This is a genomic window from Tildeniella sp., assembly GCF_059505325.1.
Genome location: NZ_JCACKI010000022.1, coordinates 12,177 through 66,584, shown reverse-complemented (window position 1 = coordinate 66,584; position 54,408 = coordinate 12,177). Strand labels below are relative to the sequence as shown.

General features: G+C 50.0%; 63 protein-coding genes and 1 pseudogene (1 of these 64 cut by a window edge). 39 read left to right on the top strand and 25 right to left on the bottom strand.

Annotation, left to right across the window (positions count from 1 at the left end):
• Nucleotides 1-625 carry the 5' portion of a type II secretion system protein N gene (locus tag AC5JO6_RS09505; RefSeq protein ID WP_496080821.1) on the bottom strand. 449 nt of this gene lie to the left of the window's left edge, so 625 of the gene's 1,074 nt are visible here — the first part of the coding sequence; the start codon lies at nt 623-625; its stop codon lies beyond the left edge, outside the window.
• Between the two features lie 656 nt (nt 626-1,281).
• Nucleotides 1,282-1,692: a DNA mismatch repair protein gene (locus AC5JO6_RS09500; protein WP_496080820.1), complete on the bottom strand. Its 411-nt coding sequence runs from the start codon at nt 1,690-1,692 to the stop codon at nt 1,282-1,284.
• A 142-nt stretch (nt 1,693-1,834) separates the two neighbouring features.
• On the opposite strand from AC5JO6_RS09500, the gene mutS reads away from it, so the two are divergent.
• Entirely contained in the window at nt 1,835-4,744 is a 2,910-nt protein-coding gene (gene mutS / locus AC5JO6_RS09495) for a DNA mismatch repair protein MutS (protein WP_496080819.1), read from the top strand.
• A gap of 49 nt (nt 4,745-4,793) precedes the next feature.
• On the opposite strand, the gene AC5JO6_RS09490 is transcribed toward mutS, so the two are convergent.
• Entirely contained in the window at nt 4,794-6,599 is a 1,806-nt protein-coding gene (locus AC5JO6_RS09490; RefSeq protein ID WP_496080818.1) for a two-component system response regulator, read from the bottom strand.
• Between AC5JO6_RS09490 and AC5JO6_RS09485 the strand changes: the two genes are divergently transcribed.
• Nucleotides 6,583-6,732: a hypothetical protein gene (locus AC5JO6_RS09485; protein WP_496080817.1), complete on the top strand. Its 150-nt coding sequence runs from the start codon at nt 6,583-6,585 to the stop codon at nt 6,730-6,732. The two genes, AC5JO6_RS09490 and AC5JO6_RS09485, sit on opposite strands and share 17 nt — an antisense overlap.
• Nucleotides 6,733-6,929: 197 nt before the next feature.
• Here AC5JO6_RS09485 and ychF read toward each other — a convergent pair whose 3' ends face one another.
• The gene (gene ychF / locus AC5JO6_RS09480) at nt 6,930-8,021 is read right to left on the bottom strand and encodes a redox-regulated ATPase YchF (RefSeq protein ID WP_496080816.1); all 1,092 of its coding nucleotides are present in this window, start codon (nt 8,019-8,021) and stop codon (nt 6,930-6,932) included.
• A 151-nt stretch (nt 8,022-8,172) separates the two neighbouring features.
• Nucleotides 8,173-8,385 (bottom strand): hypothetical protein, encoded by a 213-nt coding sequence (locus tag AC5JO6_RS09475; protein WP_496080815.1) that lies wholly within the window; start codon nt 8,383-8,385, stop codon nt 8,173-8,175.
• 156 nt (nt 8,386-8,541) lie between these two features.
• Between AC5JO6_RS09475 and AC5JO6_RS09470 the strand changes: the two genes are divergently transcribed.
• Nucleotides 8,542-10,077, top strand: a complete 1,536-nt coding sequence (locus AC5JO6_RS09470) for an aminotransferase class I/II-fold pyridoxal phosphate-dependent enzyme (protein WP_496080814.1) — start codon at nt 8,542-8,544, stop codon at nt 10,075-10,077.
• Here the strand turns inward: AC5JO6_RS09470 and AC5JO6_RS09465 are convergent.
• The 5 genes from AC5JO6_RS09465 to AC5JO6_RS09445 all read right to left on the bottom strand — a co-directional run bounded on the left by AC5JO6_RS09465 (nt 10,067) and on the right by AC5JO6_RS09445 (nt 12,203).
• Nucleotides 10,067-10,519 carry a DoxX family protein gene (locus AC5JO6_RS09465; protein ID WP_496080813.1) on the bottom strand — a complete coding sequence of 151 codons (453 nt, stop codon included), beginning with the start codon at nt 10,517-10,519 and terminating at the stop codon, nt 10,067-10,069. The genes AC5JO6_RS09470 and AC5JO6_RS09465 overlap by 11 nt on opposite strands.
• A 102-nt stretch (nt 10,520-10,621) precedes the next feature.
• The gene (locus AC5JO6_RS09460; protein ID WP_496080812.1) at nt 10,622-10,921 is read right to left on the bottom strand and encodes a hypothetical protein; all 300 of its coding nucleotides are present in this window, start codon (nt 10,919-10,921) and stop codon (nt 10,622-10,624) included.
• A 256-nt stretch (nt 10,922-11,177) separates the two neighbouring features.
• Entirely contained in the window at nt 11,178-11,300 is a 123-nt protein-coding gene (locus AC5JO6_RS09455) for a hypothetical protein (protein WP_496080811.1), read from the bottom strand.
• A 25-nt stretch (nt 11,301-11,325) separates the two neighbouring features.
• Nucleotides 11,326-11,928, bottom strand: coding sequence for a Uma2 family endonuclease (locus AC5JO6_RS09450; RefSeq protein ID WP_496080810.1), 603 nt, complete (start codon nt 11,926-11,928; stop codon nt 11,326-11,328).
• A gap of 62 nt (nt 11,929-11,990) precedes the next feature.
• Nucleotides 11,991-12,203 (bottom strand): PIN domain-containing protein, encoded by a 213-nt coding sequence (locus AC5JO6_RS09445; RefSeq protein ID WP_496080809.1) that lies wholly within the window; start codon nt 12,201-12,203, stop codon nt 11,991-11,993.
• 334 nt (nt 12,204-12,537) lie between these two features.
• On the opposite strand from AC5JO6_RS09445, the gene AC5JO6_RS09440 reads away from it, so the two are divergent.
• The 4 genes from AC5JO6_RS09440 to AC5JO6_RS09425 all read left to right on the top strand — a co-directional run bounded on the left by AC5JO6_RS09440 (nt 12,538) and on the right by AC5JO6_RS09425 (nt 14,779).
• Entirely contained in the window at nt 12,538-13,107 is a 570-nt protein-coding gene (locus tag AC5JO6_RS09440; RefSeq protein ID WP_496080808.1) for a hypothetical protein, read from the top strand.
• Between the two features lie 174 nt (nt 13,108-13,281).
• Entirely contained in the window at nt 13,282-13,992 is a 711-nt protein-coding gene (locus AC5JO6_RS09435) for a hypothetical protein (RefSeq protein ID WP_496080807.1), read from the top strand.
• A gap of 177 nt (nt 13,993-14,169) precedes the next feature.
• Nucleotides 14,170-14,400 (top strand): antitoxin family protein, encoded by a 231-nt coding sequence (locus AC5JO6_RS09430; RefSeq protein WP_496080806.1) that lies wholly within the window; start codon nt 14,170-14,172, stop codon nt 14,398-14,400.
• The gene (locus tag AC5JO6_RS09425; RefSeq protein ID WP_496080805.1) at nt 14,390-14,779 is read left to right on the top strand and encodes a type II toxin-antitoxin system VapC family toxin; all 390 of its coding nucleotides are present in this window, start codon (nt 14,390-14,392) and stop codon (nt 14,777-14,779) included. The genes AC5JO6_RS09430 and AC5JO6_RS09425 overlap by 11 nt, the downstream gene beginning before the upstream one ends.
• Before the next feature lie 112 nt (nt 14,780-14,891).
• Here AC5JO6_RS09425 and AC5JO6_RS09420 read toward each other — a convergent pair whose 3' ends face one another.
• The 4 genes from AC5JO6_RS09420 to AC5JO6_RS09405 are packed head-to-tail and all read right to left on the bottom strand — an operon-like array spanning nt 14,892 to nt 15,749.
• Nucleotides 14,892-15,110: a type II toxin-antitoxin system HicA family toxin gene (locus AC5JO6_RS09420; protein ID WP_496080804.1), complete on the bottom strand. Its 219-nt coding sequence runs from the start codon at nt 15,108-15,110 to the stop codon at nt 14,892-14,894.
• Nucleotides 15,110-15,364, bottom strand: coding sequence for a type II toxin-antitoxin system HicB family antitoxin (locus tag AC5JO6_RS09415; RefSeq protein WP_496080803.1), 255 nt, complete (start codon nt 15,362-15,364; stop codon nt 15,110-15,112). Before AC5JO6_RS09415 ends, AC5JO6_RS09420 begins: the two co-directional genes overlap by 1 nt.
• Nucleotides 15,364-15,576 (bottom strand): DUF6887 family protein, encoded by a 213-nt coding sequence (locus AC5JO6_RS09410; protein ID WP_496080802.1) that lies wholly within the window; start codon nt 15,574-15,576, stop codon nt 15,364-15,366. The genes AC5JO6_RS09415 and AC5JO6_RS09410 overlap by 1 nt, the downstream gene beginning before the upstream one ends.
• A gap of 2 nt (nt 15,577-15,578) precedes the next feature.
• Complete coding sequence (locus AC5JO6_RS09405) at nt 15,579-15,749, bottom strand: DUF6888 family protein (RefSeq protein WP_496080834.1); 171 nt, start codon at nt 15,747-15,749, stop codon at nt 15,579-15,581.
• A 144-nt stretch (nt 15,750-15,893) separates the two neighbouring features.
• Here AC5JO6_RS09405 and AC5JO6_RS09400 point away from each other — a divergent pair, with 144 nt between their 5' ends.
• From AC5JO6_RS09400 to AC5JO6_RS09385, 4 genes are all read left to right on the top strand, one after another.
• A complete protein-coding gene (locus AC5JO6_RS09400; protein ID WP_496080801.1) occupies nt 15,894-17,300 on the top strand; it encodes an aspartate ammonia-lyase in 1,407 nt (468 codons plus the stop codon).
• 379 nt (nt 17,301-17,679) lie between these two features.
• Entirely contained in the window at nt 17,680-19,626 is a 1,947-nt protein-coding gene (locus AC5JO6_RS09395) for a hypothetical protein (protein ID WP_496080800.1), read from the top strand.
• A gap of 426 nt (nt 19,627-20,052) precedes the next feature.
• A complete protein-coding gene (locus tag AC5JO6_RS09390; protein WP_496080799.1) occupies nt 20,053-21,009 on the top strand; it encodes a HetZ-related protein 2 in 957 nt (318 codons plus the stop codon).
• Nucleotides 21,010-21,509: 500 nt separating this feature from the next.
• Nucleotides 21,510-22,862, top strand: a complete 1,353-nt coding sequence (locus tag AC5JO6_RS09385; protein ID WP_496080798.1) for an ATPase, T2SS/T4P/T4SS family — start codon at nt 21,510-21,512, stop codon at nt 22,860-22,862.
• A 158-nt stretch (nt 22,863-23,020) separates the two neighbouring features.
• Here AC5JO6_RS09385 and nrtS read toward each other — a convergent pair whose 3' ends face one another.
• The 3 genes from nrtS to trmB form a co-directional block, all read right to left on the bottom strand.
• Complete coding sequence (nrtS, locus tag AC5JO6_RS09380) at nt 23,021-23,302, bottom strand: nitrate/nitrite transporter NrtS (protein ID WP_496080797.1); 282 nt, start codon at nt 23,300-23,302, stop codon at nt 23,021-23,023.
• Nucleotides 23,303-23,323: 21 nt separating this feature from the next.
• Nucleotides 23,324-24,211, bottom strand: coding sequence for a PhzF family phenazine biosynthesis protein (locus AC5JO6_RS09375; protein ID WP_496080796.1), 888 nt, complete (start codon nt 24,209-24,211; stop codon nt 23,324-23,326).
• A gap of 132 nt (nt 24,212-24,343) precedes the next feature.
• Nucleotides 24,344-24,976 carry a tRNA (guanosine(46)-N7)-methyltransferase TrmB gene (gene trmB / locus AC5JO6_RS09370; RefSeq protein WP_496080795.1) on the bottom strand — a complete coding sequence of 211 codons (633 nt, stop codon included), beginning with the start codon at nt 24,974-24,976 and terminating at the stop codon, nt 24,344-24,346.
• 270 nt (nt 24,977-25,246) lie between these two features.
• Here trmB and AC5JO6_RS09365 point away from each other — a divergent pair, with 270 nt between their 5' ends.
• A complete protein-coding gene (locus AC5JO6_RS09365; RefSeq protein WP_496080794.1) occupies nt 25,247-26,350 on the top strand; it encodes a metallophosphoesterase family protein in 1,104 nt (367 codons plus the stop codon).
• Nucleotides 26,351-26,389: 39 nt separating this feature from the next.
• The gene (locus AC5JO6_RS09360; RefSeq protein WP_496080793.1) at nt 26,390-26,725 is read left to right on the top strand and encodes a hypothetical protein; all 336 of its coding nucleotides are present in this window, start codon (nt 26,390-26,392) and stop codon (nt 26,723-26,725) included.
• Between the two features lie 540 nt (nt 26,726-27,265).
• Here the strand turns inward: AC5JO6_RS09360 and AC5JO6_RS09355 are convergent.
• Entirely contained in the window at nt 27,266-28,534 is a 1,269-nt protein-coding gene (locus tag AC5JO6_RS09355) for an FIST signal transduction protein (protein ID WP_496080792.1), read from the bottom strand.
• 412 nt (nt 28,535-28,946) lie between these two features.
• On the opposite strand from AC5JO6_RS09355, the gene AC5JO6_RS09350 reads away from it, so the two are divergent.
• The 7 genes from AC5JO6_RS09350 (at nt 28,947) to AC5JO6_RS09320 (ending at nt 35,690) form a co-directional block, all read left to right on the top strand.
• Nucleotides 28,947-29,171: a Calvin cycle protein CP12 gene (locus AC5JO6_RS09350; RefSeq protein ID WP_496080833.1), complete on the top strand. Its 225-nt coding sequence runs from the start codon at nt 28,947-28,949 to the stop codon at nt 29,169-29,171.
• A 265-nt stretch (nt 29,172-29,436) separates the two neighbouring features.
• A complete protein-coding gene (locus AC5JO6_RS09345) occupies nt 29,437-30,039 on the top strand; it encodes a DUF3177 family protein (protein ID WP_496080791.1) in 603 nt (200 codons plus the stop codon).
• Between the two features lie 5 nt (nt 30,040-30,044).
• Nucleotides 30,045-30,353 carry a DUF7734 family protein gene (locus AC5JO6_RS09340; RefSeq protein ID WP_496080790.1) on the top strand — a complete coding sequence of 103 codons (309 nt, stop codon included), beginning with the start codon at nt 30,045-30,047 and terminating at the stop codon, nt 30,351-30,353.
• Between the two features lie 152 nt (nt 30,354-30,505).
• Nucleotides 30,506-32,044 carry a phosphoglucosamine mutase gene (gene glmM, locus AC5JO6_RS09335; RefSeq protein ID WP_496080789.1) on the top strand — a complete coding sequence of 513 codons (1,539 nt, stop codon included), beginning with the start codon at nt 30,506-30,508 and terminating at the stop codon, nt 32,042-32,044.
• Between the two features lie 101 nt (nt 32,045-32,145).
• Nucleotides 32,146-32,976 carry a class I SAM-dependent methyltransferase gene (locus AC5JO6_RS09330; protein WP_496080788.1) on the top strand — a complete coding sequence of 277 codons (831 nt, stop codon included), beginning with the start codon at nt 32,146-32,148 and terminating at the stop codon, nt 32,974-32,976.
• Between the two features lie 481 nt (nt 32,977-33,457).
• Nucleotides 33,458-34,858 carry a hypothetical protein gene (locus AC5JO6_RS09325; protein ID WP_496080787.1) on the top strand — a complete coding sequence of 467 codons (1,401 nt, stop codon included), beginning with the start codon at nt 33,458-33,460 and terminating at the stop codon, nt 34,856-34,858.
• Nucleotides 34,859-34,946: 88 nt separating this feature from the next.
• The gene (locus tag AC5JO6_RS09320) at nt 34,947-35,690 is read left to right on the top strand and encodes a hypothetical protein (protein WP_496080786.1); all 744 of its coding nucleotides are present in this window, start codon (nt 34,947-34,949) and stop codon (nt 35,688-35,690) included.
• Between the two features lie 8 nt (nt 35,691-35,698).
• On the opposite strand, the gene AC5JO6_RS09315 is transcribed toward AC5JO6_RS09320, so the two are convergent.
• Nucleotides 35,699-36,511 carry a C39 family peptidase gene (locus AC5JO6_RS09315; protein ID WP_496080785.1) on the bottom strand — a complete coding sequence of 271 codons (813 nt, stop codon included), beginning with the start codon at nt 36,509-36,511 and terminating at the stop codon, nt 35,699-35,701.
• Nucleotides 36,512-37,013: 502 nt separating this feature from the next.
• Between AC5JO6_RS09315 and AC5JO6_RS09310 the strand changes: the two genes are divergently transcribed.
• The gene (locus tag AC5JO6_RS09310) at nt 37,014-38,147 is read left to right on the top strand and encodes a cob(I)yrinic acid a,c-diamide adenosyltransferase (RefSeq protein ID WP_496080784.1); all 1,134 of its coding nucleotides are present in this window, start codon (nt 37,014-37,016) and stop codon (nt 38,145-38,147) included.
• 22 nt (nt 38,148-38,169) lie between these two features.
• Here AC5JO6_RS09310 and AC5JO6_RS09305 read toward each other — a convergent pair whose 3' ends face one another.
• A complete protein-coding gene (locus tag AC5JO6_RS09305; RefSeq protein WP_496080783.1) occupies nt 38,170-38,847 on the bottom strand; it encodes a response regulator transcription factor in 678 nt (225 codons plus the stop codon).
• Nucleotides 38,848-39,150: 303 nt separating this feature from the next.
• Between AC5JO6_RS09305 and AC5JO6_RS09300 the strand changes: the two genes are divergently transcribed.
• Together AC5JO6_RS09300 and AC5JO6_RS09295 are read left to right on the top strand one after the other, a co-directional pair.
• Nucleotides 39,151-40,584 (top strand): sensor histidine kinase, encoded by a 1,434-nt coding sequence (locus tag AC5JO6_RS09300; RefSeq protein ID WP_496080782.1) that lies wholly within the window; start codon nt 39,151-39,153, stop codon nt 40,582-40,584.
• Between the two features lie 234 nt (nt 40,585-40,818).
• Complete coding sequence (locus AC5JO6_RS09295) at nt 40,819-42,147, top strand: glycosyltransferase (protein WP_496080781.1); 1,329 nt, start codon at nt 40,819-40,821, stop codon at nt 42,145-42,147.
• A gap of 161 nt (nt 42,148-42,308) precedes the next feature.
• On the opposite strand, the gene AC5JO6_RS09290 is transcribed toward AC5JO6_RS09295, so the two are convergent.
• From AC5JO6_RS09290 to AC5JO6_RS09280, 3 genes are all read right to left on the bottom strand, one after another.
• On the bottom strand, nt 42,309-42,671 hold the full coding sequence (locus AC5JO6_RS09290) for a hypothetical protein (protein ID WP_496080780.1): 363 nt from the start codon (nt 42,669-42,671) through the stop codon (nt 42,309-42,311).
• Nucleotides 42,672-42,907: 236 nt separating this feature from the next.
• On the bottom strand, nt 42,908-43,177 hold the full coding sequence (locus tag AC5JO6_RS09285; protein WP_496080779.1) for a DUF2442 domain-containing protein: 270 nt from the start codon (nt 43,175-43,177) through the stop codon (nt 42,908-42,910).
• Nucleotides 43,140-43,394, bottom strand: a complete 255-nt coding sequence (locus AC5JO6_RS09280; RefSeq protein WP_496080778.1) for a DUF4160 domain-containing protein — start codon at nt 43,392-43,394, stop codon at nt 43,140-43,142. The genes AC5JO6_RS09285 and AC5JO6_RS09280 overlap by 38 nt, the downstream gene beginning before the upstream one ends.
• Nucleotides 43,395-44,322: 928 nt before the next feature.
• Between AC5JO6_RS09280 and AC5JO6_RS09275 the strand changes: the two genes are divergently transcribed.
• The 11 genes from AC5JO6_RS09275 to AC5JO6_RS09225 all read left to right on the top strand — a co-directional run bounded on the left by AC5JO6_RS09275 (nt 44,323) and on the right by AC5JO6_RS09225 (nt 49,277).
• Entirely contained in the window at nt 44,323-44,784 is a 462-nt protein-coding gene (locus AC5JO6_RS09275) for a hypothetical protein (RefSeq protein WP_496080777.1), read from the top strand.
• Nucleotides 44,785-45,026: 242 nt separating this feature from the next.
• Entirely contained in the window at nt 45,027-45,410 is a 384-nt protein-coding gene (locus AC5JO6_RS09270) for a hypothetical protein (protein ID WP_496080776.1), read from the top strand.
• 45 nt (nt 45,411-45,455) lie between these two features.
• A complete protein-coding gene (locus AC5JO6_RS09265) occupies nt 45,456-45,770 on the top strand; it encodes a DUF5615 family PIN-like protein (RefSeq protein ID WP_496080775.1) in 315 nt (104 codons plus the stop codon).
• A gap of 266 nt (nt 45,771-46,036) precedes the next feature.
• On the top strand, nt 46,037-46,252 hold the full coding sequence (locus tag AC5JO6_RS09260) for a hypothetical protein (RefSeq protein ID WP_496080774.1): 216 nt from the start codon (nt 46,037-46,039) through the stop codon (nt 46,250-46,252).
• Complete coding sequence (locus AC5JO6_RS09255; RefSeq protein ID WP_496080773.1) at nt 46,249-46,677, top strand: type II toxin-antitoxin system VapC family toxin; 429 nt, start codon at nt 46,249-46,251, stop codon at nt 46,675-46,677. The genes AC5JO6_RS09260 and AC5JO6_RS09255 overlap by 4 nt, the downstream gene beginning before the upstream one ends.
• Before the next feature lie 237 nt (nt 46,678-46,914).
• Nucleotides 46,915-47,190 carry a hypothetical protein gene (locus tag AC5JO6_RS09250; protein WP_496080772.1) on the top strand — a complete coding sequence of 92 codons (276 nt, stop codon included), beginning with the start codon at nt 46,915-46,917 and terminating at the stop codon, nt 47,188-47,190.
• Nucleotides 47,187-47,555 carry a clan AA aspartic protease gene (locus AC5JO6_RS09245; RefSeq protein ID WP_496080771.1) on the top strand — a complete coding sequence of 123 codons (369 nt, stop codon included), beginning with the start codon at nt 47,187-47,189 and terminating at the stop codon, nt 47,553-47,555. Before AC5JO6_RS09250 ends, AC5JO6_RS09245 begins: the two co-directional genes overlap by 4 nt.
• A 249-nt stretch (nt 47,556-47,804) precedes the next feature.
• Complete coding sequence (locus tag AC5JO6_RS09240; RefSeq protein ID WP_496080770.1) at nt 47,805-48,056, top strand: hypothetical protein; 252 nt, start codon at nt 47,805-47,807, stop codon at nt 48,054-48,056.
• Nucleotides 48,053-48,445, top strand: coding sequence for a type II toxin-antitoxin system VapC family toxin (locus AC5JO6_RS09235; protein ID WP_496080769.1), 393 nt, complete (start codon nt 48,053-48,055; stop codon nt 48,443-48,445). Before AC5JO6_RS09240 ends, AC5JO6_RS09235 begins: the two co-directional genes overlap by 4 nt.
• 443 nt (nt 48,446-48,888) lie before the next feature.
• Nucleotides 48,889-49,086, top strand: a complete 198-nt coding sequence (locus AC5JO6_RS09230) for a type II toxin-antitoxin system HicB family antitoxin (RefSeq protein ID WP_496080768.1) — start codon at nt 48,889-48,891, stop codon at nt 49,084-49,086.
• Nucleotides 49,087-49,088: 2 nt separating this feature from the next.
• A complete protein-coding gene (locus AC5JO6_RS09225; RefSeq protein ID WP_496080767.1) occupies nt 49,089-49,277 on the top strand; it encodes a type II toxin-antitoxin system HicA family toxin in 189 nt (62 codons plus the stop codon).
• A 6-nt stretch (nt 49,278-49,283) separates the two neighbouring features.
• Here AC5JO6_RS09225 and AC5JO6_RS09220 read toward each other — a convergent pair whose 3' ends face one another.
• Nucleotides 49,284-49,406: a hypothetical protein gene (locus tag AC5JO6_RS09220; RefSeq protein WP_496080766.1), complete on the bottom strand. Its 123-nt coding sequence runs from the start codon at nt 49,404-49,406 to the stop codon at nt 49,284-49,286.
• A 92-nt stretch (nt 49,407-49,498) separates the two neighbouring features.
• Between AC5JO6_RS09220 and AC5JO6_RS09215 the strand changes: the two genes are divergently transcribed.
• The 3 genes from AC5JO6_RS09215 to dusB all read left to right on the top strand — a co-directional run bounded on the left by AC5JO6_RS09215 (nt 49,499) and on the right by dusB (nt 51,426).
• Complete coding sequence (locus AC5JO6_RS09215) at nt 49,499-49,711, top strand: hypothetical protein (protein ID WP_496080765.1); 213 nt, start codon at nt 49,499-49,501, stop codon at nt 49,709-49,711.
• Between the two features lie 17 nt (nt 49,712-49,728).
• Nucleotides 49,729-50,142 carry a type II toxin-antitoxin system VapC family toxin gene (locus AC5JO6_RS09210; protein ID WP_496080764.1) on the top strand — a complete coding sequence of 138 codons (414 nt, stop codon included), beginning with the start codon at nt 49,729-49,731 and terminating at the stop codon, nt 50,140-50,142.
• Nucleotides 50,143-50,379: 237 nt separating this feature from the next.
• Nucleotides 50,380-51,426, top strand: coding sequence for a tRNA dihydrouridine synthase DusB (gene dusB / locus AC5JO6_RS09205; protein ID WP_496080763.1), 1,047 nt, complete (start codon nt 50,380-50,382; stop codon nt 51,424-51,426).
• A 53-nt stretch (nt 51,427-51,479) separates the two neighbouring features.
• Here dusB and AC5JO6_RS09200 read toward each other — a convergent pair.
• A pseudogene (locus AC5JO6_RS09200) lies at nt 51,480-51,729 on the bottom strand (Uma2 family endonuclease); the annotation flags it as partial.
• Nucleotides 51,730-51,907: 178 nt separating this feature from the next.
• Between AC5JO6_RS09200 and AC5JO6_RS09195 the strand changes: the two are divergent.
• Together AC5JO6_RS09195 and AC5JO6_RS09190 are read left to right on the top strand one after the other, a co-directional pair.
• Complete coding sequence (locus tag AC5JO6_RS09195; protein ID WP_496080762.1) at nt 51,908-52,969, top strand: hypothetical protein; 1,062 nt, start codon at nt 51,908-51,910, stop codon at nt 52,967-52,969.
• 49 nt (nt 52,970-53,018) lie between these two features.
• On the top strand, nt 53,019-54,392 hold the full coding sequence (locus tag AC5JO6_RS09190; RefSeq protein ID WP_496080761.1) for a GH1 family beta-glucosidase: 1,374 nt from the start codon (nt 53,019-53,021) through the stop codon (nt 54,390-54,392).
• Nucleotides 54,393-54,408: the final 16 nt, after the last annotated feature.

Below are 54,408 nucleotides of genomic sequence, written 5' to 3'. Positions count from 1 at the left end.
GAGAGTTACCAGAGGGTTGCTGTTGGTCGATCGCTTTGAGTGCCTGCTGCAAGTAGGTGATAAATTGATTATCGGTTGCGGCTGTAGTGGGATTGCTTGCTGCGGTCTGTGGAGCGATCGCAGCGGGTGCAGTCGGTCGCTGCGCCTGTTGGCTCAACAGCCAGGTAGCCAGAACAGCCACCAGCGAAAGACCCCCCACGCCTAACAGCAGCCGATCATAAGAGCGCACAGACTCGCGCACAGTCTTGAGCAAGGGTTGGCGAGTCAGCGATCGCCCCATTGTCTGTTGTGCCAACAGTGCGTCATCTTCCCGCTCGTCTGTTGTGGGTGAATCAAGCTCCGATCGACGCATCAACGGTGATACTAGATCGACAAAACCACCAAACTTTGGCGCTTTTAAGGCGGGTGTCGGCGCGTCTAAAGGTACAGGCTCAGCAGGCAGCTTTGCACCGCCATCTAGCAGTCGCTCCACATCGCCAAACAAATCGTCCATTAAGCGATCGGCGTATGACTCAACCGGAAAGTTGCCCGCTTCTGTCACATCGGAGCTAAATGAGTCGGCTGAAAACAGTGGCGCAGCGGCTGGCTTGAGCAGCCCTTTACTGGCGCTGACATCCTGAGACATAGTTCGCCCATTAAGGAGTTTAAGACACGAGAGTAGTATAGAAGATGCAAACCATTTGGGAGCATCTAGATTTAAAGCGATTTCATCTGTAGCGCTCCTAAACGAATCGTGAGAAGCAATATGGCTATCAGCTTTTAGCAGTCAGCGGTCAGCCATCAGCTTTTCTCTGATCGCTCAATGCTTTAGTGCGGCTCACAACTGATTTGGGACTGCTGTATAAGCAGCGATCGCTGCATAGTTTGTAGAATGCCTCACCCTAGCAGCAGATCGGACAAAACGATCGCTTCTCTGCTAATTGTTCAAAAAACTACAGAAATCGTCCAACCACTATTTTTCTAGAATGCACCTTTCTCCAGAACGCACAGCGCTTCAAACTAACTATAGAAACCTTATAGCGGTTCCCATTAGAGTAGTACAAGGGCTGGGGTTTTAAGGCAGAAGGCAGGAGGCAGAAGGAAAGCCGACGTTCTCTTTAACTTCTGCCCTCTGCTCTCTGCCCTTTGCCCTCTGCCTCTTTGCAACTGTACTTCACTGGATTAGGAACCGCTACACCGTAACGTCTCTATAGAAAGCCAACCCCTCAAGTTGAGAGCATTACTGATCGGACGATCGTACAGCGCTATCAATTGCTGAGTTCTGTCAAAATCGCGGTGGCTTTATCGCAAATACTCTTTCGTCAGCTCATTTTTGTAAAATGTGGCAATGTCGTATTCAATGTTGTCTAACAGAATCGAAAAATTTGTCCGATCGTAATCACCCTCAAGAAAAGTTTCCAGAAACAGATCATCGTCTTGACCAATATATGCTTTCATAAAGAGAAAAACAGTATTCAAATCATTCACATATTCCAGAAGATGCATTCGGTTAATATTGGGTTCGACCGAGTAAATCGTACTGACCAAAACGCCTCTACCCAGCATTTGTCTAACGAAAAGGTTAGCCTTTCTGAGGTGGCGACCAAAAATGGTATCGTCATCCTCTTCGACATGATAGCCATTGAATTCTAGATGATTCCGATAGTAGGCGAGGGGATGAGCAACAGCATCACTAATACCGAGATCTTGCATGAGTTTTCAGCCTCATAAATGATTAAGTTGAGTTGAGAGACGTTCTGGCAGTCTCCCAGCTAGTTGAACCCTAGCGTTCCCCATAAAGACGATGGCGAATCAACGTTAAAGTGATTGAAGACCTTTGCCCTGACATTGATTCATGACGGATGCTGCCTCTACCTCTGAGTTTACAAATGGGTTGCCAGAACGCTTAGTGAAACACGCGGTACGCTATGCCGACCATCGATCGGTCGATCGCGCCTTGCTCACACCCATGATTCGTCATTACGTGGAGCTGAAAGATCAGTATCCTCACGCTCTATTGCTCTATCGCGTGGGCGATTTTTTCGAGACGTTTTTTCAAGATGCGATCGCCATTGCTCGTGAGCTAGAGCTGATTTTGACCGCGAAAGATGCAGGCAAAGAAGTCGGCAAAGTACCGCTGGCAGGCATTCCCCATCACGCGCTCGATCGCTACTGTGCGGTGCTGGTCGAGAAAGGCTTTGCGATCGCCGTTTGTGACCAGATGGAAGATGCTGCCGAAGCTCAGGGACAGCTTGTGCGGCGCGATATTACCCGCGTGATCACTCCCGGCACCATTCTCGAAGAAGGGATGCTCAATGCTCGTCGCAACAATTTTTTAGCCGCAGTTGTGATCGCGGGCAACCATTGGGGGCTGGCGTATGCCGATGTCTCTACTGGCGAATTTCTCACCACGCAGGCGCAAGAGCTAGAGCAGTTAACCCAGGAATTGATGCGCTTACAGCCATCTGAAGTATTGGTGCCTACCAACGCGCCCGATCTAGTCAGCCTGCTGCGACCAGGAGAAAAATCAGAGCATTTGCCGGATTGCCTGCCGCCCCAGTTTTGCTACACGCTACGATCGCATGCTCCCTTTGTCCTGTCAGAAGCCCGCTATCGCTTGCTGCAACGCTTTCGGGTGCGATCGCTCGAAGGCATGGGCTGTGAACACTTGCCACTGGCAGTCCGGGCAGCAGGCGGACTGTTGGAATATGTGGAAACCAGCACAGAGAGAGGCATAGGAAGGGATAAAGGCGAACGGATAAAGGCTAAAAAGCAGGAAGTGACGGATCAAGACGATCGTCAAGACTCTTCTCCTGCCTCTCCTCTCCCCTCTCTCCTCCATCCTGCCGCCCTTAAAACCTTTCCCCTACAGCCGCTCTGCACCTATACACTCACTGAGTATTTGGTGATTGACCACCAGACGCGGCGCAATCTAGAAATTACGCAAACGGCGCGGGATGGTACCTATCATGGGTCATTGCTGTGGGCACTTGACAAAACAGTGACGGCGATGGGCAGTCGGGCACTGCGACGCTGGCTCCTGCAACCATTGCTGAAGCTAGCACAGATTGACGATCGCCAGGAGACGATCGCCGAACTGGTTGAAAACGGCTCTCTGCGCCAAACGCTACAACGCCTGCTCAAGCAAATCTACGACCTGGAACGGTTGGCGGGTCGTGCTGGTTCAGGCACCGCGAATGCCCGCGATCTGGTCGCGCTGGCAGACTCTCTTGACAAACTACCCGATTTGGGGCGACTGGTGGAAGGAACGCGATCGCGCTACCTGCAAGACCTCCAGACCGTGCCGCCGATTTTAGAGCAGTTGGGTCAGCATCTCCACGCTCATCTGGTCGAAACGCCACCGCTGTACCTCACGGATGGCAACCTGATTCGCTCAGGAGTCAACGCCCAGTTAGATTCCCTGCGTGAGCAAGTCGATGCCGATCAAGACTGGATCAGGAACCTGGAAGTGGTCGAGCGCGATCGCACAGGCATTCCCACGCTCAAAGTGGGTTATAACAAAACCTTTGGTTACTACATCAGCATTTCTCGCGCCAAAGCGGGGCAGCAGGTGCCCGATGGCTACACCCGTAAGCAGACTCTCACTAGCGAAGAGCGCTACATCACTCAAGATCTCAAAGAGCGAGAAAATCGCATTCAATTGGCGCAAGACAGCTTGAACCATCTGGAATACGAAATTTTTGCCGCGTTGCGATCGCAGGTTGGTGAACAGGCAGAACTCATCCGTACGGTGGCACGATCGGTGGCGGCGATCGACGTCCTTTGCGGGTTGGCAGAAGTAGCGGTGTATCAGGGCTACTGCCGCCCTGAAATGCTTGCTAACCGTGCAATTCAAATCCTCGAAGGTCGTCATCCTGTGGTGGAGCAATCATTGCCAGCGGGTTTCTTTGTGCCCAATTCAACGGGATTAGGGGGGCAGGGGTCAAAGAGCGGAGGGCAGGAAACCGCAGAGACGCAGAGGCGCGGAGATTTAATTCAAAACTCAGAACTCGAAACTCAAAACTCTTCCCCATACCCCACACCCCACACCCCACACCCCACCCCCGATCTGATTGTTCTTACCGGACCCAACGCTAGCGGCAAAAGCTGTTATCTCCGTCAGGTGGGGTTGATTCAACTGATGGCTCAGGTGGGCAGCTTTGTTCCAGCGCAGACAACGACACTAGGCGTTTGCGATCGCATCTTCACCCGTGTCGGCGCAGTCGATGATCTGGCAACCGGGCAGTCCACTTTTATGGTGGAAATGAATGAAACGGCAAATATTTTGAATCACGCCACACCGAGATCGCTCGTCCTTTTGGATGAAATTGGACGCGGAACGGCAACATTTGATGGGCTGTCGATCGCCTGGGCAGTCGCCGAACATCTAGCAACGGAAATCGGCGCTCGCACAATTTTTGCGACCCACTATCACGAACTCAACGAGCTAGCGTCGATTCTACCGAATGTCGCTAACTATCAAGTTGTGGTCAAAGAATTGCTGGATCAAATTATCTTTTTGCACAAGGTACAGCCTGGTGGTGCCGATCGCTCCTACGGCATCGAAGCGGGACGGTTGGCAGGTTTACCCGCATCCGTGATTCAACGAGCGCGGCAGGTGATGGGGCAGATTGAGAAACATAGCAAAATTGCGATCGGCTTACGTAAAGGTGGTCGAACTAATCACTCTGCTCATGAAAAGAATGGCAAAGCGTATCAGGTTAGTCAACCGATCGAACAGTTAGATATTTTTGGTGAAGGGTAATCTGGCTGCTCAGATCCCCGACTTCTCAAAGAAGCCGGGGATCTTGCGTTCACGAGTAGGAGGAAAGTAACGCTTTTATTTTCTCTGCTTCGAGCGGCTTGAAGAAGAAAAAACCCTGTCCAAAATCGCAGCTTAGTGCCTTTAAATGACTGAGCTGAGTTTGAGTTTCAATGCCTTCCGCCACAACAGTCATGCCCATTTTGTGAGCAATGTTGATGATCAATGGAACCAGCCCTAAACTGTCTGAGCTTTCGCCCATTTGTTGAACGAAAGAGCGATCGATCTTGAGCGTATTCACCGGAAACGAATGTAGGTAACTGAGTGATGAATAGCCAGTGCCAAAATCATCAATACTGACCTGAATCTGTCGTTTTTGCAGCTCTTGCAAGATGCTTGCTGTCGTTTGTGCATTTTGCATAATGGCGCTTTCGGTAATTTCGAGCTTGAGCTGTTGAGGGTTGAGCTGCGTTTCAGCAAGGATCTGATCGATTTGCTTCACTAAATCAGCTTGTGCAAATTGACGTGCCGAAACATTAACGCTCATTGTGAGTGGCAAATCAGTTAGTTTCTCGTCTTGCCAGTGTCGCAATTGTTGACACGATTGATGTAGTACCCAATGCCCAATTTGTGTAATTAAACCTGTTTCTTCAGCAATAGGAATGAAAGTGGCTGGCGAAATTAACCCTTGCTGGGGATGAAGCCAGCGCACGAGTGCTTCAAAGCCAATAATGCTGCCCGTCGCGATCGCCATGATGGGCTGATAATGGACGATAAATTCATGTTGATGGATGGCTTTGCGTAAGTCGGTTTCGAGCTGTAATCGCTGTAGAGCAAGGTGGTGCAGCGAAGGGTCAAAAATTTGGTACGGCGGGTTGCCAGAGGCTTTAGCCCGATACATGGCAATATCTGCGTCGCGCAAGATGTGTTCAGGTTGACTATAGTCTGCGTTGCTGATCGCAATACCAATGCTAGCGGTAATAAAAATCTCGTGTCGGTCTAGCTGAAACGGTTTGGCAAAGGCATCCAGGCTCTGGTGAACCGTCTGCATGAGACTGTCTAAATCGTCAAATGCCAGCAGCACCGTAAACTCATCGCCGCCGAGACGTGCGAGAGTGGCATGAGATGGCAAGGTTGCTGTAAGACGACGGGCGATCGCCAGTAGAAGTTCATCGCCGACGAAGTGACCTAAAGAATCATTCACAACTTTGAAGCGATCGCAGTCCAGGAACAACACGGCAAAGCGTGCAGTGGCATCAGCCTGGCTGTCATCAAGCGCCTTTTTCGTGCGATCGATAAATAAGGCACGATTGGGTAAGCCTGTAAGCGCATCGTGGTGCGCCATTTCTAACAGTTGCGCCTGAAGCACTTTGCGCTCAAGCATTTCGCGGTAGAGTTCACGGTTCGCAACTTCAAGTTGGTGAGTCCGTTCTTTAACGCGCTCTTCTAATTGCGTATTGAACTGTTGTGTTCTGATTTCGGCTGCCCTGAGTGCCAGTTGGTTTTGCACGCGCAGTAGCACCTCTTCCAACTGAAACGGCTTACTAATGTAGTCCGCCCCACCCACCGTAAATGCCTTTGCTTTATCCAAGCCGTCAGTCAGAGCGCTCAAAAAAATCACTGGAATACTGGCAGTGTCTGACTTCGCTTTTAACGTCTCACAGAGCGTGTAGCCATCCATTTCGGGCATCATAATGTCGAGCAGAATCAAATCTGGCAGCACGACCTGAACGGCACTGAGCGCCATCTTGCCACTGAGCGCCTGCCGTACTTGGTATCCTTCTTTTGTCAACATGGATGAAAGGAGGCGCAGGTTGAGTGGCGTGTCATCAATCACAAGGATGTCTGCTTTAGTCATGTCCACTGTGCCTGTCGTTCATGGGAAGGGCTTAGCGTTTCTCTTAAGTGGTGTGGCTGGGTACATGGCGCGATCGCAGACGCAAGTACCACTGAGCACAGACGCTACCTGTCCATTCTGCCGCTGTATCTAGATTACCCCTTCGTTAAAGGATGACGCTGCCTTGAGCTAGTGTGCCCAAATGATCTCCAGGCACAGCAAAAGATAAGGTAGTTAGAATACTGCCCAAGCAATGCGGTTACTTGCTAAGGTCTGACGGAAAAACGCGAGTAACGGTTGCCAGTAGACGAAGGCACAAATCGTGTAAGGACGATCGCGCCCCCTGAACCCCTACACATTAAAGCGGAACAGCAAGACATCACCTTCCTGCACAATGTATTCCTTCCCTTCGCTGCGAACCAGCCCTTTTTCCTTAGCAGCGCTCATCGAGCCAGTAGTGGTGAGGTCTTTATAAGCAACCGTTTCAGCACGGATGAAACCACGCTCGAAATCTGTGTGAATGACCCCTGCGGCTTGAGGCGCAAACATCCCAGCATGAATCGTCCACGCGCGCGTTTCTTTGGGTCCGGTTGTGAAGTAGGTGCGGAGTCCGAGCAAGGCGTAAGTCGCACGAATGAGGGATTTCAATCCGCCTTCTTGCACACCCAGCGATTCGAGAAAGTCGGCGCGATCGGCTTCGGGAATGTCAACCAGCTCGGATTCTACCTGCGCGGAAATGATAACGACCTGAGCGTTGTCTGTGGCGGCGATCGCCTGCACTTCTTCAACCCAGGCGTTACCCGTTGCTAGATCGTCTTCGGAAACGTTAGTAGCATAGATAATGGGCTTGCGCGTCAGTAGCCCCAATGCTTTGATGGCAGCCTCTTCGTCTTCATTGAGGCTTACCTGACGGGCAGGTTTGCCTTCGTTGAGCACTGCTGTCAGCTTTTCTAGAGCATCCACTTCGACTTGCAGTTCTTTGTTGCCACGCGCTTGCTTGCGGGCGCGATCGATCCGCTTTTCAATTTGCCCCAGATCTGCCAATGCCAGCTCCAGGTTAATCACTTCAATATCGCGGGCAGGGTCTACAGAACCGGAGACGTGAATAATATCGTCATCGTCAAAGCAGCGCACAACATGCACGATCGCGTCCACTTCACGAATATTTGCCAAAAACTGGTTGCCTAGCCCTTCACCCTGGCTGGCTCCCTTCACCAAACCAGCGATATCCACAAACTCAACTCGTGTGGGCACAATTTCTGCCGAGCTTGAAATGGTTGCAAGCACACTCAGCCGTTCGTCGGGCACAGAGACCACACCCACATTCGGCTCGATCGTACAGAAGGGAAAGTTGGCAGCTTGCGCTTTTGCATTGGCAACCAGCGCGTTAAACAAAGTAGATTTTCCGACGTTGGGCAGTCCCACAATCCCGGCTCGCAGCATCGATTTTAGAGTTTAGTTAGGTGATTTTCGATCGAACAGTCTGCTGAACAAAACCAGCACTAACCACTATTGTAGGTTTTGGCTCGTTTTTTCCGATCGATTCGCCCAATCTAAAATCGTCAACCTTTATGCTCTACCCTCAAACGCCTAATTAAACAGGCTCTGGAATCGTTTGTGGAATGGTTCCAGGTACCGTTTGTGGAATGGTTCCAGGGACAGGCTCTGGCACTGGTCCAGGAATCGGTTCCGGTACGGGTCCAGGAATTGGCTCTGGCACTGGTCCGGGAATTGGTTCTGGCACAGGTACAGGATTAGGAACCGGTGGCTCAGGCATCGGCACTGGTATATCAGGTGTATAAATCATGTGGTTTTACTTGAGTGGTGGCACCTTTCTACCGTAGAAAGCGGTGGGAAAGATTACATCTTCCTAACTAGGCATCACCTTTGGTGGAGAGACTTCTGTACGTGTCGCCAATCAGTGCGATGGTAGGAAAACGTTCACACAACAGCAACCTGCTTCATGTCGCCAGATTCCGAGGCTTTTCTAACGCTTCAAGCCAATACACCCCTACTGGATGCACTGCAGGCGTGTGCTCTGCGGGTAAAGACGCCGTTTTACACACCAGGACATAAGCGTGGTCAGGGATCGCCCGATCGCCTAACCGCCGTGTTCGGCACACAAGTCTTTCGAGCCGATCTGCCAGAACTGCCAGAGCTAGATAATCTTTTTGCACCACAAGGGGTGATTCAAGCGGCTCAAGAGCTGGCAGCAGCAGCGTTTGGAGCCGATCGCACCTGGTTTCTGGCAAATGGCTCTACGGCTGGCGTAATCGCAGCCATCCTGGCGACCTGCAACCCTGGCGACAAAATCATTCTGCCTCGCAATGTGCATCAGTCAGTGATTTCAGGTCTTGTTCTTTCTGGTGCCGTGCCGATTTTTATCCAACCAGAGTACGATCCCGCCCTGGATCTTGCCTATAGCATCACGCCTGTTGCGGTTGCTGAAACGCTGACACAGCATCCGGATGCCAAAGCAGTCATGATGGTGTCTCCCACCTATTACGGCGTATGTGGAAATGTGGCAGCGATCGCCCATACTGCCCATCAGCACAACATCCCCTTGCTGGTGGATGAAGCGCACGGGGCACATTTTGCCTTTCATCCAGCCTTGCCGATCGCCGCACTGGCAGCCGGAGCCGATCTAGCGGTGCAGTCCACTCATAAAACCTTATCGGCGATGACACAGGCTGCCATGCTGCACACGAAGGGCGATCGCATTGATGGCAATCGCGTCAGCAAGGCACTCCAGTTGGTTCAATCTACCAGCCCTAGCTATCTGCTTTTAGCCTCTCTAGATGCGGCGCGGCATCAAATGGCAACTCAGGGCGAACAACTACTGGAACAGACACTAGAATTCGCGGACGAGGCACGATCGCGCCTCAACCAGATTCCTGGACTGTCAACGCTAGACCCTGAGCAGGCAGGTCAGACAGCAGGCTTTGCGGCACTCGATCGCACTCGCTTGACCGTTAAAGTGACGGGCTTAGGCTTGGACGGCTTTACGGCTGACGCAATCCTGAATGAACAGCTCGGTGTCACCGCTGAGCTACCGTCGTTTCAGTATCTGACGTTCATTATGAGCTTGGGAAACACAAAAGAGGATATCGAGAAATTGGTGCAAGCGTTCTGGGCATTGGCAGTAATGGCAGGAGGAACCGCAGAGACGCAGAGGCGCGGAGAGCCGTTTCGTCCTTCCTCTTATAGCCCTGTAGCAGCAAGCGACATCTGCCCTCCTTCACGCCTCACTCCTCGCGCTGCCTTTTTTGCTGAGACTGAAACACGGTCGATCGCACAAGCGATCAACCATATCAGCGCTGAGCTTGTCTGCCCCTATCCACCAGGAATCCCAGTTTTGATGCCAGGAGAAGTGGTTTCTGAAGCGGCGATCGCTTACTTGAAGGCTATTCTCACTCTCGGCGGTACCCTCAGCGGCTGCGCTGATCCCAGTCTTCAAACCCTGCGAGTGGTAAAACCACCGTTTGCTTTTAGCGGTTGAAGATCGATTTAACTGTAGTCGCAACAGCACTGGCTCCCGGCTGGGCGTTGGGATTGCGAGTGTACCACCACGCCCAGGCGATTAGTACTGCTTGCAATGGCAACCGTGCCCAATACAGTGCTGGATTTGAGGGCACGCCTTCTAAGTCGATTTGGTTAACTGCCATGTTGATATTGGCAGGAAACACTGCAACAAATAGCGCAATTAAGCCCCAAGCTGCCGCTACGCTAACCAGCGGAATCAGCAAGCCAATGCCGCCTAGAATCTCGAAGAAACCACTGATATAAACCAGTTCTAATGGATAGGGTAGCTGTGGTGGCACAATCTTCACAAACGGTGCAGGCTTGACAAAGTGAATGATCCCAACCGTGATAGTAGAGATTGCCAGAACCACCCGCAGAATCTCTTTGCGGTGGTGCGATCGATGCTGAGCTAAAGACATAAGGTAAAACTAAATCTAAGCAAACGTTAACAGTCAATACTGAATCCAGCCTCTGTCTGAGGTCAGCCTTTCGATGTTAAACGTTCCATCTGTTCAAACGTCCTAAAGCCGCAGCACTGACAATGCCCAATATCTCAACCGCTGCCAAGAACGCTCCTGTTTAGTCTGTGTCGTCGCTGAACCTTCAAAAAACGCCACCAGCGATCGTGCTGCTTTTTCCAGGCTAGCCGGATCATCAGGATAGTGGGCTTCTGCCGTTTCAACCAGCGCCTGCATTGTTTGCGCAGTTGGTTCAATGCCACACGCTTGCAGCACATCAAAAGCACGCTTGATTTGATCGGCATCAAACTTGGGCAATTCCATTCTTTTCACCGGATGAATCTGGTTCTTAATTGTGTTCATCGGATGTGACATCTCTAAAAGACATCACAAAGAAAGTCATTCATTCCTCAAACGATCAAACTTTTTCAGTGCAACGTAGTCTCGCCTTCATATATAAGCATTAACTGGTGATGCAGCGATAAAGAAAGGGTAGAAGCTATAGCTGTCGCCATAAAAGTTAGGACATTGGGATTCAAGGGCAGGGCTGGTTTATTGAAAAAAGGAAAAGAGCGTCGGGATGTTATGAACGAGATGGCGTAACCCTTGAGTGATGGAGTCAAAGCCATGCTGCCGAAAGCGATTGAGTGCCATCGTTCGCAACATGGTCGTAACGAGTGTCTGTACTGTCGGCGTACGCAAGATCGTCCTCAAAGGTCAATTTTTGGGTGGCGATCGTCATAGTGGCTCCTCAAAGGATGGCAATTTTAACCCAAAGACCGCAGCCGATCGCGGAACGCCATAACAGCATCAAATTGGTCGGTGGGGTTGACATAGCTCGCTAACAGTTGGGTATCCAGGTCAGGCAGCAATGCACTCCTGGTCATCGGCTCATAGCCAGTTGCGCGTAAATGGTGAATGACAAATTCTCCGTTTTGCCACTGCCAGACTTCGGTAACGCCTAAGCCCTGGTAGATTTCGAGCTTGTTGACAATGCCGCTGGTGATCACCACTTCAATGGCTAAGTCGGGAAACTCTTTCTTTTGCTCCAGACAGTAGCATTCATCGGGTTCTAAGCCTCGGAGCTTCATGGCTTTGCGAAAGGTGGCAGAACCGAGAGCATGAAAGCGTGTCCGGGTTTCTTGAAAGTAAGCCTCCAGCAACATGCCAATCACTTTTTTGAGTTCTTCATGCTCTGGAGAGGTGGTCATGATTTCTAGAGTGCCTTCCAGATAGTTCAGCCGCAGATTTGGAAAGTCGTCACCCAGGGCAGCCAGCATTGTTTCATACTGCTGCCAACTGACTCCCTCTAAAACCAGCCGTTGTTCGGCAGTAGGGATGGCTGGTTGGGGCAAAACTGGAGAACTCATGGGCACTTTGCTCCTTACAAGACCATATTCTTGATTGTAAAGCAGGCAATGAGTAGGTAAAACTACTGTGGCAGGAAGGGATTGATGATGCGGAGTTTGTTTTCGATCGGTTGGTTGTGCTGCATCTCTTCGGAATAGAGGATGGTGCAGTCACTTGCCAGGGCTGTAGAAATGATCAGACTATCCCAATAGGTGTAGCCATAGCGCGAAGCAATTTCTAATGCTTGAGTCACTTTTGGAGTGTCAATATCAAGCACTGCAAAACTAGCAATCAATCTAAATACGATTATAGGTCTCGACCGTGAGCCTTCACTCTGAGTTCAGAAAGGGCTTCCATCGAACGGTTATGCTTCTAGTCGGGCAGAGTTGGGCTATTGGATCGCCCACTCTTCTTAGCCTTCGTACCTTGGTTTTCCTACCGTCAATTCAACCTGCGGCGAGGAGCGATCGCCCCAGCGCACGAGTGATGGAAGAAACTGCCATGTTGAAGCTATCAGTCTAATGAGAAGGTTACTTATCTTCATCATAGAAAGCTTGTTGTACGGCTTCAGTTCTCAGTGAAGGGATAGCATAGGATTTTCTGTCAGCAGCGAGAGTCCAAGAGGCGAAATGAGTAAGAAGCGTCATGAGTCTTTCGATCCGGGTACCGATCGAAATGAGACAGCCATTTTTCTCGATCGCTTACTTCAGTGGCTCTGTGATTTGCAGTCCAAAGACATTGAGTGTTTTGAGGAAGAACCAGTTACTGAACTGGCTCAAGCTTTGGCAAAGAAACTCAATGGCGTTGTGTTTTGCGACTTCGATCGCCAATACCGCAACGCATACAGTTTGCACATCTTGCTTGATGAGAAAGGTAACATACCACCATTAAAGTCAAACGATGATCAGTTCACGTTGTTGAAGGTCAGTCAATTTGATGTGCGGGTCGATATCAGTCGCAAGGGTGGATTTTTCTGTCTACGTCCTTATGCAGTTTCGCCTCTTAGCGGTGCTTGGACTTGCATTCCTGCTCAAGAACGATCTAAGCCTTTGCTTATCGTCTGCGATCGAATCATCCGCTTTCTCACTGACAGGGAACTCATTCAAGTACCTGATGCTTTGCTCGATCGTCGCATTCACGGGCACAACGAGTTGGGCGGCGAGGTGACAGTGAAGACGCAGCTTTTTGGCGAGATTTGAGCCGTCAGTTGGGTTAAGCATTGTCAAACCTTCGCCCATTAACCATTGGAGTAATGCGAAACCCAACAGCACCCAATCAGGCGATCGCCCTTCGCCTTAAGTCATGTTCTACCATTCGTTGAAGATATGATCTGCTGCTAGAAACGCATACGCAGTCAATGTGAAGCTCTGTATTTGGATTCAATACTTCTGGAACAAATGCTACCCAAAGAAATTAAGCGCCAACTGAAGAGACTAAAAAGCCATGATCTTGAAGAGCAACAGGATGCTTTTTGGATCCTGATGTCTTCTGGTGACCCTCAGGCAATTTCAAAAACTCTAGAAACGATTGAAGAGCTAGGAGATTGGCCGTTTAGCGGTGATCCTGACAGCCTTGCTTCCAGTTGGTCAGTAAGACCAATATATGGAGTCACTCCCCCTTTAGCAGAGTATTTAGAGAAATCGCCGCTCTCTCAAGTCGGTCGAGACTGTGCTTACATCCTGGGCAACCTTTGCTATTTGGAAGGCGCTTCAAAAAATTATTCAGAGACAAGAATTGTGCCAAGCCTAGTGAGCGTGGCAGAATCCCTCTTACCCAATGGGTTATACGCCATTACTCCAATGTTATACGCTTTACGCGAATGCTCAAGAGTCAAATCGGTTGAAGGCGCTGAACACCTTGCACGCCAAGCACTGGAATTGTCTTTTCAGGAAGATGCCCTTAAAGAAGATAATCTCTTCGAGTTGACCATTGTGTCAATTCTAGAGATTCTGTACTCAAATAATCCTAAAACTCGTCTGTTTAAGGAACTGCGTGCCTTAGTGAAAGGACAACCTAGAGGAAAAGAACCCGCTAGAACAATTCGAGAATTTTTACGAAAGAAAGGGAAGGATGAGTGGTGGTGAAATACTGGGAAGTTGTGAATAGCGACCGACCCTCGCTATGTTTAAGGTTGAGCACTATCAAGCTCTTGTTACCAACCATTAAGTGAGGCAGAACCCAACATTACCCAATTGAGCGATCGCTCGATTGAGGCTGAGTGCGATCGCTACACTAGAGTTATCGTCCATCAAGTTGAACGTATGACTGAATCACAGACGATCGAAGCAGTGTATGAGAATGGCATCTTTCGCCCTATACACCCCGTTACTGGCTTAGTTGAGCATAGTAAGGTCACGCTGGCGATCGCGTACGAGGCTCAAGCTGTACATCCCTTAGCACAATTTGCAGGCATGCTCAGCAACGAAGAAGCCGAAGAACTCCAAACGATTGTTGCAGAAGAATTTGGCAAGGTGGATACAAGTGGCTGGTGAGATCGCCCTCGATACCTCCGTTGCTATTCGTTATCTCAACGGTGATGAAGTAGTCGTTCAGCGGGTGCTTGCCTTATCGAACGTGGTTTTGCCGCTTACCGTTGTGGGTGAATTGCTCTTTGGTGCTGCGAACTCTGCCCGTGCTGCCAACAACCTGACCCGTTACTTAGCCTTCATTGATGCCTGCTCGGTTGTACCCATGAGACAGGAAACCGCGATCGCGTATTACCAAGTGCGCTTTAACTTAAAGCAAAAAGGCAAACCGATTCCTGAAAATGATGTCTGGATCGCCGCGCAGTGCGTTGAAAACCAGTGGACGCTTGTAACCAATGATGCTCACTTTGGGAACGTGGATGGTTTAACGGTTGAAAACTGGTAGCACGATCGCCCCTCACCGTAAATTGGGTTGAGTCCTGTCAAGTCTCTGTTCACTCATTGCGCGATCGCTCGATTGAGGATGAGTGCGGTTCCCTAACGGACGGTAATTAACTTTATAACCCTTCCCATTCATCCCGACTGATGCCAGCTTGCTTCAGAATCTCGGCAAGCAAGTGTTTGCTAATGTCTTGTTGGTGCGGATTGGGCATTCTCACTCTGAGGCTGGCTTTGACCAGGTATTGATGTTTTCCGCCTGGGAATGGTTCGCTAAATCCAGCCGCTTTGAGATAGTAAATCAAGTCTGAGCGTTTGATTGGTCTAAAGGGAGGCATTACGCGACCTCAGATTCAAGCGCTTGAATGTTAAGGTCAATGCCTTCCAACACTGGAATTGGGTGATGAAGATAGATACCTAGCAGAATCCAACCTTCCAACGCTTCCGCCAACTCATCGCGACAGGCTTCCAACGTATCAGCGTTTGCCCACACACCCCGAAAGCTAGGGATCGAACCAAAAAAGCCTTCGTTATCTTCCAAAATTTCGTAGGTAGCCTTGCTCATTGCCAGCTTGATGTATTCAGCAAACATCAGGTTCTCCGTTCGGCATCGCGGCGAAATTGTTCCAGCACTTCGGGATAATTCTCCAGATCATCAAGGGACTTTAAGGGAGGAAACGTTACTCGATCGCCCTCAGCACTGATCTTATCCGTATATGCATAAAACGCTTCGTTATCGTCCCGGTTAGCTAGCACGTAGGCTCGTAGTTCGCTCTTACTCATTGCCTGAAAATTCGGTTTCATCGCTACTTGCTCCATGCGCCGTTTGGTTCAATTTCAATCTCAATTTCCTCCCCTGCCAGAATGAACACTTTTTGTGTACGCTCATCGATTCGTAGAAGATTAACTGGTGTGTACATCTTTGTGAACCAGTAACAAAGGACGAAGCTTTGAAAAACCTGCTCTGCTGTAGGAATAACTCAGTCTCCTCTACATATCCGCTTTTTTGAAGTTTAACATTCTAGCAGTCCTTGCGTTTGGAGATAAGAGTATCGCAAGTCACCGCGTTAGGGCTAACTTGTGGAATATTGGTGGAGAAAGTAACCAGACCAGAAAACCCTATGACGAACCCAGAAGCGTATCGCGTCGAGAAAGATTCGATGGGCGATCGGCAGATTCCCGACACCGCGTACTACGGCATTCAAACGCTACGGGCGATCGAGAACTTTCCCATTAGCGGTTTGAAACCGTTGGCAACCTATGTGGATGCCTGTGTGCTGATCAAAAAGGCAACCGCGATCGCCAATGGGGAACTTGATTGCATTACGCCCGAAATCAGTCAGGCGATCGTGCAGGCGGCGGATGAAGTGCTGAATGGGAAACTGCGGGATCAGTTTGTGGTGGATGTGTATCAGGCGGGTGCAGGCACGTCCCATCACATGAACGTGAACGAGGTATTGGCAAATCGGGCGCTGGAATTACTGGGCGACGTGAAGGGCAACTACAAGCGGCTCAATCCCAACGACCATGTGAACTATGGGCAATCCACCAATGATGTGATCCCAACTGCGATTCGGCTTGGTGGGCTGCTGGCGCTGGAGCGATCGCTGTATCCAGCCCTGGCAAGCGCGATCGCGGCACTGGAGGCAAAGGCGCAGGAGTTTCAGGATGTGATTCGATCGGGTAGAACGCATTTGCAAGATGCGGTGCCTGTGCGGTTAGGCGACAACTTTCGCGCCTGGGCACAGATTTTGAGCGAACATCTGCTTCGCATTGAAACTGCATCCAAGGATTTGATGATTCTGGGGTTGGGCGGAAGTGCGGCGGGTACAGGACTCAACACCCATCCTCAATATCGCTTTCGTGTGGCGGAGATTCTATCGGATTTGATTGATCAGCCCTTGCGACCTGCACCCCATCTGATGGCAGCAATGCAAAGTATGGCTCCGTTTGTGAATGTCTCCGGCTCGTTGCGTAACCTCGCGCAAGATTGCGTCAAAATCTCTCACGATTTGCGCTTGCTCGATTCGGGACCCAAAACGGGCTTTAAGGAAATTCAACTGCCGCCCGTCCAGCCCGGTTCATCCATCATGCCAGGAAAGTACAATCCCGTGATGGCAGAAATGACCTCGCAGGTGTGCTTTCAGGTGATGGGCTACGACACCGCGATCGCCTTTGCCGCGCAGGCAGGACAACTGGAACTCAACGTGATGATGCCCCTCATTGCCTACGACCTGATTCACAGCATTGAGATTCTCGGCAACACGATCGCCGCCCTCGCCGAGAAAGGAATCAAAGGGATTACCGCCAACCGCGATCGGTGTCTTGCTTATGCGGAAGGCAGTTTAGCGTTAGTAACCGCACTCAACACGCACATCGGTTATCTCAATGCCGCTGCCGTGGCAAAAGAATCGCTGGAGACGGGTAAATCGCTCCGCGAAATCGTGTTGGAGCGTCAATTAATGAGTGCCGAAACGTTAGCAGCAGTATTGAATTTAGAAGCAATGAGCCAACTGCCAGAGGCGTAAAAAAGCAATCGATCGCTGTTTGCAAGCGGTTGAACCGTTTAAATCGGTTCTTGTGTATTGGGATGCACAGTAAAAGCTTGTTTTTTGTAGATAATCAAGAACATTACGCGATGTGCAACTAATTCGCCCTCATCCCCACCCTTCTCCTCAGGGAGAAGGGCTTCCAGACCGTTCCGGTTCCCTCTCCCATCGGGAGAGGGCTAGGGTGAGGGCAGTTTTGGCAGGTATTTTAGGAAAGTCGCACATCGCGTGAACATTGCACTAAAAAATGTGTGCTATTGAGCCAACATGATGTCAGCTAATGCCGAAACCTTAATCGCTTCAGCATTGCTTGTCTTGCGCTTCAGCAGTTTGATTGACCAAAGGGCTTTGAGCAACTATGGAACCTGTACTGAATATATCAACACCGCTTGAGACCATTGCTCTACCGCAGCCCTCGATCGCCCTACGCAAACCAAAGTCATGGAGCTGGCTAAAAATCGAGTTGGCGATCTTCTTGATACTGGGCAGTATTGCAGGCGCATCCTGCTTGTGGCTTCTGAGTTTGCCACCCGTCACAAACTGTCAGCAAATTTCGCCCCTCACGCCGGATATCGATCGTCTGTCCTGCGCTCAACAAGCCGCTCAATCGGGCGAGCTACCCAAAGTGCTAGCAGGATTGAAGCTAGTCGAAGAATGGACTCCGGAGCATCCGCTCCACCAAGAAGCACAGCGCTGGATGGCAGACTGGTCTCAATCGGTGCTGACGGCTGCCCATCAAAAAATGAGTCAGAGTGATCTGAATGGTGCTCTGGCACTCGTCCGGCAAATCCCGCAATCGAGTGCCGTTTACAAGGAAGCACAGGAAAGCGTTGCGGGATGGCAAAAGCAGTGGCGGCAGAGTGCGGCAATTTACGCCAAGGCGCAACAAGCCATGCAAGCACAGCAGTGGAGTCAGGCATCAGAGCAGATCGCCTCACTGCGAGAAATGGATTACGAATATTGGCGATCGCAGCAAGCCAATGCTCTCACTGGAAAGCTTTTGCAGGAACAGAAGGCACGTAAGCTCTTTAGTCAGGCACAACAAGCCGCAACCGCTGGTAAGCCAGAGGCGCTCAGTGCTGCGATCGCCCTCGTGAGCCAGATGGGTGCAAGCACCTACGCACGGTCAGACGCTCAGTCGAAGCTGAACCAGTGGAGCGAAGCGCTCTTGACCTTTGGTGAACAGCAGTGGCAAGCGGGAAACCTGGATCGCACGATCGCCGCTGCCCGTAGTGCGTCTCTCAACCCAGAACTGACAGAGGAAGCCGATCGTCTGCTGTGGCTCAGCTATGCTCAACGGCTGAAAGCACTCAGCCTCTCAAATTGGCAAGCCACACCAGAACAGACGCTTAAGTTAGCAGGCGCAATGGCGTTAGCACAGCAGGTGCCGCCAGAGAGCCGCTTCTATCATCAAGCTCAGATTAGCCTTAAGCAAGCACAGGCACACTTGCAAGCGGTGACCCAGTTGCAGCTTGCCCAGTTCATCGCCAGTCCGGGGCAGCCGATCACCTACGAGCTGGCGATCGCCCAGGCAAACCACATTGCCCCTGACAGCCCTCGGCGACTGCAAGCACAAACCCTGTCTGCCCACTGGCACCGTGAGACACAGCGGTTAACCGATCGTCCTATCCTCGCTACCGCCCGCACCTTGGCAGCAGCGGGAACAATTCCTGCACTCCAGGCAGCGATCGCGCAGGCAACTCAAATTAAGCAAGGGCATGCCCTGTATGGCGAAGCACAAAGCTTAGCGTTTGTGTGGAAGCAGCAAATTGAAACCGTTGTAGACCAACCCATTCTGAACCAGGCAGAAGCACTCGCAAGAGAGAATCACTTGAGCGAAGCCATTCAGCTTGCCTCTAGCATTCGTCCTGGTCGTGTGCTTTACCTGCAAGCGCAAGAGGCGATCGACCCCTGGGACGCTCAAATTCGCAGCGCTGAAGCCCAACGTCAGGCACGTGAAGCCGTTCTCACGCCCAAAAAAGGTAAAACTAAAGACAGCGCCCCCCTTGTCAGACCCGACCTTCTTCCCTCTGATCCAACGTTTTCGGCAGCTAGTCCATTACCTGCTCTGACACCAGTTATAACCCCTGTCAAAACTTTCCCCAGAGCAACGGATGAGATTCGTCTGGCTCCCAGAGTCTCGCCAACACTGCAACCAGTCTCATCGCCGAGCGCGGTACTACCTCCTGCCAGCGTCTCTCCACCAGAAGCGATCGAGGTGCTGCCGCCTGCGACATCTTCGGCGAAAGGCGATGTGTTATTACCATCTGACACTCCTTTAAAGGCAGTTGAGCAAGCTCCATAGGCACAGTAGAAACCTGAGCTTAAATCAATCGCTTCGGTCAGGTATTGAAGCCTTTTTTGAATGTCAAACTAAAACAGGACTGACGCAAAGATCCCCGACTTCTATGCTGGAGTCAGCTTTATGGCTGAGTTTTAATTAGAAGTCGGGGATCTAGACACCTTGTGCGTCAGTCCTGTAAACGCTTCAAATTGTCGATCGCCGCAAAACTCAACGTTCAAAATGCTGAACTTTGGAGTGCGGTCAGTACAATGCTAGTTATGCTGTTTGTCGATCGCTACTGTCGATGAGCAGCTACCAGTCAAACCAACAGCCAAACTTGCTGAAGTTGGAAACCCAGATTACCCATTGTGGGTGAGTGCGTTGAATGGGGCGTATAAGGCAAACTCTTTATAAGAGGGCGTTTAGAACGACTGGGATGACAACCTCATGATGTTGACCGAAGCGATGGTATTGGCTGAAGTACTAGCAAACGATTGGCGATCGCGCTTAGAAATAGATATCCCAACCCATAGTGCCGCGACGCGTGAGAGCATCGTGCGCTGGCTCATTGGCGACAATACAGCCCGGTTTGACGACTTCACACCCACCGCACGGCAGATCGCTGAACAGGCAATGGACTACCGCTACCGGATTCTGCGCCAGCGCTATCTCGATTTTGGACCAGAGCGCGCCTATAAAAGCCTAATCCAGCGCTTGAGCAGTCTCTTCCTGATTCGTAACAAAATTCGGACGTGGATTGCGTTGTCTCGCGATCGACAGCGTACCGTTGTGGATGTCCTGCAAGAAGTCATTCAGGAACTACTGCAAACGGATAGCTACATGCAGCAGCAAATTCTTTGGATTTCCACCTGTACTCAAGATGCGCGTCTGCGAAACGCTTTGCTGCTGGCAAGCACCGAAGAATACTGCCTACGTCCCATTCGCAATCAACCGCTCCTGTCTTATCGCTTTGTGAACTACTTACGCCGTTCTCAACGAGGCGGCATGACCCAGGTTCCCGCACAAGAATTCATCCGCTTGGTGTCAGAAGAAATTTCGCCCGATGATTCTGAAGGCTCTGTCAGCCTGTTGGATTCTCAAGCGGTTTCCCAATATCAGGAGGCACAATCGGCAGAAGAACAACAGGAGCTACGCGCTGCCGTCTGCCAACGCTTTGAAGCATACCTCATGGATAAGCTTGGTCCGACTGCGGCTGAATGGCTGCGGCTCTATCTCCAGGGTCGATCGCAAGAAGCGATCGCCGAAACGCTGAACATGCCCATTCGGCAAGTGTATCGCCTCCGTGAAAAAATTAATTATCATGCTGTACGAGTCTTCGCCTCCAAAAACCAACAAGAGCTGGTTGTAGCCTGGTTAGGCAACGCATCAGAGCGCAACAGCTAGACTATAGGAACAGTACGGATAACTTCGACACTGAATGCAGCACGCTTGCTAGGCAGTCACGACGGTATACTCGCCATCATGCGACTGACAAGTGTACGCAAAAGTGACTAAGAAGTAGTCTTAAAGGTAAAGGTTTTACTTAAAAGCTGAGCTTGATTGTGAAGCAAGCAACAACGGTGGGTGTCAACTCACATTTTGCAATAAGCTAGATTTAGCATGTTGCTTCGCCAAACGCTATGAGACCTGTATGAAGCAGCGATCCTTGAAACAGGCAATCAGCACTGTCTTGTCTTGACCCAACGATGGGACGTTGCCAGGATGTTTGGTCACGAAAGCTGATTCAGTAGAATTCACGATTCTATGGTCAAGCAACCTTAGCCGCCATCATTCACTAACACTACAACTCAACGGAGCATGGCAATACGCTTGCCCACCTGAAAGATAGAGGCAATTTAGCTCGTAAACGGCAAAGATAGCAAAACGCAGGCTCAGTAGATCCTATGGTGTCTTCAGGCGACCCAATTAAAGCCCATACAGCGGACTCAGAGGACTTTGCAGTTCCAGCGAAGCCCAAGTCTGACTGGACAGATCAGCTCAATACGGAGCAGGTGTTTCGTCTCATTGACAGCATTCTTCCCTTCGAGGCATGTCTTTACCACCAATTGTTGCCACTCTCACTGGAGGGCAGCCGTCTGAAGCTAGGTATGGTCAATCTGGACGATGCAGCGGCTCTAGACTATGTGCGGCGCATTCTGGCATATATGAACTGCTCCCTCGCACCACAAACGCTGGCTACAGATGTTCATCATGCTGCACTATCGGCTTATCTGAGCTATACAGGCAGTCAGAAACAGCCACTCAGTCGCCCCACTACGGCACGCGCGATCGCCCAGCACACCGGGCAACGTCTGACCAAAGACATTGCCAAAAATGGTGCCTCAGATGCCGACATTGCCGCTGTCGATGTAGAACAACCCCAGCTAGCTCAGGATTCTCACCCGACTTTCCTGGTCGATAGCCCTGAAGATCTCAACTTTCAAGATCTGGACATCGCCACGCCAGCTCCACCGTCTGTATCAATAGAGGCGCGATCGACTCCCCAAGAGGAGCAGGTAGCCGAACAGCCGAACGATTTCAACCGACTGCGAGAAACGCTCATCCTCAAATCTGAGCCACTGTCTGCATCCAAGCCGCCTAAAATCCCTGCACCTGGCGATGCCCTGCCGATCTTACCCGTCGAACCAAAACATCTCTCAGAGCCGATTACAGCGTTGGCAACACTACCTCCCGCAGAGCTGTTGATCGAGCTGTTGGGGCGGCTACTCGTCGGTGGCATTGGGCGACTCTATTTTGAACGCCAACAGCAGTATGGACGCATCCTCTGGAGTCAGAATGGCGTGCTGCAATCGGTCTTAGAAGAGCTACCGCTGGATGTTATTCAAGGCGTAGTGAACGAACTGAAGTTGTTAACTCACCTACCCCTGGTGCCAGTCCAAAAGCCCAAACAGGTTGAAATCGAACGGCGCTATCAGAAACAGCGTCTTTTGCTACGTTTACGCGTGATGCCAGGAGCACATGGAGAAGAAGCAACCGTCCAGGTGCTACGAGGTGCCGCGCTGAAGTTTTACCAGCAGCAGCAGCTTGCCAGCCTCAGCCGTGATGCCCTCACAATCGCTCAAGAACTCCAGCACAAAGTCAATGAAATTCGCGTTCGCACCCGCTTCTACCCTTTGAGCAGCCCTGATCAACTCAGCATTCTGCCCGCTTTAGATCAAGTCATCAAAAGCGTAGAGCAGGATCTTGAGGCACTCAAGGCGTGGCAGTTAGCTGCGATCGAAGAGGAAGAGAACTGATAACGGTAGTGGGCGATCGTTACCTTAGGAGTTGTACAGAAATAACAGCATGGTCTGTAGCTGTCAGCCGTCAGCGAAAAGCTAGCTGACCCAAAAGTGTGCAGTTATTTTTTAGCAAGCTTTTAGTAACAACCAGCGTTAGCAGTCGCAGATGAAGTTTATTGCGGCGATCGCGCTTTAGTCGCTGTACTGGGAAACCGTTCCGTTTGCGCGTCCAGCTTACGGCGGTAGCTGTACTGACCGTAAACATTTACCAGATAGGGCATGGCATATGTGGCGATCACGGAGAGCCAGCGTTCGCGGTTCATTTCGCCCCGCAGCAGAGCTGGACCGTGATTGATCACAAAGAGCAGTGAACCGACAAAGACGGCTGTCTTCCAGCCTGTCGTCACAAACTCTGGATCAAACAGGCTCATGACGTAACCTTTAACCATCCGCATCAATCAATGCTCCAAACGTGATTAGACAAATTCGCCACGAGCCACTAGAATGACCCGACCGCCAACAGAAACTTGCATATTGGCTACCGTTTTTGTCGCTTTGAGTAGCAGGAGCGACGGTCTACCAATTTCATGTCCCTGTTCAACGCGAAGATCAATGGATGGTTTTCCTGCGTACAAGTATTGCACTAAGTAACCTGCTAAACAGCCATTAGCGCTACCAGTCGCAGGATCTTCAGGAATGCCTAATGAGTCAGCAAAGACGCGCACACTAAGATGATTTTCGGGATCATATGTCTCTGGGCAAAAGACCAGTATGTCCTTCGCCTGCGTCTTTTCAATGAGCGCAAAATAGCGATCTTTGTTAACCTTAATTCGCTTTAGTGCTTGATGGGTTTTGAGCGGCACAATGATAAATGGAACGCCCGTCGAAACGTCTTGAATAGGGAAGCGTAGATCGATATCGGTTGTATCAAGATTAAGCATGGGCGTGATCGCTTCTGCTGCAAATGTCTGACCAAAGATCGGTGATCGCTGCTGCATCCACAGCACATTTGCCAACCCATTTTCGTAGAAGATACTGACAGGAATTTGCCCAGCTTTAAGGTTAAGTACAATCGTTTCAACAGGCTGCTTGATGATTTCTTGCTGAAGTATAAAGGCAGTTCCCAATGTGGGATGTCCAGCAAACGGTAACTCTTGGTTTGGGGTGAAAATCCGCACATCATACCCACCCGATCGCAATTCAGAAGACAAAATAAACGTCGTTTCTGAATAATTCATTTCCTTTGCAATTTGCTGCATTTCTGCCGTAGACAGCGCCTCAGCATGAGTAAAGACCGCTAACTGATTGCCAGCATATTTCGTCTCGGCAAAGACATCGACGATATAGAAAGGTAATGATGGCATCGCTTTTTCTTGTGTCAATTTCTGTGCGTCGAACTCGCGTTAATTTAAACTCTCCAGTTCATGCTTCTTGTCAGCCACTTGGGATTTTCTCAATGGAGCCGAAGGAAGGTTAAGGTAACGGCTGATGATCAATTATTGCCTGACAAACTGCGATCGATACACGGCTTCTCCCCGCTCCATCGTTGAGGCTTCGCGTTCGGTGGGGATAGGGAGAGGATTGGAGTCTAGCCAACCATCGTGCATACAGCTAAAAGCGAGATGGGTGGCGAAACGATCGTGCATCTCCACGGCGACTTCTTCCACGTCAGATTGAATAAAGACCGTGCCACCGGGCGCTAGTGCCGCTGCCAGATCCTCAATCAATTCTGGCTGTACAACTCGTCGCTTTTGGTGTTTGCGCTTGAACCACGGATCGGGGAACTGGATCGTCACATACTGAAGCCGTCCCACAGGCAGCGATCGCAGCAAAGGGCGCAAGGAATTGTTGGCATTGCAGAACAAGTAGTGCAAATTGGTCAGGCACAACTCAGCTTTCCAGCCGTTTGCCTGCTCCACCAACGGTTCTCGAATTTCCAAGCCTAAGAAATTCCACACTGGCTGCACCTGCGCCATTTGCAGCAGAAAGCGACCCTTGCCGCAGCCAACGTCCAAATGGAGCGGTCGATCGAGGTCACTATAAAGACGGCTCCAGTCAGGCGGGCTGATCGGAGTCTGATATTTTTTACTCAGTGGGTTGACATGCTCACGCACACGGACGATAGACAAGTGAGAAACCTCTAGAAAAAGGATAAAGGCTAAAAGGAAGAAGAAAGGCTAAAGGATGAAGGCTAAAGGCTAAAAAGGGCTAAAAGAAAGAAGTAAAGGCTAAGGGATGTAGCTTGCTTCTGTAAAGCAGTAGGCTAAAGGCTTAAAAAAGATGAAGGTAGAGCTTTGGAGTTAATTCTGCCTCCTGCCTCCTGCCTCCTGCCTTCTGCCTCCTGCCTTCTGCCTTAGTTTTCAGCCATTCCCCTTCGCAAATCGCTTAGGATCGATCGCATGAGTCTTAATTTTCGCTTCGCCATCATTAGCGACTTGCACATCGCTGTACCGCATACCATTTGGGATCATCCTAGCCGTTTTCATTTAGTTGAAGTCAGCATTCCTGTCTTAGAAAACATTCTCGATCGCCTGAGCACTCTCAAGCTTGATTTCCTGCTACTACCTGGCGATCTGACCCAGCATGGCGAACCAGCAAATCATACCTGGCTGGCAGAACGGTTGGCACAATTGCCATATCCAGCCTATGTTGTTCCTGGCAATCACGATGTACCAACGTTGCAAGCGGATCATCACTCGATCGGGCTGACGGACTTTCCAAACTACTACCGCTCGTTCGGCTATGACAACCCTGACCAACTCTATTACACCTGCCCACTGCTGCCAGGAGTGCGGCTGATTGGGCTGAACTCTAATCAGTTTGATGCCCACGGTCAGCAATTGGGCTGTTTGGATGATGAGCAGTTGCTCTGGCTGCAACGAGTGCTGAAGGCATATCAAGAGGATTTGATCCTGGTCATGGTGCACCATAATGTTGTGGAACATTTGCCAGGGCAGTCACGCAACCCACTGGGGAGGCGTTATATGTTGGACAATGCGCCGACGTTGTTGCAAATGCTGCAAGCAGCAACGGTGCAGTTAGTGTTTACAGGGCACTTGCATGTGCAGGATATTGCTTGCTCTCAAGGTATTTACGACATTACAACTGGTTCGCTGGTGAGCTACCCGCATCCCTATCGTGTGCTGGAGTTGCAGACGGACGATCGCGGGCAGCGATCGCTCCACATTACCTCCGATCGCGTCGAGTCTGTACTCGGTTGGGAAACCTTGCAGCAAACCTCGCGTGACTTCATGAGTGAGCGATCCCAGCCGTTTATGCTCCAGCTTTTAATGCAGCCACCGCTAAAGTTGCCGCAGGCTGAAGCTGAAGCGCTGGCTCCCAGCCTGCGATACTTTTGGGCAGACCTCGCTAACGGTGACGCTATATTTGACTTTCCTCATTTTCCGCCCGCTGCCCGTCGATACTTTGAACGGTTTAGCGCGATCGATGCCAACGGTCAGCCACAACGCATTGATAATGCTGTGATCTTGCGCTTGTCGTAAACAGAATCAGATCGCAAAGTCAAACAGAGAAAACCGCACGTGAGTAGTGGAACCACCTTATTTTTGCTCCTTGTAGCGGCAGTGCTAGAAGCAGGCGGTGATGCCTTGGTGCGATCGGGCTTGCACAGTCCAATACTCCTGAAGCGCACTGCACTGATCTTGCTGGGTAGCATTGTCTTGCTAGCGTATGGTGTCGTTGTAAACCTGCCACCGTGGGATTTTGGACGGTTGCTAGGTGTCTATGTCACACTGTTTTTCTTAGTAGCCCAGCTCATCAACTGGCTTGGCTTTGGTCTCAAACCCACAGTGCCAATCCTGGTGGGAGGTGTTTTGATTCTGATGGGCGGCTTAGTAATTTCACTCTGGAGACCTTGATTGAGCGGTCAGCGATCAGCTATCAGCGGTTAGCTGTGGATGGTGCGATGCTACGTGACCTTGATTGAGCGGTCAGCGATCGGCTATCAGCGGTTAGCTGTGGATGGTGCGATGCTACGTGACCTTGATTGAGCGGTCAGCGATCAGCTATCGGCGGTTAGCTGTGGATGGTGCGATGCTACATGACCCAAGGGCAAAGGCTTAGGCGATTTCCAGAAAAAATTCTACCCTTCGACTTCGCTCAGGGTGCAAGCTAGCTGAGCGAAGTCGAAGCTAGTGGGTAGTTTCTTTGTCGGAAATCTCCTTAGGATCGTGAATGTAATCAAACCGAACGCTTGCGTAGGATGTGTTAGGCGCTAGCCGTAACGCATCGCTGCCAGAGTTTGATGCGTTACGCTGCGCTAACACATCCTACAGAATTCGATCTTATTTAATTCTCATTCCTTAAGACTTGTTAAGACGTAAGCTCATATTCTCTAGCGGGTGTCAGCCAGCCAAAGCCTGCACTGACCGCTGACCGCTAGTTGCTAAACTCACTGCTCATGGCTGACGCACAATACCAAAAACCGATGTAAACCCATGCAGAAACGTGCTGTTGCCGACGGGACCAATCTCGCCACTGCAAAAGAACCCACTTAGAGGCACGTCAGGAAAGTAGCGGCTGAAGAGTCGAGAATCGAAATTGGGTTCATCGTACAGACGTTCGCCCCGTCCGACGCAGGCAAACATGAGCGCACCGATCGCATCGGTTGGTTTTGTCTGCTGATACCGCTCAAGCAGCATTTCCAGGTCTTCGGCAGACGCTTGGGCATCGCGCAGGTGAAACTGAATGCGCTGACCGGGGCGAATGCGATCGCCAATTGCGATCGCGCCCACTCTGGGATCTACGCCCAACAATGATCGAATCAAAAAGTCTCCCTGCTCCAGCTCTTGCTTAAATTCATTCTGAGCGACACCGACAAAGAGGGCATTTTGCGCCAGCATTCGATCGTCCTCATCCAGCGTCTGAATGAGATCTTGCAGCACCTCCAGTGGCGTACGCTTTTGCGACACCCGTGAGCCACCACCAAGCGGCACGGGACTAGAATCTGCCTGCTCTTCCAACCCTAAGACAATGTTCCGTTCGCCGTCTGTTACCCAGTACGGTTGTCCGATCGGTCGGCAGCCCTGCGCCACAATCGTCTCCACGACAACATTGCCGCTCAACGCCAGACCCACCACGCCTTCGCGGTGTAAGCGATAGTCGCAAAATAAACCACTGCCATCATTGGCGGCGGCGCTGGCAATGCCACCCACTTTGGTCGACCCAGGATAGGCAAAATCCAGCCCCTGTAGCAGATCATTAATTTTAGAAAAGGACTGATCAGCCAGTAAAACAAACTGTGGTTGGTCGTCAATCGGCACACCGAGCAGTTCCACCCAGGCATCGGGCGCACTGTCTAAATCAGGCAACTGCTCAGCCGTAAGCTGGAACGATCGCACCGTTACACCCGGCAACGTCGCCAACGTGAGGGCGATCGCAGGCTCATCTTCAACTTCCTGGGGTTGACTGTCGCCCTTCGTTCCAACGACACCAGTGCCGCCGCAACCAATGATGGGAATGGCTGGCAATCGCTCCTGTAGCAGCGGCATCAAGCGAGAATATTCACTTGCAAAGGCAGCGGCAATGAAGACAAAGCCGATGTCAGGCGTACATAGTAGTGCGGCTTGTGCCTTTTGTACCACGTCATCAACGGCTGCCTCTAAGGAAGGGCGAGTGGATAGCGTGCTGACCCACTGAATTGAATTGGCGATGTCTCCTCCGGTCATTGGCTTTCCCCTTTAAGCAAAGGATGATCACCAGCGTAGCTGGAAATGTTTCAATCGTTCGCAGATTCTGAGCAATTATTAGAACAGCCTCAACAATTCTCAAGCTTCGCCAGGGCGTTCTACGGATCTGGTAGAGTAGTGTTAGCGTTACGATAAGTAAAGGTGGAATGCTGTCCGTCGTCCTCTTTCCATTGAGGTAGCGACAATCGTCAACGATTAGGCAACCTTCCACTGGAGTGCGATCGCTCTCTGCCTCACCCAAACAGAGATGACTAAAGCGATGGATGTAAGCGTACATCGATCGGGCGATCGGCAAAGTGCTGATGTTCGGGGAAGCAGCGGTAACTTACGAATCAGTAATGTACCAGCGCTTAACCCATACTCGATAAGAATGATTAGTAGCGAACAATCCATGAGCGATATTCAAGAAAAAATCCAAGATGAGTTGCAGCAAGCCCGTGCCGCTTGTGATGTCAATGGCAGCACCTCCCCTGAGTGTGCCGCAGCCTGGGATGCCGTCGAAGAACTGCAATCGGAGGCAGCTCACCAACGGCAAGCTAAACCCAAGAAAAACTCCCTCGAAGTCTACTGCGACGATAATCCTGAAGCGGCTGAATGTCGCATCTACGAAGACTAATGCCCGCTGACTGCAAGCACCAAACCGCAATCTCCTACAACTTTTGAGCCTGTAGGATGAACAGGTTGACGAGTAGCTTCAACGCCCACCGGGCATTTTAGCTACTCGTCAATTTTGATGTTTAATGTAGACAGAACTGACGCATTTTGACTAAAACCTCCGAGGATTGAGCGCAGTCAATGTCGGCGATGCTCAATCCTTGTTCAAGCTTCTGAGGTTTGCGGAAGTCCTAGTAGAAAGTTTGTTTCCTGTCAGCCCTATCGTTATGACGCTCCCTTCCTGGTTGCCATCGCTCGTCTGGACAGATTATCGACTGGCAATCCTGTTCACCGTTCTCATGCCGCTCATCTTGCTGGGCTGGACTCTGATCGCCAAAGCCGATGCGGTGCAGCGTCTGCTAATCATCTATTGGCGCGTTTCGAGCTTGCTGGCGATCGCCGTATATCTACTGATCGGAGCGCTGCCAGTTGGGTTTATTGCTGGCTGGATAGCGCGAATCTTGATTCCGGTTGCCCTCTGGTTCTGGGCAGATTTAAATGAAGAAATCACAGAACAGCCTCCTAGTCGGTTGAAACTCAGCTTCGTTTCTTGGCGCTGGGCAGTCTCACTTTATTGCGGTCTTGGCGCGATCGCCCAAGTTCCCATTTTGCGCTGTGCCCTCATGGGGACGGATGCCTTGCTGAAAGAGCCTCTTTGCCGTCTCTGGCTTGACCCACCCTGGGCGTTTAGAGAGGCATTTCACGCTACAACAAAACCCTTTTTCTTAGGCTTTTTAGCGCTGGTTGGTCTTGCTATCTATGTAGTGTATCTAGGCTATTTTGTGATGGTGCGTTTGGGTAGGCAGGGACGATCGGCAACAGGGCAGTAGACGCAATGGTTGACTCGGTAAACGCGCCCGGACAGCGCTTAGAACGCTACACCGAAAAGCGCCCTCAGGAGGTTCTACTCGTCACCGTTGATCTAGAGGGTGAACGCGATCAGGTAGCAATCTTCCGAGGCTTTTCTAGCTCACTGGTGCGATCGACTGCCTTTGATCCCGATTTGCCTGTATTGCCTGGTCACGCGGTCATTCAGTCCATCGATCGCTTACAAAGCCCTTATGATCCCAGCAGTCCTCGCTACATCCAGCAAGGGATCACCTGGGCAGCGATGCAACCACTGCTCGAAGCGCTGGATGTCTAGCTAACCCAGGGCTAAATGTCTCCCTCCAGACGCTGAACCGACGTTGATTGTTGCAGTGAGTAGACGCTTACTTTATTGGTGTGGTAACAATCGGATTTCTAAAGAAAATGTTATCCTCCACATTGAGTGTGTTGTGTGGGGTTATTTAATGTATGGTTCAATCTCCAGTGAAGGTGCAAGCGCCCGATAGTCTCGGTCTCGCACCGTTGCAGCAGTCGTCCACGCCTGAATTAGCACGATCGCCGCTTGCCCAATCACCGCCTATAACTGACATCAGCGCTAATCCAGCAATCGCTGGCTCTGGCTGGGGAGGACTGAACCTCCCAGAAAGTCGTTTATTTGGTACAGATGGCATTCGTGGGCGCGTTGGGGAACTGCTGACCGCTCCGCTGGCACTGCAAATTGGGTTTTGGGCGGGACATATCTTACGATCGCAGTCTACTAGCGCTGCGCCCGTGATCATTGGGCAAGACTCGCGCAACTCCGGCAATATGCTGACGATGGCGCTTTCAGCAGGTTTGAATGCGGCTGGTGTGGATGTTTGGAATCTGGGGCTATGTCCTACGCCTACTGTGGCTCATCTAACCAGTACGTCAGGCGCGATCGGGGGCGTGATGGTTTCTGCCAGCCACAATCCGCCAGAAGACAACGGCATCAAGTTTTTTGGCGCGAATGGCAGTAAGCTGTCGCTGGCATTGCAAGCACAAATCGAGTCCGCTTTGCGAGGCATGAGCACCGTAGGACTAAACGGCACTGGCTGTGGGCAGCATTACTACCGCCCAGAATTAATCAACGACTATCTCGCAGCCATTCAGCAACCGCTACAGGCAAAAGGTTTACCACTGCAAAGTCTGCGAGTCGTGTTGGATCTGGCTTGGGGAGCTGCTGCACAGTTAGCCCCACAAGCCTTCGAGTCACTTGGCGCAACGGTTATTTGTCTCCACGACCAACCGGATGGCGATCGCATCAACGTCAACTGTGGCTCGACGCACATGGCGGCATTGCAAGCTGCGGTTCAGGCGCATGATGCCGATCTGGGGTTTGCCTTTGATGGGGATGCCGATCGCGTGCTGGCAGTGGATGCGAACGGTCGTGTAGTGGATGGCGATTACATCCTTTACCTTTGGGGACAAGCCCTACGACAGGCACAGCAGCTACCGGGCGATACGATCGTCGCTACCGTCATGTCCAATTTAGGTTTTGAGCGTGCCTGGGAAAAGCAGGGCGGCAAGCTCATTCGCGCGGCTGTCGGCGATCAATATGTCCACGCTGAAATGTTGCAACATGGCTCTGTGTTGGGTGGCGAACAGTCGGGGCACATTCTCTGTAGCCACTACGGCGTGAGTGGTGATGGACTGTTGACCGCGCTCCATCTGGCTGCACTGGTTCAGCAATCGGGCGGCTCGTTGGCTGCACTGGTTGATCAAAGCTTTCAAACTTATCCGCAACGGTTACAAAACGTGCGGGTAGACGATCGCGATCGACGGCTCAATTGGCAAAACTGCGAACCACTCCAGCAGGCGATCGCGCAAGCAGAAGCCGCAATGGGCAACCAGGGACGGGTTCTCGTCCGCGCTTCTGGCACCGAACCGCTCATTCGCGTCATGGTCGAAGCTGCCACTGCCGATTTGGTAACTCACTGGACGGAGGCGATCGTGTCAGTAGTGCAGCAACACCTCGTCGTCGCATAGAGCCGATGCAGAAACCGGGTTTCTCTATGAGTCCATGCTGTCAAGCATCAGGTGACACCCAGAAGCCCGGTTTCTTTTAGATTAAATTTTCCATGCCTGTGATGGAACTCTCGCCGCGAATCCATCCTTTGGGCAATGTTTGCATGGCTGACGATCGCAATCAGAACGCGTATGCGGCTTCTCGCATTGTGCAACATTATGCGCAGTTAGGTATGCTACAGCCTGCCGAAAAGACTGTCCTTGATCGTCTTCACGATCGCTTACCCGGCATGAAAATGCTCGACATTGGGGTGGGTGGCGGACGGACAACAAAGCACTTTGCTGCGATCGTTGCAGACTATATCGGCATCGATTACTCGGCTGCGATGATTGCTGCCTGTCAAAAACGCTTCGCAGACTCTGCTCAAACAGCGCTATTTGAAGTCTGCGATGCGCGAGATCTAAGCCGCTTTCAAGACGATTCGTTTGATTTTATTTTGTTTAGCTTTAATGGTATTGACTATGTTTCTCACGTCGATCGGCTCAAGGTTTTTGCAGAAATTAATCGAGTGGGCAAACCTGGTGGCTATTTCTGCTTTTCAAGCCATAATCTTCAGGGGTTTGAACAAGCCTTTGCGGTGAGAAAGCAGCTTAGCATTAACCCGTTTAAGATGTACGTTAATTTGGTGATGGTAGCGTTGCTACGTTCCTTCAATCGCTCTATCACCTCTAAACAGTTGGCTGCTGCCGCACATATCGTGGTGAAGGATGAATCCCATCACTTTCGTTTGCGAACCTATTACGTCAGACCGCAAGAACAGCTCAATCAACTCAAAGCGAACTTTGGTACTGTTGAAGTCTATGGATGGCAAAGTGGCTTAAACATCACGGGTGAACGTGAGCTGATTGCTAATGTGGATTTGTGGCTTTACTATCTGTGCGTCATTGCTTGAGCAGGCAGGCGAGGGAGAGGTTGTTTGCAGCGTCTGGCGGTTAAAACTGCGACTACAGCACCGAGTTCGCCGACACGGACTACGGAAACGAAACGGTTTTGAAACCTGCGGAGGCAGTTTATAGCCCTTCGGTCATGGCTACGCTAGAGTTCGTCTAGCCGCGACTTAAGTTGCTAAGGCTATTTCGATCGCACACTGAGATTAATCAACACTGATGCGCATTCGCTCAGCGCCTGGGGCACTCTTACCCTTATACAGATGGCAGATGGGGTAGAAATGAGCCAAGCTAAAGGCGATCGATCGACTGAAGGCTGATTGCTAAAAACCTTTTATTAACAGTCGTTCATTACCAGTCGTTGTGGTTGCCCACCGTCAATGTGGAACTTTGTTAACGGCATCAAGAATTGCTCTATCACACAGACGTTCCTGATACCATGCAAAAACCTCGTGCATCGTACTCAATCCAAGTGGAGAAACCCCTATGGCGCTTGAACGGGATTGGGAATCAGAACAGGATCAAGCACGCTGCTTGGCGAAGCTACTTTGGGCAGTTGAGCAGTTAGGGGGTGATGCTGATCCCAGTCGGTTGGGCAAAACAGCCGAACTGGTGATTCAAACAATGACCGGACCGTGGCGCTTTTTTCACACGCCTGAGCATATTTTTGAGGTCGGCGAGTCAGGCGATGCGATCGAAGTATTAGCGGCATTGTTTCACGATCTGGTGTACGTCCAGGTCGATCAGGGTGTGAGCGTCAACATCAGTGGCTATATTTCGGCGTTTGTGAAGGAGATCACAGGGCAGTTGGTCATTCGCGATCGCACTGAGCTACCCGATGATCCCATGTTTGCAATGGTGGCGCAGTTATTTGGTTTTGCACCAGAAGAAGTGCTGAAGCCAGCGGCTGGGCAGAATGAATTTCTCAGCGCGGTCATTGCTGCCAAGTCTCTAGAACAATTGCTTGCAGCGGAGCAAATCGCCCAGATTGCTGCCTGTATTGAGGCAACCATTCCGTTTCGTAGCGATTCTGAGTCGGGCTTGAGTCCGAGCGATCGCCTCTACACGCGGTTGCAGCAAACCAACCTCACAATGGGCTTTGGCTGGCGAGACGAGGAAGTATGCCAGATTGTGCGGCGATCGGTGCGGCTGGCAAATCGGGATATCGAAAATTTTGCCTATCCCTCTGCGGCTGACTTTCTCGACAACACCTGGAACCTGCTGCCCGAAACGAATCACGATTTGACCAACGCTAACTCGTATACGGTCAGTGGTTACCGGGTTTCGCTGCAAAAGATGGAAGGCTTTATGTACTTCCTGAAGCCCGAACTGGTCTTTCAGCGGTTTCAATCGGAGCCGTCTGTAGAGGTTTATCAGCAGCTCATTGCACGTACGCAGCGCAATCTAGAGGTGGCTCGGCTCTATCTCGGCAGCAAACTACTGTCGATCGCCGTGATCGAGGCACTGTCGCAACGATTGGGACAGGATATTCCGCTGGCAACTATGATGGGCGAACTGTCATCGCATGGGCGATCGGTGGCACAACTAGAGAATTTTTTGCCCCAGCGATCAATGACCGTTGCCCCTGAGACCGACATTGAGGAAGACGTGCTGAGCCTGGTAGAAAAAGGACGCGGTCAATCGTCTTCCTACGACATCAAAAATTCACCCGTAGCGACGTATCTGATCAAATCGGTCGGGTTCTCAGAGTCTCGTCGCCTGTTAGTCCATGCCAAGTCATTTTTTAAGGGGACGCTGACGGCAGAAGCATTTTTGGCAACGTGCGATCGCGCTGTTGTGGATACCATCACCAACGGCATTCTAGAGGTCTTTGAAAGCCGCAAAGTTGCCATGCGCGGGCTTGCGTGCAGCAAGGAATGCTCCTGATTGCGCTCAAGACCGACGTATGATCTGGATGCAGACCTCCTTAATTGAATCACTGGTTATGATGAGCTTGCCGTTTGGAAGCCCGCGAATGCTTGGTTGGATGGCGATCGCTGTTACGTTTACAGCAATGCTTGGTGGTCAGCTTATAGTGCCCTCTGCGATCGCAGCCGATCTAGCTAAACCCGATCCAGCTAAACCCGATCTAGCTAAACCCGATCTAGCTAAACCTGCCAATCTTCGCGCCGTCAACATCTGGACGCGTGTTTTGGGAACCGCTAAACTGCCTGAGCCGTGGCGTATTGCGCCCTGCAACAGCAAAGCTCCTCTACTCTGTGTGTACCATCAGGGTGCATTCGTTGGCAACGTTGAGTTGGGGACGTATCTCATTAGCAGTCGAGCAGATTTAAGAAAAAAACTGACGGAGGCGGGCATTCCAGCCAAAGCATACGCCGATCCGAAGTATCGCAGCCAGGTTGAAACAGCGCTTAAAGCGTGGGTAGCAGATTACTACGCCGTCTTTAAAGACGATCGCAAGTCTGCATACGGCAACAAAATCACGTTCACCGCTCAACCGCCGACCCGTGCCACGATCGGCAAACTCACGGGACTGCGCTACGGCTTTGCAGGTGTCAAGCAGGACAGCAGCATTCATGAAAAGCGTGTGGGCTATGTGGCGTTTGATGGTGCCATGTTGTATATCATCACCACTGCGTCTGATGCCACGTCTGAAACAGGTAAGTTTAAGACGCTCGAAGACTTCCAGCGCTTTGAACCATCCTTAACTAAGCTGGTAACAGGCTTACAACTGCCGATCGCCAAACCAGCCCGTTGACTGCCCATTTAACCCTTGGCAAGACGGTGCAGCCAGATATAGTCAGACCCTTCGGGGCTGCACTTGCTTTGAATGAGGCTGTTGGAGTAAAAAAGATTTTGCCCAGAGCGATCGGTGAGATAACCAGAAGCCGTCCACTCGCCGTAAGGATCGTTGACGTAGAAACCGCTCTTGTTATACCCGCGAATCACCACAATGTGACCAAAGCTAGTGAAATAGCCGTGGACAATGCAAGGACGACCTTCGGCGATCGCCTTGCGAATGTCAGCCAGACTTCCCCGTAGCGTCAAATTATCCTGCATGCCGTAAGCTTTCGCCATTTTCGCCAGATCATCGGGTTCATGACGGCTCAATCCACTCCCATCCATGTAGCGGTACAGTTCGTCTTCAAACTGGACAGCACTGGTACGCTGCTTGATGCGGAAGTATGCCATCACCATTGAGAAACTGGTGACATTGCAGGCTCCAGTCGGATTGACCGCATTATCAAGCTGACTTTTGTAAGCAATACTGAGATTTTTACTTGCCGGAAGGGCACCGGGCGGTGGCGATGGGGCAGGCATCGGCTTGCTGTAAACCACTTTGCCCTGGCTATCGATGAGCTGCACATGATAGCCGTAGACAAACCAGGTGTTTCTGGGTGGGTCGCCTAAAAAAGCGCCCAGGAGTGCGACTTTGAGATGGTCATTTTCAACAAATTTCCAGGAGCTAAGCTCAAATACTTTATCCGCTGCAACCGTCACTTTATCTTTTGCAGGTAGTTTTGAGGAGTCGCCCGGTGATTGCTTAAATATGGTACTTTGAACGACTTTAAGTCTCATAAACAACGCCCCCTGAAGCGAAATGAAAGCATCGAACGATCAACACAAGCTACATCAGTGGTCATCTTACAGGCTACACGACAGGCTACACATTGATATACCTATCCACAGTGAGCCTTTCCACAAATCCATCTATATACGCCAGCCGAGTGCCACCTATAGCCATCTAACGGATAGCCATCTAACGGATAGCGATCGACCGCATAGCGATCGGTTCCTCTACAGCAGCTAAACTGTGTGCTGCCTCATCATACAGCCCCAGTAAAGGTAACGGCAAAATCGTCCCCGATCGTAGCTTTCAGCGCTCAGCTTTCGGCGTTCAGCGTTCAGCGTTCAGCTTTCAGCTTTCAGCGCTCAGCTTTCAGCTTCTGCCCTCTGCCTTCTGCCCTCTGCCTCCTCCCTTCTGTTCCCCAGAACGCTACATATAGCGTAAACTCACAATCGGACGCACTAAGATGGGTTGAGTTCGATTAAGATGAAGCTACAGCAAGCGGTGAAACCTATGACACGCGCAGGCATTGGGATTCGGACGGCAAATATGCGCTCCGAGCGTCTCACAGGACAAATTCATGTTTACGATGGAGCCGGGAAGGGAAAGTCTCAGGCAGCTCTCGGTGTTGTGCTACGTTCCATTGGTTTAGGCATTCACTCTGATCTACAAACCCGTGTGCTGCTGCTGCGCTTTCTCAAGGGTCCTGGGCGGACGTATGACGAAGATGGGGCGATCGAAGCCCTACAGCGTGGCTTTCCGCACCTGATCGATCAAGTGCGTACCGGAAGAGCTGAATTTTTTGGTTTAGACGACATTACCCGCTTTGATCAACTGGAAGCACAGCGCGGATGGGATGTTGCCAAGGGCGCGATCGCATCAGGTTTATACTCAGTCGTCGTACTCGATGAACTCAATCCTGTTCTAGATTTGGGCTTGCTGCCCGTAGATGAGGTCGTGAGCACGCTCAAGCGCAAACCCAATCACATGGAAATCATTGCGACCGGACGAGGTGCGCCACAACCGTTGCTGGACGTGGCTGACCTGCATTCAGAAATGCGACCCCATTACCATGCGGGTGCCAAAGAACAGGGCATTGCTGGCATTGAGATTTACACCGGGTCAGGTAAAGGGAAATCAACCAGTGCGCTGGGCAAGGCATTGCAGGCGATCGGCAAAGGCATCAGTCAAGACAAATCGCATCGCGTGTTGATTATGCAGTGGCTCAAGGGAGGCAGTGGCTATACCGAAGATGCCGCGATCGCCGCCCTCAATCAGAGCTACCCTAGCCTTGTCGATCACCAGCGCTGTGGACGCGATGCGATCGTGTGGCGGGGACAGCAGCAAGAACTCGATTACGTTGAAGCTGAGCGCGGGTGGGAAATTGCCAGAGCGGCGATCGCTTCTGGCTTATACAAAACCATCATTTTGGATGAACTCAACCCCACGGTGGATTTAGAACTCCTGCCAGAGGAGCCGATCGTCCAGGCGCTGCTTCGCAAACCGCGTGACACTGAGGTGATCATCACCGGACGCTGCAAAAACCCGCCTGCCTACTTCGACCTTGCCAGCATTCACTCTGAAATGATTTGCCACAAACACTACGCTGAGAAAGGCATCGATCTCAAACGCGGTGTCGATTTTTAGTTAGGGCTGACGCATAGGACAACTACTCTACTTGCCTCATCCGGTAGCCCAAACCATGCACCGTTTCAATTAAATCACCCGGCGTACCCGCAGCACGAAGCTTGTGCCGCAGCGTTCTGATGTGAGTCTTAACGGCTTCTTCGGTTGGGGATTCGTCAAGCGACCAGAGCCGATCGATAATGCCGGGTCTACTGAGCACACGTCGTCCATTGGTGACCAGCAGTTCCAACAGCGCATACTCCTTAGGCGTTAAAGACAAAGGTTGTTCACTGTAAGTCACATCGTAAGTGCTGGGATCGAGGCAGAGGCTGCCCCAATACAGCTTTGGTTTCATCGTCGCACTGCCGCGTCGTAGCAGTGCCCGAATTTGCGCCATCAATTCCTCAAGGTCGAAGGGCTTGACGATGTAGGCATCTGCTCCTGCGTCGAGTCCAACAATTTTATCTGAAACTGTATCGCGGGCAGTTAGCATCAGAACAGGAGTCGAGATGTTGTGGTCGCGCAACTTTTGACACAGTTCGATACCGCTTAGCTTTGGGAGCGTGAGATCAAGCACCACCAGGTCATACTCTAGCGTTTCCAGCCAATCCCACCCGATCGCACCATCTTGTGCAGTATCGACCGTATATTGGCGATTGGTGAGTGCCTCCGTCAGCAAATCGGCAATTTGAAGATCATCCTCAACCACTAAAATACGCATTAACGTTTCGTTTTCAGAATAAAAGTACAGTGATACAGGCGATCGTTCTCCCGACCAACGCTTGACGCTATTGCTTGTGAGCTTTGTAGCACTAGAGATAGGTGAGTCAATGGTGCAATCAAACTGGATGTAAGGATAACTCAGCAGGTCGCTTGACGCAGAGACCCCTAGCCAACCATTTTACAAACAATGAGTCCTGTTTTGCTTGGCAAATAAATTACAGTAAGCAATGAATGATCAACCTGTGCTTGAGGTGTTCTGGGCAATGGCTGTACGACTCAAAACTTATCGTTCTTAGTGCTTATGAAACGGTTATTGAAAAGCCTCAGAGCGTTTCTCAAACGGGCAGAACAATTCGTATGGCGAGTGAAAATGGCGCTCCGCTGGAAATGGATTCCAGTGGCATTTTGTTTGGCATTAATACTGGCGGCTACGATTAGTGCTGCCTCCTATCGGAACGCGAATCGATTAACGCACAATGCAACTCAGCTACATCGAAGTAACGAGGTGCTTCAAATTCTCTCCAGTGTATCGATCGCCCTTGCCAGTACAGAATTTAGACGAACAGACAATCTACTGCTTAGCAGTCTAAGCGAGTTAAAGGAATACGAAACAACTATTCAAGCCCTGATACCACAAGTAGCTAAGCTAGAGCGATCGCGTAATCATACTGCTCAAGAACAGGAATGGTTAAACACTCTAAGCTTTCTGCTTCGTCAACGAGAAGCGTCGTTTCAACAGTTAATTGAACAACGCCAGAGTAACCGACCAGATGCTGCTGTCCAGAAAGAACTGGTGGCTCAAGTAAGGCAAAATCAAAACGATATTCGTCAAATGATTGACGTTTTGCGAGTTGACGAGGAAGATTTTTTGAAGAGTCAGGCTGAGTATTTTCAGACTGGTTTTGAAAACAGAATGTTGCTTGAGCTAATTGGCACACTTTCGACATTCATACTGCTTCTAAGTATTTATGTCTTAGCCTGGTATCAAAAGAGGAAACGTCAACAGGCAGAAGCTCGGCAGTACTCTTTGGCACAGGTGACAACCCTTAGCGAACTCAAACTTCAGTTTTTCTCGATGGTTTCTCACGAGTTTCGGACTCCTCTCAGTCATATTCTCGGCTCAGCTCAGCTACTAGAAGAAACACTCAAGCCTCTGGTCGAGCCAGTCAAGCTGAAGAATCTGTATCGCATTCAAGCGTCTGCAAAGCTAATGACTCAGCTCTTGAATGACGTGCTCACGCTGGCACGGGCAGATGCAGGGAAGCTAGAGTACAACCCCAGTCAGGTAGAGATTCAAACGTTTTGCCTTAACCTGATCGAAGAGTTTGATCTGTCCGATGACTCTCAGCATGTCATCAAATTTTCACGACGGGGCGATCGCACTCATGCCTGGATGGATGAACGCTTGATCTACTCCGTTCTCAGCAACTTACTCTCTAATGCCATAAAGTATTCACCACCATCCAGCGTGGTCAATTTCACGCTCATTGCAGCAGCAGAGGCGATCACGTTTCAAGTTAAAGATGAAGGCATGGGGATGGACAAGGACGATCTAGCGGCACTGTACAACCCTTTTGTTCGGGGTAAGAATGCTCAAAAAGCGACAGGAACAGGGTTAGGGTTAGCCGTGGTGAAAAAATGCTTGGATTTACACCAGGGACACATTGCGGTTGAGAGCGGGGTTGGGATGGGAACCACTTTTACAGTCAGAGTGCCACAAAGCGACGATCGCTGAGGTGCAAACAGGGCAACGATCGCTGCCAGACGTTGTGGCTCAACGCTTCAGATCATAATCCCCCCGAAATCCCCCCGAAATCCTTTCCAATTTCTGCCGTTCAATGATGTAACTTTGTGTAAACTCAGGCGGGTGGCATGGGTCTGGTGCAGTTGCGTGCCAAACGTTTGCTGCCCGTCGGCAAACGCATCTCCAAGCTGATGCATCTATGTACAAAATCTGTGTACAAAAAATATGTACGAAAACCTCAAACTTTTCATTCTGCCTGTGCTTCAGCTAGAGCTTTCGCCCGACGGAGCGTTTCTGCTACCGCAAAAGTTTGTGGATGGCATGGTGAAGTACGTAGAACTCTGGTCTGGTTCGGTTAAGGCGTTAATGCAAGTGGCTCCGCCATCAGAAACCTATGCTGTTCTGGATCAAAAAGCCTTTCGTGCTGAAGATTTGCCGTTTGAAATTGAAGTGGTTTCGTATGACACACTCTCGGCAGAAGCGCTCAGTCAGGCAGCAGTGGTTTTAGCGTCGGCTGACTATCAACAAAACCACATTAGTCAACTGTGCCGCTCGGTGGGCGTTCCCTGTGTCTACGTCACTGAGTACAGCTTAAAGACTCGGAAACAGATTATTGCTGCTCAAACACGTAACCCGCTTTTACGCTGGTGGCGCAGCCGCTGGGAAACGAACCAAGAACGCGAACGGCAGCAGGCGATCGCCCTTGCTGAGGGTGTGCAGTGTAATGGTACACCCACCTATGCCGCCTATCGTGATATCAACCCAAACCCTTTGCTATTCTTTGATACGCGGACAACCGCCGACATAGTAGCCAGTGATCAAGAGGTAGAGCAGCGGTGCCAGACGCTAATCAACGAGAAAATGCCTCTGCGACTCGCGTTTTCAGGGCGCTTAGTGGCTGAAAAAGGGGCTGATCATCTCATTGATGTGGCGGCAGAACTCAAACGGCTAGGAGTGCCCTTTCAACTCTTTATCTGTGGTGATGGCAACCTTAAAAACTCAATGCAACGGCGGATTATCAGCGGTGGACTGAGCGATTGTGTCAAGCTGATGGGCGTGTTGGACTTTCAGCAAGAGCTTGTGCCCTTCATCAAGCACAACATTGACTTGTTTATCTGTTGCCATCGTCAGGGCGATCCATCCTGTACCTATTTGGAAACGCTGGCTTGTGGTGTACCGATTTTGGGTTACACCAATGAAGCCTTTGTTGGCGTTGAGCGTCAGTCTAAAACGGGATGGGTAGTGCCAATGAATCAACCGAAATTGCTGGCGCAACAAATTGCCAAACTGAATGTCGATCGCGCCGCACTCAAAGTCATGGCGTTGCGTTCTCTAGCGTTTGCTCGTTCGCATACGTTTGAACAGACCTTTGCTGACCGCATGACACACCTGATGCAGATTGCTCTAGCCAGCGCAGCCAGCCTTGCAGTCGGCATCCCAATTGGCATCCAGTTAGATTCTTCTGCCTGGGTTACGGCTCCGCTCAGTGTGCTTGAAGATCTCATACCGAAAACCGATCGCCAGTTTCGTCCAAAGCCGCCCTCACCCTGTTGAGTACGATCGCACCCCTAAACCAACCGTCAAGCAAAAGCAAGTCATAGCAGCCGCTTAATCATTGTTGTAGCTGAAGTGGTCTGCACCAAAAGGTTTTGTTGCCAGGAGCGATCGCGATTAGTCTATGCGATCGCTCTCGTTTAACCGTGCGGGCGATCGGTTCAACTGGCAACTTTCTCGCCTGTCTTGCGAGCGGGTCGCTTCCGCTGGCTCTTGCGCACACCGCCTGCCATTTCATATTCAGCGCTATCTTTGCCATACTCAAAGGCAACGCCCAGCAGCATTTTCTCCGACCATGCCATTAAGGTCTTTTCGGCTTCCAGCATCGCGGCACGGTCTGCATCCAACAGTGACAGCGTGGTGTTGTAGTCAGCAACTCGTCGGCGAGTGGTTTCAATCAACTCCGTGAATGCCTCAACGGTTAGCCCCTTGCCTAAATCCAGCGCTGGATTAATGGATTTTAAGCCTGCAATCCGACGCTCGGCTTTATCGACACTGGCTGAACTGCGCTTTAAACGTGCCATAGATGAACCTCATAAGGGTTAGGTGGATAACGTCCAGAGTGCCCACCAGCAAACCATAGCAAACATATTCATCGCTAGAAGAATTACGGATTTTTGACCGCTTGCAGCTCTACTGCCTCCGTGAATCTATTGATCGATCGCTTTTTAGTCGTTGGAACTGGCTAACGCATACCCAAAAGCAAGTGATACGTAACGAGATCCTTAAGTTGGAAATCAATCTAGTAGGCAATGCTCTGTCAAGTCAAAAGTGAAGCTTTGGGAGCGGGTGCGCCTCTTAGCATTCCTTCGGTGCTGAGATCCTCATCGATCGCCTCCCAGTGAATGCCGTAGCCACCACCGCATACTTCCCAGTTGGCTCGTTGCTCAGGCGTAGCGTTGAGCAGTCTTGGATACCAGACCAACGGCACTGTAATGATGCGCCCATCCATCAAATCAACGCTGATGGTTTCCTCTGTCAAGTGAACATCTTTAACTCTCTCGTCCGCTCGAATTGCCGAAATACCCATACCAAGCCTCCCATAAAAGCTCCTGGTTCTCTTGCACTAGAGTCCGCACTGTTCGTAGTTCTTTTGCACTGAAGCCAATACTGCTTGCCAAGCTAACGGCTTCTAACCAAAACTTAGCTGTTGAGCGATCGCGGTCAATGTGGACGTGGGGTGGTTCGTTTGGCTCGTGGCTGTAAAAGTAGAAGCGGTAGGAACCGACTCGCAAAACTGTAGGCATACCCAGAATTATACTCAAGCCTTTTACTCTAGCAGCAGCCTGTAGTCTCTGAAAATCGACGATCGCATACCCAACATCAAGAAATACAGACCTGAAACGAAAGAACGCAAACCTGAAAGCAAGAAACGCTAACTTAAATTAAGCAATACTTATACAAATTCAAGAAACGTAAGCCCAAAAGCAACAAATGCTTATCGAAGATCGAGAAATGGGTACACGTTCGGAGATTTTTAGGTTGCGATCGCTCGGTTTAGTTGTTGGAAGGGGCGATCGGGCTTGTAGCCATTAAAGGGGTTAGGACTTACGCAAACCTCGGAGGTTTTAACCAAGAATCAAGCATCGTGATCAACCTACTGGCTTAAACCTCGGAGGTTTTGGTCAACATGCGTAAGTCTTGAAAGTATGAAACTAGCTAAAATCCCGCTGCACCAAAAAACAATCTAAAATTTTTAGTCTTATTCCTTCGAAAGAGTTAATATGCAATCAAGCCCCAGTCTCATTATCTTCATCGGGATTTTAGACTGTGAGGCTTTAACCTAAGATAGGTTGCTATTTATGACTCTAGCTAAAGTTTTGCTAATTAGTGCTGTATCGGTTACCGTGCTGGCTAGCTCAAGGTCTGCTTACGCTCAAGATGCTAGGTATATCCAGATGTTAAACACGCAACTCCAAACGTCGGTATACGGTTATGGGAGCGCAACTAAACAGATGAATGACTCTTTGCGACGAAACGGTATGCCCAGTGCAGCAGCAGCAGGTAACCAAATGTTTTATCTTACTCAAGTCTTGGAAGCTTTGAATCAAATGGATCAAATAGCTATAAACGATCCACGTTACTGCCCATTAGCAAGACAGTATCAGAACTATGCAGTAAGAGGTGGGGTCATATCAGTTCCTACTGCTAGTCACGCTGGTGTTTCAGTTTACTGTGCTCGGTACGGTCGCTAAAGAAGTGATGTTTCAAGAAGATGTACTTCAAGGAGTCATAACAGTGCAGATAAATTTTATTTTTATTCTTGGAAATCAGGCTGTTAGGGAGATTGGAGAGAAAGCTACCGAGAATTTTTTCAACCGAAATCCTGGCTTTGTAATTGCTCTAGTCGTCTTAGCGGCTATTGTATATTTAGTAATTGCTTCAGCTAATGCTGGATCGGGAGGTTCTCTTGGATCAGGCAAAGTGAACGACTGGTTAATTGGTAAAGGCACTGAATGGCTTGATGCACCTAAGTGCTCTCGATGTTTATCAACACGAAATTTATATAAAACAAATTGCTGTAGTTCCAACATTTGTGGAAGCTGTATGAAAAATCGTGTTTCACAAGAAGGCTGGTTAATGTTTCAATCCTCATTCTTCACTTGTCCAAGTTGTGGTAGAAAAAGTAAGATTTAATTGTTGTCTTGGCAGTACGATCGCTGATCTTGTAGGTTGGGTTGAGAAACAGAAACCCAACAACTTCTTGTTTGCTCACCTCTGTTGCTTCAGCATAGATTACGCTGCCACTTTCCTGGTATGCCGAAACGGCTTTACCCATCCTCCAAAGAATTAAGGCTACCTACTTAATACATCTCTCAGTAGATCAATAAGCATTTGAACTAAAATTAAGGCATTAGTCTTTGTTGGAGCATTTTTACATGTCTTTGCAAGAGCTTAAGGAAAAAGCATACCAACTTTCTGTAAGCGATCGCCTTGCTCTCATTAGTGCTGTTATTCAATCACTGCAAAATCCACCACAGTTTGAGGACTGGCAGTATTTAGTGTCCCGTCCTCATGCTTGGCGTAAACAACTTTACGTTAAAGGTCATAAATTGCTTGCTTCGACTGTTTGGCAAGACATGGTAACGAATCAGTTGTCGCCAGAGCAAGCAGCCGAAAACTGGAATTTACCGTTGTTTGCTATTGATGAAGTAATTCAATACTGTGAGAGTCACCAAGAAATCTTGAAACTAGAGGCGGATGAAGAGCGCTATCGGTTAGAAGTAAAAGGAGTTTCGATTGAGTCTACGAATGTTGCTTGACGTAGCCATAGGGCTTCCCGAAGGGTAGATTCTCAAGCAAAGTATTTGGTTAATCTTCTTCAGGCAGCAGGGCACGATGTAGTTACAGTCAATGCAATAGATTTGATGAGTCGTCCAGACTCAGTTGTACTAGATTTCGCCAGACAAGATGAGCGAGTGCTACTCACACGCAACTGCGATGACTTTCAGGAACTGCATCAGCTTAACTCAATACATTCAGGAGTTTTGGCAGTTTACCAAGATTCTGATCCAGCTAAAAACATGAGTTATAAAGAGATTGTAAAAGCGATCGCAAATCTAGAATCAGCAGGATATGCACTTCAGAATCGGTTTGTTGTTCTCAATCAATGGAATTATTGATTTGTTAATACGATCGCTGATCTTGTAGGGTGGGTTGAGCAACGAAACTCAACAACTGCTTGGTTGCTCACCTCAGTTGCTTCAGAGATCGCTGATTTTGTCAGTGCGATCGTCACACCTTACGCACAGCAATCGATCGCGTTAGAGAAAAGCGCCCCTTTCTTATCAACGCCTTTGTACTGGTAACAGTACAATTCTGAAAGATTGTCAAACCCTCTCTGACTCGTTATCCTTCGATCAGAAAGGATTAACTAGGGGAACCTCAAATGGCAACCAATCTTTCTTTAGAGGAACGACTTGCAGCAGTAGAAGCAGCGATCTCTGAGTTGCAGAAGCAGATTGCGACTCCTCAACCGACGAATTGGCTCCAACAAATTACAGGCTCTTTTAAAGATGAACCTGCCTTTGAGGAGGTTCTTGCTTACGGACAAGCGATTCGACAAGGGGATGAGTCTTTCCTCGAAGCGCAAGACGAGCGATGAAATATTTGCTGGATACAGACCATCTAAGCATGCTTCAGCGTCAAGCAGGGAGGGATTTCAGCAACCTTTCGACGCGCATGGCTCATTACCCGTTATCAGATTTTGCTGTATCAACTGTGACTTTTCACGAACAGATGCTTGGCAGCCACGCTTACATTAATCGTGCTCGTAACCTGATTGACGTAGTGAAAGGATATGCGATGATGACGCGGCTCGTCACCGACTTTAAAGTGTTGCCCCTCATCTCATTCGATGCAAGTGCAGCTACGACATTTGATCAATTACAGTCACAGCGAATGCAACTAGCAAAGATGGATGCGCGGATCGCAGCAATTGCGCTATCTCGTGGATTGATTTTGTTAACCCGTAATCATCAAGACTTTGGTAAAGTATCAGGGTTATTGATCGAAGATTGGACGGTTTGAAGCACCAGTAGAAGTACGATCGCCGATCTCGTAGGGTGCGTTGCTTTGTAGCAAACGCACCATTTTATTGTGCAGTCTAAATGAACTCTTCTTTTAGTACGATCGCTGATCTTGTAGGTTGGGTTGAGAAACGAAACCCAACAACTGCTTGTTTGCTCACCTCCGTTGCTTCAGCAATTACCACCTTGATCACTCAGGGTAAAATGAAAGAGCAATGCTGCAACAAGGTCAGGTTCTATGACAATTCGACAACCCCGATATAGTAAAGAAGAATTTACCCAACGGGGCAATGCGCTCTATGAAGCCAAAATCCGGCTTCAGGTTGAGCAAAACTATCGGAACAAGATTGTGGCGATCGATATCGAGACAGGTGAATTTGAGATTGGCGATGATAGCTTGAGTGCAGCCGATCGGCTTTTCCAACGCCTTCCCGATGCTCAACCTTGGTGCGTTCGGATTGGCACTGGTCCGGTTCATCGTTTGGGCTTTCATGCTCCAGTAGAAGCACAATGATTTTTGGTTTTGTGCAGAATCGGGAGGCAATTGTGCAGCTTGCGATTATTGGTGATCAGCAAAAGCAGCAAGGGATTCGCGCCGTCATGGACACGGGCTTTACGGGAAGCTTGACGCTGCCGCCAACCATAATTGCGGCTCTAGCGTTGACTTGGTTTACACAGCAGGAAGGGTTTCTGGGTGATGGGAGTCGCAGAACCTTTGATGTCTATCGTGGAACAGTTATCTGGAACGGTCAGCTTCGGGCGATTGAGATCAATGCCTCTGATACGGCACCTTTAGTAGGAATGGCTTTACTGGAAGGGTTTGAACTCAGGATACAAGCCTATGAAGGTGGCAGTGTGGCAATTCTGCCGATCGCGTAGTACGATCGCCGATCTCGTAAGATTGGGCACGATGTTTCATGCTTGGTTAAACCCTCCGAGCTTGCGTAAGCCCTCTCTTTGTGAGATACGATCGAAACAAACCTTGAGAGGTTAGGAGATTTTGTAGAATGCATTGCTGCAAAGCAAACGCACCCTTATTGGGCATTCTCGATAAACTGCTACTCAACTACCGAAAACCTAGAATCGCAATAGGGTGAGCAGTGCCCGTCCGTTGGCTCGTAGAATACTATGAAAGAGTTAACAGTCTTAGTAGGATTCCCAACTATGCTGGCACATCGTATTGAAACAATTATTTCTCAGGATAAAACGCTGACCCTGGAAAATCTACCGTTTCATTCTGGCGAACAAGTTGAGGTCATTATTTTGTCTCGATCGCGAAGAGACTCTGGACAAAACCACTATCCTCTTCGTGGAACCACAATTCAGTACACTGATCCGACCGAACCTGTGGCGCAAGATGACTGGGAAGTTACACGATGATTGTACTCGATACTCACATTTGGCTCTGGTGGGTGCATGGAGATAGCAAGCTTACTCGTGAGTACTATGAGTACATTCAACAACAAGAATCACAGGGGTTAGGAATCAGTGCAATTTCTTGCTGGGAAGTCGCCAAATTAGTCGAATATGGTCGGTTGACCTTACCCAGTTCTGTAGATGAATGGTTAAACGAAGCTTTAAGTTATCCAGGTGTAAATTTTCTAGAGTTAACGCCGAAAATTTGCATAGAAGCAACTCAGCTACCAGGATCTTTTCATCGAGATCCTGCTGATCAAATCATCGTTGCAACAGCCAGAGTTCACAATTGCCCAATTGTAACAGTGGATAGGAAAATTCGAGAGTATTCATACGTCGATTCTCAGCCATAAAGTACGATCGCCAAGCTTGTAGGTTAGGTTGAGAAACGAAACAACTGCTTGGTTGCTCACCTTCATTGCTTCAGCGATCGCTAATCACATTGCTCAAGTACGATCGCCGATCTTGTAAAATGCATTGCCGCAAAGCAAACGTACCTAGATTTGCATTCAATCTCTACGATCGCACTGATGCAGGCATTTTTGAATAGGATGAGCGCTCGTGTTTTGTCTTTCAGTGAGACCGATCGCGGTTATTGCAGGGTTGCTGGTTTTGCTATCGTTATTAGTGGGCAATGCGATCGCTCATACGTCTTATTTGTGAAAAGACTTTCGAGCAAATCTCGATCGCCCTCCCGTAAACTAAACGTTTATACTGAGATTGCCCTCTAGTGGTGGCACTGCTTTCCTCTAAGGGTATTGATCATAGCAAAAAGACAAAAAGATGGAGGATAGAAATGTCACAGTCTTTTGTATTGGAATATTGGCATGATGAGGGCTGGCTTGTCGGTCGTCTTAGAGGCGTTCCTGGTGTATTTAGCCAGGGTCAAACGCTGGACGAACTAGAAGACAACATCCGCGATGCTTATCAACTCATGAATGCAGACGAAGAATCTGCTCCCGCAGACGCTAAGACTAAAGAATTAGTTCTTTAAGTATGAAGCGCCAGGAGTTTATTCGTGAATTGGAACGTGCAGGATGTGTATTACATCGTCACGGTGCAAAACATGATGTGTATCAAAATCTAGCCAATGGCAAGAAAGCTCCAGTGCCACGCCATACAGAGATCAAGAACAGCTTGTGTCGCCTAATTCGCAAACAGCTTGATTTACCAGAATCTAAGTAATGGTTGTCACGACAGACGATCGCGCTTAAATTTGCACTCAGTTTGTACGATCGCACTGATGCAGACATTTGAATAGGATGGGCGATCGCTCTTATCTTCAAGTGAGAGAGCGATCGTCCAGCTCATCATGGTTCAGCGTTAATACTATGAAACTCAAGCTGGCTACCAATTCTAGTGGCTTGCTATAATGCTTTCAGAACTTGAACCCACCTGAAATTCCCATGACATCCCAGCAGCTTGAAGAACGATCGCAACAGCTTGAAGCGCGGGTCGAAGCCTTGGAGGGAGAGTTAGCGCAAATGAAGCAACTGCTATCTGGGTTCCTTCAGAAAAAAGCGCCCTGGTGGTCAGAAGTTGCGGGTAGTTTTGAAACCGATCCGACCTTTGATGAAGCCGTTCGCCTCGGACAAGAATGGCGTAAGTCTGCTGAGTAGATCCTTGAAACTCCATAATGTACATTCTTGATACCGATCATCTCAGCCTTATTCAACGGAACGGACAAGAAGGAAAGCAAATCTTGTCACGTCTCGTAACGATTGAAGAGCTTGAAGTTGTGGTAACTGTGATTACCTACGAGGAGCAAGTCAGAGGGCGGCTAGCTGTTTTATCCAAGACAAAAACCCTGGATGAACAAGTTATTGCTTATCAAGGATTACAGAAACTTGCAGCGGACTATCAAACCATTGTCATTGCCCCTTTTCACCATACAGCCGCTCTAGAGCATCAACGCTTACGAAAAACGTATCCGCGTCTAGGAAATATGGATCTAAAGATTGCCGCGATCGCTCTCACCAATAACGCAACTCTGCTCACCCGCAATGTGTCAGATTTTAGGCAAATCGTAGAACTACGAATCGAAGATTGATCAGTAGTACAATTAAACGATCGCGCTTAGATTTACACTCAATCTGCACGATCGCACTGATGCAGACATTTGAATAGGATGGGCGATCGCAGCAGCCGTTGCTCAACCTTGCAATCGCTGATGCTTTGTCTCAGTTAGCTTTTGAAGCGTCTGAACACTGGCATAAGACGTACAGCCGTTTTTGCCAACGCAGCAGCGATAAGATGAGATTAGTGATCTATTGGGTTCGTTGGTTCGATGCTCTCCCTTTCTCCTACCCTCAAAGAACGTCTTTCTACGCCACTAAGGATTGGACACTTTGAGGTGAACAGTCGTGTGTTGCAGTCGCCCCTCTCAGGCGTAACCGATCTCGTGTTTCGACGGTTGGTGCGTCGTCATGCGCCAGAGTCGATGATGTATACCGAGATGGTGAACGCAACGGGGCTGCATTACGTGAAGGAACTGCCCATCATTATGGAGGTCGACCCTAACGAGCGCCCCATCAGCATTCAGTTGTTTGATTGCCGTCCTGACTTTCTGGCAGAAGCGGCGCAAATGGCGGTGGCAGAAGGAGCTGACACCGTGGATATTAACATGGGCTGTCCGGTGAACAAGATTACCAAAAATGGAGGTGGTTCTTCACTGTTGCGCGATCCAGAGACAGCAGAGGCGATCGTCCGTTCCGTTACCAAAGCCGTGGATGTGCCTGTCACCGTCAAAACTCGCATTGGCTGGACAGATCAGGAAATCACGATCTTGGATTTTGCCAAACGGATGGAAGATGCAGGCGCACAGATGATTACGGTGCATGGACGGACGCGATCGCAGGGCTACAACGGCAACGCCAAGTGGGAATGGATTGCGAAGGTGAAAGAGATCCTATCGATTCCCGTGATTGCCAATGGCGATATTTTCTCTGTAGAAGCGGCGGTGAATTGCCTGGAGCAAACCGGAGCCGATGGCGTGATGTGTTCGCGTGGGACGATGGGCTATCCGTTTTTGGTGGGTGAAGTCGATCAGTTTCTGAAGACTGGCATCTTGAAACCAACGCCAAGTGCTATCGATCGCCTCCAATGTGCGCGTGAGCATTTGTACATGCTGTGGGAATACAAGGGCGATCGCGGAGTGCGTCAGGCACGCAAACACATGACCTGGTATGCCAAAGGGTTTGCTGGAGCGGCTGATCTGCGGGGACAGTTGAGCACGATCGAGAACGTGCAGCAAGGCTTGGATCTCATTGATCGGGCGATCGGGCGACTTATGCAAGAGGTAGACGTGGAACAAGTGGAGTTGGCGATCGCTTAATCCAGCAGACTGGGGTCAATACCAAGCGCATTAAGTTGTTCAGGGGTAAGCGATTAGAGTTTTTCCACAAGCTGCTGTCGCTTTTGTCGCTCTTGTTCTGTATGCTGCCGTTCTCGTAACACTTCTTGCTGTTCCAGGTCTGCCCGTTCATCGCCCGTTAGCAAGAGCTGACCCCTCAGCATTCCACCAGCGGAGCCAGGGCAATTCGATATTCTGATAGCGTCCCTGCCAGATGCCGCGCTCAACGCCTAATGGTGCGATCGGATAGTGCCTGCGATCGTTCGGGTTCATTGGCTGATAACGACTGTTGCGCCGGACATGACTAACCATTCCAACATATGGAATCAGATGTGCTGAATGTTCTCTCCACTATCGCATTCACACCCCAGCGATGCGAATGCCTGAGTCCGTGAATACGTTACTGTGTGTGACTACCTTTCGTCATGGGCACTCTAAGCCAGATGTATGCAAGGTCATTTCAATGAGTAGCGGCATTTATCTAGTTCAGAACGACAATCAACTCGTTCAAATGAGGGAGTCGCCCTACGAGTCAGAGGATTTGCTGCAAGAATTGCTTGCTAAGTATCCAGATCTTCTGGCAGGCGAACAGATGAATAGCGTTGAGCCAAGACGCTGGCTCCTCATTTCTCGTGAGATGGGAGTTGATCGTTGGTCAATCGATCACTTATTTCTTGATCAAGATGGTATTCCAACTTTAGTGGAAGTTAAGCGTAGTAGTAATACTGAGATTCGGAGAGCAGTAGTTGGTCAGATGCTCGACTATGCAGCCAATAGTATTGTTTATTGGTCTGTTGAATCGCTCTGCACACAGTTTGAGAAAAACTGTCAAAGCCAAAAGATTGACCCAGCGCAAAAAATGGGTGAATTTCTGGGAGAAGATGGTGAGCCAGGACAGTTTTGGGAGAAAGTTGAAACCAACCTCAAAACAGGCAAAATCCGGATGGTTTTTGTAGCAGATAAAATCCCTGTAGAACTTCAAAGCATTGTTGAGTTCTTAAATGTACAGATGAGTCCAGCCGAGGTGTTAGCAGTTGAGATTAAGCAATACCTTGGTCAAGAACTTAGAACGCTTGTTCCTAGATTAATTGGTCAAACGATAGCGCGGGGGGGATCTTCTGTTTTGCGTGAAACTAAGCGATGGGATGAAGATTTATTCTTTACTGAACTGGAGATGAGCTGCAGTCTTGATGAGATTAAGACTGGTAGAGCGATACTTGCTTGGGCGCAACGTGAAGTTGGAAAAATCAAGTGGGGAACAGGTGCAAGATCTGGAACTCTGATTCCAAAGCTTCATCATAATGGTAAAGACCATTCAATCTTTAGATTGTGGACTGTTGGAGTGATTGAAACTTCCTATTCACAGATGAACTTGAGCAGAACTCAGGAACAGTTTCGTGGGCTTGGAGGCAACGTTACTGAGTACTCTGCAAATATCCACCTGTCCCAGTTAGCTGAGGAGGCTAGATTGACACAGTTTTTTGATGTTTGCAGTCAAATTATTCAGGATATTAGAGCTATGTAGAACTAGCTGTGAGTGGTTAGAGTAACTTAAGCAGCGTTCAGGCGAATCGATGATCAGCTACCAGTTTCCTGAAAACTTCCTTTGGGGAGCCGCCACCGCCTCCTATCAAATTGAAGGGGCGGTAAAAGAAGATGGGCGCAAGCCGAGCGTGTGGGATACCTTTAGCGCTAGACCGGGACGCACGTTGAATGGAGATACGGGTGCCGTCGCCTGCGATCACTACCACCGTTACGAGAGCGACATAAAGTTGATGGCAGCGTTGGGCATCAAACATTATCGCTTTAGCATTGCCTGGACGCGCATTCTGCCCGATGGACGGGGAGCTGTCAACGAAGCGGGTGTGGATTTCTATAGACGACTGGTGGACTGTTTGCGCGAGCATGATATTACCCCTCACGCCACTTTGTTTCATTGGGATAGTCCCCAGGCGCTGGAGGATCGCTACGGCTCCTGGCGCAGTCGGGAAATGGCGCAGGACTATGCGGATTACGTGACGGCAGTGGTGAGTCGGCTGGGCGATCGCATCACAAACTGGATGACGATCAACGAAATTTCGTGCTTTACCCATCTAGGCTATGCGGTGCATGCTGATCCGCCCCATGCTCCCGGTACGCGGGTCAAAACCAGCAAAGAGGTTTGGCAAACCTGTCATCACGCAATTTTGGCGCATGGTTTGGGCTGTCAGGCAATTCGAGCCGCCTCGCCTGTTCCATGTTCGATCGCCCTGGTGGATAATCCTGCCGTGACGGTGCCGATCGTCGAATCAACAGACCACATCACAGCGGCACAAAAAGCGTTTCCGACCTGTTGGGCAAACGGTGGCATTCTGTACCCAGTGCTGACGGGTGCTTACAGTCCAGCTTTGCTAGAGCAACTGGGACGCGATGCACCAGACATTCGGGCAGGCGATTTAGCAACGATCCATCAACCCCTGGATGCGTTGGGGCTAAATATCTACACAGGCACTTACGTAAAAGCAGCCGACAATCCTAGCGGTTACGAACTGCTTGACTTTCGTGACAGCTATCCTCGCCTCAACATGCCCTGGCTCTGGATGCTGCCAGAAGCGCTGTATTGGGGCGTACGCCACGTCAGTGAAACGTTAGGAAGACCCGATTTGCCCCTCTTCGTCACTGAAAATGGCTGTGCCGCGCAAGATACGGTGAACGCGCAGGGCGAAGTCATCGATTTAGAACGGATTGCCTATCTGCGACAGTATCTCAAAGCGGCTCATCGCGCCGTGGCAGAAGGCTATCCCTTACATGGCTATTTTGTTTGGAGCTTGCTGGACAACTTTGAATGGGCGTGGGGGTACGATCGCCGTTTCGGCATCACCTACATCGACTATGCTACGCAGCAACGCACCCCAAAAGCTAGCTTTCACTGGTACGCAGAGTGCATTCGGCAGAGACGGGTGGTTTGAGGGGAGGCAGGGGGGA

Bases quoted from the DNA above. Each gene is read 5' to 3' on its own strand.
- AC5JO6_RS09260 (WP_496080774.1), top strand. From the start codon at position 46,037: ATGGCAACCAATCTTTCTTTAGAGGAACGACTTGCAGCAGTAGAAGCA.
- AC5JO6_RS09295 (WP_496080781.1), top strand. From the start codon at position 40,819: ATGTACGAAAACCTCAAACTTTTCATTCTGCCTGTGCTTCAGCTAGAG.
- AC5JO6_RS09270 (WP_496080776.1), top strand. From the start codon at position 45,027: ATGTCTTTGCAAGAGCTTAAGGAAAAAGCATACCAACTTTCTGTAAGC.
- AC5JO6_RS09220 (WP_496080766.1), bottom strand. From the start codon at position 49,406: ATGATGAGCTGGACGATCGCTCTCTCACTTGAAGATAAGAGCGATCGC.
- AC5JO6_RS09310 (WP_496080784.1), top strand. From the start codon at position 37,014: ATGACACGCGCAGGCATTGGGATTCGGACGGCAAATATGCGCTCCGAG.
- AC5JO6_RS09450 (WP_496080810.1), bottom strand. From the start codon at position 11,928: ATGAGTTCTCCAGTTTTGCCCCAACCAGCCATCCCTACTGCCGAACAA.
- AC5JO6_RS09410 (WP_496080802.1), bottom strand. From the start codon at position 15,576: ATGAAACCGAATTTTCAGGCAATGAGTAAGAGCGAACTACGAGCCTAC.
- AC5JO6_RS09485 (WP_496080817.1), top strand. From the start codon at position 6,583: ATGTCTGCTTTAGTCATGTCCACTGTGCCTGTCGTTCATGGGAAGGGC.
- AC5JO6_RS09210 (WP_496080764.1), top strand. From the start codon at position 49,729: ATGTACATTCTTGATACCGATCATCTCAGCCTTATTCAACGGAACGGA.
- AC5JO6_RS09460 (WP_496080812.1), bottom strand. From the start codon at position 10,921: ATGAACACAATTAAGAACCAGATTCATCCGGTGAAAAGAATGGAATTG.
- mutS (WP_496080819.1), top strand. From the start codon at position 1,835: ATGACGGATGCTGCCTCTACCTCTGAGTTTACAAATGGGTTGCCAGAA.
- AC5JO6_RS09345 (WP_496080791.1), top strand. From the start codon at position 29,437: ATGACGCTCCCTTCCTGGTTGCCATCGCTCGTCTGGACAGATTATCGA.
- dusB (WP_496080763.1), top strand. From the start codon at position 50,380: ATGCTCTCCCTTTCTCCTACCCTCAAAGAACGTCTTTCTACGCCACTA.
- AC5JO6_RS09225 (WP_496080767.1), top strand. From the start codon at position 49,089: ATGAAGCGCCAGGAGTTTATTCGTGAATTGGAACGTGCAGGATGTGTA.
- AC5JO6_RS09240 (WP_496080770.1), top strand. From the start codon at position 47,805: ATGAAAGAGTTAACAGTCTTAGTAGGATTCCCAACTATGCTGGCACAT.
- AC5JO6_RS09330 (WP_496080788.1), top strand. From the start codon at position 32,146: ATGGAACTCTCGCCGCGAATCCATCCTTTGGGCAATGTTTGCATGGCT.
- AC5JO6_RS09440 (WP_496080808.1), top strand. From the start codon at position 12,538: ATGAGTAAGAAGCGTCATGAGTCTTTCGATCCGGGTACCGATCGAAAT.
- AC5JO6_RS09350 (WP_496080833.1), top strand. From the start codon at position 28,947: ATGAGCGATATTCAAGAAAAAATCCAAGATGAGTTGCAGCAAGCCCGT.
- AC5JO6_RS09300 (WP_496080782.1), top strand. From the start codon at position 39,151: ATGAAACGGTTATTGAAAAGCCTCAGAGCGTTTCTCAAACGGGCAGAA.
- AC5JO6_RS09255 (WP_496080773.1), top strand. From the start codon at position 46,249: ATGAAATATTTGCTGGATACAGACCATCTAAGCATGCTTCAGCGTCAA.
- AC5JO6_RS09230 (WP_496080768.1), top strand. From the start codon at position 48,889: ATGTCACAGTCTTTTGTATTGGAATATTGGCATGATGAGGGCTGGCTT.
- AC5JO6_RS09395 (WP_496080800.1), top strand. From the start codon at position 17,680: ATGGAACCTGTACTGAATATATCAACACCGCTTGAGACCATTGCTCTA.
- AC5JO6_RS09455 (WP_496080811.1), bottom strand. From the start codon at position 11,300: ATGACGATCGCCACCCAAAAATTGACCTTTGAGGACGATCTTGCGTAC.
- AC5JO6_RS09390 (WP_496080799.1), top strand. From the start codon at position 20,053: ATGATGTTGACCGAAGCGATGGTATTGGCTGAAGTACTAGCAAACGAT.
- AC5JO6_RS09385 (WP_496080798.1), top strand. From the start codon at position 21,510: ATGGTGTCTTCAGGCGACCCAATTAAAGCCCATACAGCGGACTCAGAG.
- AC5JO6_RS09245 (WP_496080771.1), top strand. From the start codon at position 47,187: ATGATTTTTGGTTTTGTGCAGAATCGGGAGGCAATTGTGCAGCTTGCG.
- AC5JO6_RS09285 (WP_496080779.1), bottom strand. From the start codon at position 43,177: ATGGGTATTTCGGCAATTCGAGCGGACGAGAGAGTTAAAGATGTTCAC.
- AC5JO6_RS09420 (WP_496080804.1), bottom strand. From the start codon at position 15,110: ATGCCTCCCTTTAGACCAATCAAACGCTCAGACTTGATTTACTATCTC.
- AC5JO6_RS09215 (WP_496080765.1), top strand. From the start codon at position 49,499: ATGACATCCCAGCAGCTTGAAGAACGATCGCAACAGCTTGAAGCGCGG.
- AC5JO6_RS09315 (WP_496080785.1), bottom strand. From the start codon at position 36,511: ATGAGACTTAAAGTCGTTCAAAGTACCATATTTAAGCAATCACCGGGC.
- AC5JO6_RS09430 (WP_496080806.1), top strand. From the start codon at position 14,170: ATGACTGAATCACAGACGATCGAAGCAGTGTATGAGAATGGCATCTTT.
- AC5JO6_RS09465 (WP_496080813.1), bottom strand. From the start codon at position 10,519: ATGTCTTTAGCTCAGCATCGATCGCACCACCGCAAAGAGATTCTGCGG.
- AC5JO6_RS09280 (WP_496080778.1), bottom strand. From the start codon at position 43,394: ATGCCTACAGTTTTGCGAGTCGGTTCCTACCGCTTCTACTTTTACAGC.
- AC5JO6_RS09190 (WP_496080761.1), top strand. From the start codon at position 53,019: ATGATCAGCTACCAGTTTCCTGAAAACTTCCTTTGGGGAGCCGCCACC.
- AC5JO6_RS09250 (WP_496080772.1), top strand. From the start codon at position 46,915: ATGACAATTCGACAACCCCGATATAGTAAAGAAGAATTTACCCAACGG.
- AC5JO6_RS09490 (WP_496080818.1), bottom strand. From the start codon at position 6,599: ATGACTAAAGCAGACATCCTTGTGATTGATGACACGCCACTCAACCTG.
- AC5JO6_RS09475 (WP_496080815.1), bottom strand. From the start codon at position 8,385: ATGATTTATACACCTGATATACCAGTGCCGATGCCTGAGCCACCGGTT.
- glmM (WP_496080789.1), top strand. From the start codon at position 30,506: ATGGTTCAATCTCCAGTGAAGGTGCAAGCGCCCGATAGTCTCGGTCTC.
- AC5JO6_RS09470 (WP_496080814.1), top strand. From the start codon at position 8,542: ATGTCGCCAGATTCCGAGGCTTTTCTAACGCTTCAAGCCAATACACCC.
- AC5JO6_RS09355 (WP_496080792.1), bottom strand. From the start codon at position 28,534: ATGACCGGAGGAGACATCGCCAATTCAATTCAGTGGGTCAGCACGCTA.
- AC5JO6_RS09340 (WP_496080790.1), top strand. From the start codon at position 30,045: ATGGTTGACTCGGTAAACGCGCCCGGACAGCGCTTAGAACGCTACACC.
- AC5JO6_RS09375 (WP_496080796.1), bottom strand. From the start codon at position 24,211: ATGCCATCATTACCTTTCTATATCGTCGATGTCTTTGCCGAGACGAAA.
- AC5JO6_RS09320 (WP_496080786.1), top strand. From the start codon at position 34,947: ATGCTTGGTTGGATGGCGATCGCTGTTACGTTTACAGCAATGCTTGGT.
- AC5JO6_RS09415 (WP_496080803.1), bottom strand. From the start codon at position 15,364: ATGTTTGCTGAATACATCAAGCTGGCAATGAGCAAGGCTACCTACGAA.
- AC5JO6_RS09235 (WP_496080769.1), top strand. From the start codon at position 48,053: ATGATTGTACTCGATACTCACATTTGGCTCTGGTGGGTGCATGGAGAT.
- ychF (WP_496080816.1), bottom strand. From the start codon at position 8,021: ATGCTGCGAGCCGGGATTGTGGGACTGCCCAACGTCGGAAAATCTACT.
- AC5JO6_RS09500 (WP_496080820.1), bottom strand. From the start codon at position 1,692: ATGCAAGATCTCGGTATTAGTGATGCTGTTGCTCATCCCCTCGCCTAC.
- nrtS (WP_496080797.1), bottom strand. From the start codon at position 23,302: ATGCGGATGGTTAAAGGTTACGTCATGAGCCTGTTTGATCCAGAGTTT.
- AC5JO6_RS09195 (WP_496080762.1), top strand. From the start codon at position 51,908: ATGAGTAGCGGCATTTATCTAGTTCAGAACGACAATCAACTCGTTCAA.
- AC5JO6_RS09400 (WP_496080801.1), top strand. From the start codon at position 15,894: ATGACGAACCCAGAAGCGTATCGCGTCGAGAAAGATTCGATGGGCGAT.
- AC5JO6_RS09365 (WP_496080794.1), top strand. From the start codon at position 25,247: ATGAGTCTTAATTTTCGCTTCGCCATCATTAGCGACTTGCACATCGCT.
- AC5JO6_RS09305 (WP_496080783.1), bottom strand. From the start codon at position 38,847: ATGCGTATTTTAGTGGTTGAGGATGATCTTCAAATTGCCGATTTGCTG.
- AC5JO6_RS09290 (WP_496080780.1), bottom strand. From the start codon at position 42,671: ATGGCACGTTTAAAGCGCAGTTCAGCCAGTGTCGATAAAGCCGAGCGT.
- AC5JO6_RS09325 (WP_496080787.1), top strand. From the start codon at position 33,458: ATGGCGCTTGAACGGGATTGGGAATCAGAACAGGATCAAGCACGCTGC.